Origin of the sequence: Cetobacterium sp. ZOR0034, assembly GCF_000799075.1 — a bacterium.
Classification (GTDB): Bacteria; Fusobacteriota; Fusobacteriia; order Fusobacteriales; family Fusobacteriaceae; genus Cetobacterium_A.
Genome location: NZ_JTLI01000049.1, coordinates 1 through 57,671 on the forward strand (window position 1 = coordinate 1; position 57,671 = coordinate 57,671).

Consider the following 57,671-nt stretch of genomic DNA (forward strand, 5'->3'; position numbering starts at 1 on the left):
GTCGGAATAGCAAGATTCGAACTTGCGGCCCCCTGCTCCCAAGGCAGGTGCGCTACCGGACTGCGCTATATTCCGACTATTTAATTTTCGCAACTCGCTTTCGCTCGCTACATAATTATAGTATCACAAATTATAATTTCTGTCAACAAACTTTTTTTATTTTTTTTATTTTTTTTTAACACTAAGAAAAAGAAGGATTAATTTTATTTAAAAAGAATAATATTTTATATACAATTGGAAAAATATTTTCTATAATATCTATAACTATTTTTAGTTTTAAGGAGGTTTATTATGAAAAATACAAAACTTATCTGTTCTGTTCTTTTAGCTGGTTCACTTTTTGGTGCTTGTACTTCTACTAATGGTGGTTATAACAACCTAAATAGTAAAACTACTGGAACTGCTGGTGGAGCTGCTATAGGTGCTCTTATCGGGCAAGCAATCGGACAAGATACTAAAGGAACTCTTATCGGAGCTGGTATTGGAGCTCTTGCTGGTCTAGGATGGGGAGCATACAAAGATCAACAAACAAAAGAGTTACAAGCTAGATTACAAAACACTTCAGTTAAGGTAACTGATGAAGGAAATTACATTAATCTTAATCTTCCTGGCGGAGTTACATTCCCAACTAACGGATCTGTTATTGGAAATGGATTCTACGCTCCTCTTAATGATATAGCTTCTGTTTTAAATCAATACCCTGAAACAAGAATAGTTATATCTGGACACACAGATAACACTGGTGCTTACTCTTACAATATGGATCTATCAGTTAAAAGAGCAAGAAGTGTTGCTGATTATGTAGTTAGAAGAGGAGTAAATCCTAATAGAATAACTATAAACGGATTTGGTCCAGATAGACCAATCGCAAGTAACGGAACTACTACAGGTAGAGCTCAAAATAGAAGGGTTGAAATCCAAATTTTCCCTGCTTACTAATATCTGCTAAAACAAAACATAATAAATAGAAAGAGGGTTCTTATCGAACCCTCTTCTCTTTTAAATTATTTACCAATTTTTTCAATTGCATTTTTTACAGCTTCTTGTACACCCTCAGATGTATATGTTGCTCCTGCAACAACATCTAAATCCGCATTCTGATTTCTTAAAACTTGATTTTTTAAAGTTTCTATAGCTGGATCTGCAATTGGTGGTGTATCTGTATGCGTTACATTCAAACCTATAATTTTAAATTCTTTTCCTTTTGGCTTAACTTGTAACTCTACAGACAGCTCTCCATTATAACCTGTTCCGCTTCCTTTTACTAACATTGGTCCCGGCTTATTAGCATCATATATTCCTAACAGCAATCCCAATCCTATAAAGGCCATTACAGATATTTTCCTTAAACCCTCTTTTGTCATTCCTAACCCCTTCTATTTCTTTGGTATTAATCTTGGAACTACTTTATCTCTTCCTTCTAATCCTACTTTTTGAATATATTCAATTAATACTTCATCAAGTCCTGGATAATGTCCAATCTCTTTTCCACCAGCTAAAGATGTATATCCATCTCCACCTGCTGCCATAAAGTCATTTGTTGCTACAACATATGTCTTGTTAGGATCTAATTTCTTATCTCCTACTTTTATTTCTAAAACTCTTCTATGTGCTGGATTTTTCACATTAAATTTAACAGTCATTCCAGAAACTTGAGCCATTGCTCCTAATGATTCTGGATATGATTTTAATCCGTTTTCAACAGCTTTTTGTAAATCAGATCCTTTTACTTCTTTTGTTATAACATAATTTCCAAATGGTAATACACTAATAATATCTCCAACTGTTACTTCTCCTGGATTTATAGAAGCTCTTATTCCTCCACCATTTGTTATTGCTACGTCAGCTCCTGTTTTCCAAACCATTGCATCCGTTATTAATTGAGCCAAGTTTGTTTCTCCAGTTCTTACAAAAGCTCTATCTCCTTGTAATAAAATTGGATTTTCTCCAACTTTTACACTTGTTATCATCTCTTGTTTCTTAGATATTTCATCTATTGTTGCTTTTACCTTCTCATCTTCAGGTACTGGATTATCTCCATTCATTATTATATCTTTAGTATATAAAGTATAGTCAATTGCTGCATTTCTATCTTTTAATTTATCGAAATCAACTTTTACAACACCAACATTTTTTGTATACTCACCTGTTTGTACTATTGTTACACCATTTACAACCTTCTTCTCTTTCAATTCTGTATGACTGTGACCATCAATAATTAAATCTATTTCTGGAACAGCTTCTGCCACTCCTATACTTTGTAAATGCTTAGCCGTACTTTCGTCGTCTCCTAAGTGTGAAATCACTACTATAAATTTCACTCCCTCTTTTTTCATTTGTGCCACTACTGTTTTAGCCGTTGCAATTGGATCAGCAATTGTAATATTTTTTACATTGTTTGGATTTGTTTTGAAATATGTTTCTGGAGTTGCTAATCCAAAGAATCCAACCTTTACTCCATCTATTCTTCTAATATCATAAGTTCCTGCAACTGGTTTTCCAGTATTTTTATCTATAACATTCGCCGCTAAAGTTTTATATTTTTGCATAGAAAGTAACTCTTCTAATCTCTCTTGTCCATAGTTGAAGTCATGATTTCCTAAAGTTGCATAATCTAAACCTACTGCATTTAATGTCTCAACCATCGACTCACCTTTAGTTAAAGTCGCAAATGTTGTTCCATGCATAGTGTCTCCTGCATCTATCAATAAAACTTTACCATTATTTCTATCCTGCTCTAATGCTTTAGCTATAGTCTTTACTCTCGCTAACCCCACACCATCATTTTTGCTTTCTACTGCTCTTCCGTGAACATCGTTTACATGAACTAGAGTTAGTTCGTATTCTCCATCTTTCGGTGGTAACACCTTACAAGCAGAAAGAGCTAAAACCAGTCCCATTAAACCAAAAACTTTTAAATTTTTATTCATTTTTTCCTCCCTGATAAACCCTAGTATTCAATTAAATTCGAACATATTTTATCATATTTAGACAAGATTGTAAAAGAAAAAACTGCATACAAATGCAGTTTTCACCTTTATTTTACAACCATTATTATATAAGTATATTCAAAAGTTTTTGACTAGTCTCTAAAGCATCTCCATTCAGCTTTAAAATTTCAATTGTTCTCTTTAAAGTTTCTATCTCTTTTGAACGCATAAACATCTCATCTCTCTCTCCAGTCAGATATTTTTTTATTGCAATCCCTTCATCTATTTGACATCGATAAAGTTCACTATACTTACTATCTTTGACTATTATGCTCTCTATTCTCTCCTCTAACTCTGTATCTGAAAGTTCTTTTTCTTTCAAAAGTTCACATATAGTTTTTTTTAAAAATAGGTACTCTTTTAAAAAAAACTCTCTCTTATAACGATAAATTCTTAAGTCTTGGATAAAATTAATCAATAAAAAAGGAAATATAACCACCATCATCGATATTTTTGGCTTTTCTATCAACTTTGTCGCAACTTTCAAAGCTAAAGCTGTTTCCCTCTCCAAAAAGTCCTCAGTCTTTATCTTTTTCATCTTCACTCCTATTCGAATACGCAAGAGTATGTCTTACGTTTTCTGAACTTGGCTCCACCTTTTTAACAAAAATATAATACCAAGCTCCCGACTCGATATCCTCTTCTGCTAATTTTTGATGCGCTTCCTTAAAACCCAAAACCTCATCTAAAAAAGGTAAAACTGAGAAACATAAAAAATATATACATAAAAAGCCACTAAATAACCCTATCCATTTTTTTATCATATTTCCTCCAAAATTACTTTAGCTGTACTTTATAAACTCATAAGCGATTTTGTTATCTCTGGGAACACAATGTGGAACATTAAATATGCTGCTCCAAATGTAACACTTAAATTTATTATTTTCCCAACTATATAAAGTGTTATTGGTTTTCCACCTTTAAACAACTTACTTAATTCACCAAAATTAGTAGATAATCCAATACTTGTAAATGCCAAACAGAATAACCAACCTTGTAATGGAGATATCAATCCACTAACCATTCCTTTATCTATTATTATTTTAGATCCATCTATCCCTAACATTGCATATATTCCAGAAAATAATAAAGAAGCTCCAATAAATCCTAAAATAAATTTAGGGAATCTATTCCATATTTCAAGCATTGACCCTTTAAACGAGAAATCCTTTTCTGCGGCCATAGATGTATCTACCTTCAATGACCAATATGCTGCAACTCCTAATGCCATTACACCAATTATTATATTTTGAATCATCTTAATTGTTGCGGCAACATCTCTTGCTACAGGTCCTAAGTATTCTCCTGCTGCAACTACAGCTCCTGTCGAATCTACAGTTCCACCAATCCAAGCTCCCCCTAAAACAGGATCCATATTTAAAGCTTTTATAAACATTGGCATAGCTATCATCATAAAAGCAGTAAACATTATAGAAATACTAACTGATAATGTAAGCTCTTCCTTCTTTGCTTTACAAGCTGCTGCCGCTGCTATCGCTGCTGATACTCCACTCACTGACATGTCAGCAGACATTACCATATTTAAACTCTTTGACTCCATTTTTAAAACTTTATCACCAAATAGGAATGTTAAAACTAAAACCACAGGAGTTACAAACCATGTTACAAATATCCCTGGTATTCCTATTAATAAAACTTTATTTACTAATACAGTCGATCCTAAAAGTATCAATCCAGTTTTTATAAAATACTCTGTTTGAGCAGCTGCTAAAAGTTTCTTAGGTGTTCCAACAGTATTACTTACAATTAGTCCTAAAACTAATCCCCAAAATACATATCCTAATCCCCAAGCCTTTAAAGTTTCTTGCTCTCCTAAAAGATAGGCACTCATTGCCAATAAAAATACAAATGGAAACCCTTGTAAGAATCCCTCTCTATCTCTTCCCATCTTTTTCATTCCTAAACTAAAATATATACCAATAGATGCCAACAAAATAAGTAAATTAGGAATTAAGTTATAAGGCTTAACTACAGCTTTGGCCTTTAACTTATTCTCTTTATCTCTACTTATCAGCCATTCATCTACAGACGCTGTAGCTGCTCTATTTAACTCTTCATCCGAAAACATGCTTCCCTCTGCTAAAGTTGTTGCTTCTAAAGCTTTCTCTCTCGCTAAAGCTGTTATTTGTCTAGACTCTTCATACTCCTTAATAAATGGAGCTCCCTTTTCTAAAGCTGTCGCCTCACTTAAATATAAAGATTCCATAGGATTTGTCGTCCATTTTTTAGGTTTTCCTAAAATATTTTTTACTGTTTCAGAAACCGATGTTTTTATTGCTAAAGCATTCTTATCAAACTGCGCTTCATGCCATTGAACCGTTTTAAAAGATGCTCTTTCTCCCTCACTTTTCATTATATCATTATATACTTCGGCTTTTCCCAACACGCCATTCGAGTTAGATCCCATATACATAAAAATACAAAATATTAATAAAATTGTCGCTAGTAATATCGCCCAGTAATCCTCAAATTTAAATAAATCTAGTATTGTTTCCTTAAAACTTTTTTTGTTCTCTTTTACAGCTTCCATTTTTACCCCCTAGGTTTTGTATCAAGCTTTTTGAACCTTAATTCAAAGTTCTAAACATAACTAATGGGAACCCTTTAGGGGTTCCCATTAACTTAGAATATATTTTTTGGATTAGAAACTAATTTCTAGTGTCCTCCACCATAATTAAACGGCTTTTCTAATGTGTAAGCTTCTCCAGGACTTGGATGTTGAGATATAGGTTTAACATTTATATTAGCTCTATACTCTGTCTCTGCCCAAAGAATTCTTTGTGCTACTTGTGCTTCTGGATTCAATTCAACTCCATCTAGCATCATCTCTTTAAACTTTTGATATCCAGCTCTATCAATCAAATGACCTCCATGGATATACATAGGTTTATGATGTAAAACGTTAGCTGAGAACTTTTGCCAGTTTCCAATAACCTTCATAATTACATCCTCAGTTACCCAGTTTAAGAACATCTTACCCATTCTTGGGTATTGCTTTCCTGTTCTTCCCCCAATGATAACTCTAAATAATTTTTGTTCTGGTCTTACCCAAGCTGATGATGGACATGCTTCAACACACTCTCCACAACCAACACAGCAGCAAGAATCTTTAACAATTCTATGATTTTCTAGTTTTAAAACTCTTGTAGCAGCGTGATCACAAACCTTCACACATCTTCCACAACCAATACATCTATCTTTTACATAGATTGGTTTTGTTACTCCGATTATTCCAAAATCATTAAAATGACCTTTAGCACAGTCATTTGGACATCCTGCTATCGCCATTTTAATATGATAGTGGCTTGGGAAGATTTGCTTTTCAAGCTTTCTTGCTAACTCCCAAGTATTTATGTTTGCTTTTACACAGTGTGAGTTACCTATACAAGCCATTATATTTCTAGCTCCTATAGTTGGATAACCAGCTTTATTAACCTCCATGTCAACTCCACACATCTCAACATCTACTTCTTTTATATACTCTTCTAAATAAGCATTTACAGCTTCTACATTTTCAAATTTAATACCAGGGGCATTTAGAGTTTGTCTCATACCCATGTGGAAAGTTCCATCTCCCCATCTCTCTGCTATATCTTGTATTACCTTTAAATATTTAGCTTCAATTAACCCTCCTGGAACACGAAGTTGGATCATGAACTCCCCAGGAACTTTTGATTGACGGAAGCAATTCAGTTTCATTTTAGTTATATTAATATCGTGATTCACTCTTTATACCCCCTTAGTCGATTAGATATTTAGCTTGAGAATAATTAAATACAGGTCCTTCTAGACAAACATAAACTTCATCTATTCTACAATGACCACATTTCCCGATTGCACACGACATCTTTCTTTCGAAAGATACCCAAATTTTATCAGTAGGAACTCCTAATTTTTCAAACTCTATAGCTGTATATTTCATCATATTAGGTGGTCCAACAATCACAACTTCTAAATCATGAAACTCATTTGATAACATTTTTAAATGAGGTACATATTCTGTAACAAGTCCTACGCACTCCCCATCTAATCCGCACCCTTTATCTACTGTTAGTACCATTGGATGCTTTTTTCTCCACTCTAAAATCTCATCTCTAAATAGTATTGAGTTGTCATCTTTAAATCCAAATAGTAGCTCCATTGATTGAACTTCAGCTGGATTTTTATGTATATGATTGATTAACGATCTAACCGGAGCTAGTCCTGATCCTCCTGTTACGATAATCACTTTTTTATTTTTTATATCAATTGCATCAAACCCTTTTCCATAAGGTCCTCTCATTGGAAGTAAGTCCCCTGCATGAAGATTAAATATCTCGTCTGTTACTACTCCTACTTTTCTGATTAAAAACTCTGCCCATCCCTCTTCAGCTGAGAAATCAGTAACTGATATTGGACACTCCCCTACTTTAGGAAGAGATAGTTGCATAAATTGTCCAAACTTTATATCTCCAGCTGCTGGATATTCAACTCTAAATAAAAATTCAATATCAGTAACTTGCTTAACATCTAATAATCTGTATGGCGTTGGCATTATTAAATTTTGCATTATTTAGCACCTCCATTTAGTTTATCAACTTCTGCTGCTAATTTATTTACAGTAGTTGCAAACGATATAAATACTGGACACTTATCATCACATCTTCCACATCCAACACACATATGGTGTTCTTTAAATCTCTTTTTATGGTCGTGAATCTTATGCATAACTTTAAATCTCATTCTCTCTCCACCAGCTTTTCTAAACGAGTGGTTTCCAGCCATATCAGTATATCCATCTACATGGCAAGAAGCATTTATTCTTCTTCTTTCCCCTGCATTTGAATCCGATGTGTAGTTCATATCATATGTTGTAAAACAAGTACAAGTTGAGCAAGATACAGTACAACTTCCACACATTAAACATCTTTTATCAAACTCTTTCCACATCTCTAAACTTTTAACTGCGATTTGAGTTTCTTTATCATTTATCTCTGGTATTCTAACTGTTCTCACATTTTCAGTAACAGGAGTCACTTTAAACTCTAACTCTTCATTTCCTGCAAAGTAAGTGTTAAATTCAGAGTCTTTAGTTTCTATTAAAACCTCTCCATCTAAGAATTTAACTCCAAAAGCATACTCGTCTGCCGATCCAGTTCCCATCGAAGCGCAGAAGCAAGTATCCCATCCATTTTTAGGGCATTCAATTAAAACAAACTTTGTTTTTTCTCTCATTCTTTTGTAGTACGAATCTTCAAACCCACCATTTTTTAAGAATATATCATCATATCTTTTAATCGAATGTATATCGCAAGCTCTTGCAAATACAAGCATTGGTCTCTCATCAACAACTTTTGATTCTCTGTAATCTGCATCAGTAAAATATAAAACTGTTTCTGTTATTGGGCTAAGAGCTTCTTTAGCTGCGTAATCAGATTTCTCTTCATGCACAATCTCATTTGCCGAATAAACTCTATCATATCTTACAATATCCGTATCCGAATATCTTCCTTGCTTAGGAAATCTCTTTGGAGCATATACTTTATACTCTTTGCTAAGATTTTTTAACAAGCTATCAAAATTTTCTGCTGTTATTTTGTATCCCATTCTTACTTTGCCTCCCCATTATTTGAATTTTTAGTCAACCATTCATGTGTTTATATTACAACCTTTATGTTTTTTTGTAAACCATTATTTACGAACTTTTTATATTTGGTTAAAATTGAATTTTTAGTCGAAAGTTAAATGGTCATAGTTTTATTTCCTTATTTTTTTGATAAAGTTTTTAATTTTGAAACACCTTTCTCTTTCTAATTTTATACAACACTAGTATACTTATACACTAGTGTTAAAACGATCACTTTTTTATCACTTTAAAATCAAAAGATTGTTTTTTTCTCAATTTCATTATAAAATATTAAAAAATAATATTATTTAAAAGGTGGACATATGAAAAAATTTACTGTCGAAGCTGAATTTCACAATATGAAAATATCTCAATACCTAAAAGAAAAAGGATATTCTGGAAGAGGTATCAGAAATGTAGAAGTTTACTTAAATGGAAAAAGAGTTAAAACAACCAAACAAGTTAAAAAAAATGCTAGACTTTTAGTTAAGGAGAAAGAAAAAGAAGTTGGAATCAAACCTATTCAAATGGATTTAAAAATTATGTTCGAAGATAAGAACCTAATTATTATCAATAAAGATCCTTATCTTGTTGTTCATCCAACAACAAAAAAAACAGACTTAACTTTAGCTAACGGAGTAATCCACTATCTTCAAGAACAAACAGGAAAAATTCAACCACCTAGATTTTTCAATCGTCTAGATATGAACACTTCTGGACTTATTGTTGTAGCTAAAAACGCTTATACTCAAGCTTTTTTACAAAGTGATAAAGAGAAGGTTTCTAAATTCTATCAAGCTATTGTTAAGGGTATTGTCAAAGAAGATGAAATGATGATCGAAATTCCTATAGGAAAAGAGGGAGACGAACTTAGAAGAAAAGAGATGTCTCCTGAAGAGGGTGGACAAACAGCTAAAACAAGTATGAAAGTTTTAGAGCGTTTCCCTGAGGATAATTTAACTCTTATTGAACTAGAGTTATTTACAGGTAGAACTCATCAAATACGTGCCCATATGTCTTTAGTTGGTCATCCTATTCTTGGTGATGAATTATATGGTGGCGAAGATATTCGAGCCAAAAGACAGCTTTTACACGCCTTCAAACTTATCTTTACAGATGTAGAAACTAATGAAAAAATCAAAGTTGAAGCACCGCTTCCTGATGACTTCAAAGAGATTTTACACAAAGTAAATAGCTAAACTCTACTATATATTTATATAGTAGAAAATAAATAAAAAATGCCTTCCTAAAATAGTGAAGGCATTTTTCATTTTAGCATTTAAGCTAATTTATTGCTTTTAATTGATGTGGCATCCTCTTCTCTAACCATTTCCCCCTCGGTTTTAGCCACAATCAACGTGCAAACTGCATCTCCTGTTATATTAACAACAGTTCTAAACATATCTACGAATCTATCTATTCCCATAACAAGCGCCATTCCTTCTAAAGGTAATCCAACTTGTTGCAATACCATTCCTAACATGATTACTCCAACTCCTGGAACACCCGCAGTTCCTATTGATGCTAATGTCGCTGTTATAATTACCGTTACAAAATCTCCCATCGTCAATGAAACACCGTATATCTGAGCTATAAATATTGTCGCAACTCCCTGCATTATAGCTGTTCCATCCATATTTATAGTACTTCCTAAAGGTAGTGTAAATGATGAAATACTTTTTGAAACTCCAAACTCCTCTTGTAAAGTTTCCATTGAAGCAGGTAGTGTTGCACTACTCGATGATGTTGAAAATGCTACTATCATCGGACCTGAAAATTTCTTTAAAAATGTCAAAGGATTATACTTTGCTATTAAAATAAGTAAACTCTGATAAGTTATTAAATAGTGTAAAAACAGAACCACTACAACACCTATAAAATACTTTAACAATGGTAGCATAGCTGCATATCCCAAAGTTGCAAAAGTTTTTCCGATCAATCCATAAACTCCAAATGGAGCTATGTGCATTACAATCTCTACCATTTTTAAAACTAAACTGTTTAACTCCTCCATACCTTTTCTAACTGTCGAAACTCTATCTCCTAATAAAGCCATTGCCACTCCGCAAACTATTGAGAAAACTATTATTTGAAGCATATCTCCTTTAGCCAAAGCTTCTACTGGATTTACAGGAATCATCCCTAACAAAATATCTACAAACGGCTTAGATTCAGAAACACTTACAGTTGTTGACGATATCTGAGATAACACAACACCTTTTCCAGGATTTATTAACGACCCAACCCCTAATGCTAAAGTGATTGCCACAGCTGTCGTTCCTAAATAAAATGTCAACGTTTTTATTCCAACTCTACCTAATTTTTTTATATCTTCAACTCCTGCAGCACCCATCGTTAAAGAACAAAATACTAAAGGTACTACTATCATTCTAATCGCCCTTGTGAATCCAGTTCCTAAAAAATTAAAGAAGAAATCTATAACATATTTTTTAACCAAAACATTCTCTTTAAAAGGATACAATATCAATCCACTGATAACACCTAAAATCAATGCCATAAAAATCTTATTTGTTAAACTTAATTTTTTCACCAAACTCACTCCTCATCTTTCTTTTTTTCACAAGATGAATTATATATTTAAAATTCAAAAAAATCAAGAAAAAAATAAATTATTTTTCCTTTAATTTTTAATTTGAAAATATATTTTCAAATATAAAGATATTTAAGATAATAAAAAAGAGTGATTTTCTCAAATCACTCAACTCTTTTATATCTAATTATTACTATTAAATAATCTTTCAAACTTTAATTCGTTTTCTAAAAATAGTCTTACAAGTTCTGGATCGAAACTTTCTCCACTTTCTTTTTTGATTATCTCAATCGATTTCTCATGGCTAAATCCCTCTTTATAAACTCGCTTTTGCCTCAAGGCATCATACACATCAACTATAGATACTATTCTAGCTTCTAAAGGAATATCTTCTCCTTTTAATCCTTTTGGATATCCTTTTCCATTCCATTTTTCATGGTGATATCTTGCTATATTTTCAGCCATCACGCTGACACCAGATTTTTTTATTATTTCATACCCTATCTCAGGATGTGCTTTTATTACCTCAAACTCCTCTTCTGTAAGTTTCCCTGGTTTTTTCAAAACACTTCTATCTATTCCAATCTTTCCAACATCATGTAATGATGCAACACTTCCAATCTCTTCACAAAACTTTTTACTACATCCTAATTTGTTAGCTAATAGTTCAGAGTACATATTTAATCTTTTTATATGATTCCCTGTTTCAAAGTCATTAAATTGATTTACAGCTTCTAATGATGAAACCAACGACATCATCAACTCTTGATATTTTTTCTTCTCCAACAATCCTTTTTTTGCTCTATACATAAGAATTAAACTTATTAAAAATAATCCCAAAGAAACTGCCACTAGTCTTTTATAATCAGTAACTTCATAATTATTTTTCAACCAGTATATATTTTTAGTCATATTTTCATTTAAGAAACTCGCCGAAATCTCTTTTAAAGCCTCAAATAGCTCCTCTTCATCTTTTCGAATAACCATAGCTAGATTGTATTTCTTGTCTAAAATACCCGCAATTTTTAACTCTTGATCATAACCACTATTATAAAGTTTATTTATCAAAGTTTTGTAATCAGCAATACTATAATCAGCTTCATTTTTTCTAATCTTCTCAATTGCTTCATCCATATCTTTCACATATACAAAATTTTCTTCTTTCAAATTTTTTCTTAAATAATCCATATAATAACTATTATCAACTACTGCAAATCTTTCTTTTCTAGCCTCTATTAAGTTTGTTATAAACCCATCCTCTTTTCTATTAAACACTACCGGTGTCAATGTATAATAAGGGTTTGTATAATTATCACCTTTTTCAACACTTGTCTCAATTGTTGCTGCAGCAGTTATATGATTATCTTCCCAATCTTTACTTTCTGCATAAACTATTCTATTTAATTTCAATCCTAATATATCTGCCACATCAGATAGATATTCTGCTGTTATCCCTTTTTCCTCTCCATCTTCTGAATAATACAACGGATAATTACTTTTTTCTCCTGGAAAAACAACATTAATTTCTCGATTTTTTAAAGATTCGTACTTATTCTTAAATTTATCTTTATAAAATTCTCTTCTAGATTCACTAATCATATCTTTCAAACTATTTGGTGAGATATTCTCAAAATACTTTTTCAAATCTTCATATAGCTTTTTTTCACTTTTAGGAACAGCCAAAGTTGTCACCATTGTAGGGATTCTATTCAACTCTATCTTACTCAAAGTATCAATAAACCCATATTGGTTATCAGCTACAAAGCCATCGATAGCTCCACTTTTCAACATTTGAATACCTTTTTCTCTTGTTTCAATATCAATAATTTCACTATTTAAAAACTCATATTTTTCAGAAAACTCCTTGTCTATGTACGTTCCTTTTATTACTCCTACTCTTTTTTTATAGAAATTTGTCACATCTATATATTCAGCGTTTAAAAAGTACATATTAGCTTTTAAATAGAAAAACGTTGGAATAAAATAATACTTTTTTCTTCTCTCAACAGTCTCGATTAGATCCATAATTAAAATATCTTTACCTTTTTCCATATCCAATATTAAATTAGTATCTAACTCTTTTACTATTAAATTTATATTTCTTCTATTACTTATATCTTGGAATATCTTGGGATATAATCCTTTGTACTCTCGCCCCTCCTTATAAAAGAAGAAACTATTTTCATTTTCTAACAATACAGTATGATCTTTCGCTATTAAGCTACAACATAATATGAAAGAAAATAGTAAGATTTTCAGCATGTTTCTTTTCTCCCTTACTTTTATTTTTTTTATTATACTATAATTTTAATGAAAAAGTAATCATAAAAAGATTAATTTTAGTTCCCACGAATAAATTGACAAATTCTAAAAGATAATATATCATTAAGACATAACGAAAGAAAGCATTACAAAAAGAAAAAGAAAAATACTTTATTACGAACTTAAATTAAACAAATATAAATTATTAGGAGGTTTCCAAATGGCAGTTAAAGTAGCGATTAATGGATTCGGAAGAATTGGAAGATTAGCATTAAGATTAATGATCAACAACCCAGAGTTTGAGGTAGTAGCAATAAACGATTTAACAGACGCAAAAACTCTTGCACACTTATTCAAATATGACTCAGCACAAGGTAGATTCAACGGAACTATCGAGGTTATCGAAGGAGGATTCTCAGTAAACGGAAGAGAAATCAAAGTTTTAGCTGATAGAGATCCTAAAAACTTACCATGGGGAGAATTAAACGTAGACGTTGTTCTTGAGTGTACTGGATTCTTCACTTCTCAAGAGAAAGCTGGACTTCACTTAGAAGCTGGAGCTAAAAAAGTAGTTATCTCTGCACCTGCAACAGGAGATATCAAAACTGTAGTTTACAACACTAACCACAACATCTTAGATGGTACAGAAACAGTAATTTCTGGAGCTTCTTGTACTACTAACTGTTTAGCACCAATGGCTAAAGTATTAAACGACAACTTCGGAATCGTAGAAGGTTTAATGACTACAATCCATGCTTACACTAATGACCAAAACACATTAGATGGACCACACGGAAAAGGAGATTTAAGAAGAGCTAGAGCTGCTGCTGCTAACATCGTTCCTAACACAACTGGAGCTGCAAAAGCAATCGGATTAGTAATTCCTGAATTAGCTGGAAAATTAGATGGAGCTGCTCAAAGAGTACCAGTAATCACTGGATCATTAACTGAGTTAGTAACTGTATTAGAGAAGCCAGTAACTGTAGCTGAAATCAACGCTGCAATGAAAGCTGCTGCTAACGAATCATTCGGATACACTGAAGAAGAATTAGTATCTTCTGATATCATCGGAATCGAGTTTGGATCTTTATTCGATGCAACTCAAACAAGAGTTATGACAGTTGGAGATAAGCAATTAGTTAAGACAGTTTCTTGGTACGATAACGAAATGTCTTACACTGCTCAATTAATCAGAACTTTAAAATTATTCGTAGAAATCTCTAAGTAATTAGAACATCTAGGAAAAACAGAATAAACAGAATAGCGGGACTATCTAGTTCCGCTTTTTTTTAAGAAAATATAAATAAATTTTAAAATTTTTGGGAGGTTCATACAAAATGGCAAAGAAAATTGTAACTGATTTACAAGTAGCTGGAAAGAAAGTTTTAATGAGAGTTGATTTCAACGTTCCTATGAAGGATGGAAAAATAACTGACGAAAACAGAATCGTAGCTGCTTTACCAACTATAAAATACGTTTTAGAAAATGGTGGAAAAGTAATCGCTTTCTCTCACTTAGGAAAAGTAAAAGAAGCTGCTGATTTAGAAAAGAGAAACATCGAGCCTGTTGCTAAGAGATTAGCTGAGCTTTTAGGACAACCAGTAACTTTCATCAACGCTACTAGAGGAGAAGAGTTAGAAACTGCAGTTGCTAACTTAAAAGATGGAGAAATCTTAATGTTCCAAAACACTAGATTCGAAGATTTAGAAGGTAAAAAAGAGTCTAAAAACGATCCTGAATTAGGAAAGTACTGGGCTTCTTTAGGAGATTTATTCGTTAACGATGCATTCGGAACTGCTCACAGAGCTCACGCATCTAACGTTGGAATCGCTGCTAACATCGGAGAAGGAAACACTGCTGCTGGATTCTTAATGGAAAAAGAGATCAAGTTCATCGGTGGAGCTGTTGATGCACCTGAGAGACCATTAGTTGCTATCTTAGGAGGAGCTAAAGTTTCTGACAAAATCGGAGTTATTGAAAACTTATTAGTTAAAGCTGATAAAATATTAATCGGTGGAGCTATGATGTTCACATTCTTCAAAGCTTTAGGAAAAGATACAGGAAAATCTCTTGTTGAAGAGGATAAAGTAGAATTAGCAAAATCATTATTAGAAAAAGCAGAAGGAAAAATCATTTTACCTATCGATACAGTAATCTGTAAAGAGTTCTCTAACGATGCTCCTCATTCAGTTGTATCTGTAGATGCTATTCCTGCTGATGAGATGGGATTAGACGTAGGACCTGCTACTGTTGCATTATTCACTGAGCAATTAGTTGGAGCTAAGACAGTTGTATGGAATGGACCAATGGGTGTATTCGAAATGTCTAACTACGCTAAAGGAACTATCGGAGTTTGTGAAGCTATCGCTAACTTAGAAAACTCTACAACTATCATCGGTGGAGGAGACTCTGCTGCTGCTGCTATCTCTTTAGGATTCGCTGACAAGTTCTCTCACATCTCTACTGGTGGAGGAGCTTCTCTTGAGTATTTAGAAGGTAAAAAATTACCAGGTGTAGAATCTATATCTGATAGATAATATTAAAATTAAAAGGACACTTTAACGGTGTCCTTTTTTACTTTTAATATTTAAATCTTTCATAATAAAATCAATCTTTAAGAGTTTCAGTTGAAATAAATTATCAAATACCTCATTTAAAGCAATTTCATTTTTACTTTCTAAAAGATTTAAATTGATTTTGATTCGAATTATATTACAACGGTCTAATATCTCTTCAATTTTTTCCCATATATTTTTAACCGACAATGTCTTTAAGTGCATATCAACAACTACACGCACATCCCTATTCCGCTTATAAACCTCTATTCCTTTTAAAACCAATTCTAAAATTTCTAACTCTATTTTTTCTAACATCTCTAACTCTTCAGCTACTAAAATAAAAGTTTTATATTCTACTTCACCTAATATCTGTGTTTCTAATATCACCTCAGGAATAATACTCACAATATCTTCATCTAGATATCTGTTTTTAATTCTTTTTAGTTTCAATGTGTAGCTATTTTTCTGCATAAGTTTTTTTAAAATCATCGATTCCTTATCTTTAAAAAAGTTAGATTCCTCCACTAAGAAAAATGTGTGTCCCTTTTCTTTTTTAGCTCTATACATTGCAACATCTGCATACATAAAGGCTTCTTTCATAGAATCCTTTTCTCTTTTCTGATAAATTCCAATACTAGACCCTACTTCGCACCTTTTCAAAAGATCACTTCTTTTCAAACATCTTATCAACTCATCTATTATGATTATATAGTTATTCTTCTCTATAAAACAGTAAAACTCATCTCCAGATATTCTAAACAGATTCTGCTCTCCAAACTCACTTCTAAAAACTTTCTTTATTATTTGAGAGTACTCTTTTAAAACCTCATCACCCACATGGTGTCCAAACTTATCGTTTGCAGCTTTAAAATTATCTAAATCAATAAGTATTGCAACCCCTTTTTCATATTTTTCATTTTTACAAAACTTATCAAATGTATTTCTTCCAAACAATCCTGTTAAAGCATCAAAAGTTACTTGTTTTTCTATTTTAATGCTTCGACTCCAATTAAAAAGTAAGGTTATAAACATGAAAAATAAAAGAGTGACACCACTTTTCAATAAAAACAGATGATTTTTAGTTTCTAAATTTTTTGTTATTAAAATCTCATTTCTATCTTTTTCAATCTTCTCATTTAACTCTTCAAAATCTATATAGTGTTCAAAAATTTTATCTAAAATTGATTTCTCTAAACTATATTTAGATTTTAAAACTAGATGAATCCCCATAACATTTACGATTCTTGCTCTAGTGTTTTTTTGACTTACCCTATTTATATCTAAAACTATCATACTTTTTAGTTTATTGTTAGCAAATGCTTTTAACATTTCATTCTGTGATGAAAAAAATATTAAATCTTGAGGTAAATAGATAGAGTTTACTCTCATCCCTTCAATTGATTTTTTTACAACCCCTATCTTATTTTCACTCACATTCAAAACATTCTCATTGTAGACTCTATATATTGGTATTTTAAAAAGTTCTCGAGTAAACGACAATTCACTTTTAGTTGAGCAATCTTTATCACTACAGATTCCCATCGAAATTATATCTGTATAATTTTTATCAAAAAGATTATATACCTCAGAGAACTCTCCTGTCCTTGTTTTTACCTCCTCTATTCTAAAGTCCAACTCTTTCTCTAATACATTTATTATTTCTGGTAAAATCCCCACATAACCTTTTTTGTATGTAGAATAATAAGCTAATGTATTCGCTTCTATATAGGCAATTTTAAATTCTTTTGTATTAATTTTTTTAAAATATTCCAACTCTTCTTCTGTTAAACTTTTTAAAAAAATATTTTTTCTTAACTCTCTATTTTTTTTTATCAAAAACTCATCAATTCTTTTTTGATATCCATACCGAAGAGCATTATTTATTACATCTAACGAACTACTATCCGAAACTCTTACTCCGAAACTTAAAGGAGCTGTTCCACTTCGATCTAGTTTTTTATATTTACTCTCCACTACTTCATCTGTATAAATTATCCCCTCTTCGTTTCCAAATCTTTTTGGTATCAATGCTGCTATAGATACACTCTTATTTTTTAAAAGATGCTTTATCTCTTCCTCACTTCCAATTTGATACTCTACATCTAAATCCAAGTAGTTTTCTAAAAAATCTTTAATATAAACTATCAAACTCTCATTCTGAAATTCCTCTTTTAAAAATTGATTTTCAACTAATCCGACCTTTACTTTTTCTCTTTTTAATTTTATATAATTCAATTTATCTTGAGATGTTTTTGGTATATACTCAAAAGAAAATATTTTTATATGAATCAATAACAAAAGTAATAAAACTTTCACTCTACTCCCCCCTTAAAACTTCAGCTGAAATTTCCTACCAAAGTTTATCACAAGTTATACAAATTTTCAAAAAATAAAAAAAGAACTCCGGGGGGGTGGAGTTCTTCTGGAATTTACTTTCTCAAATATATATTAGGGGGAATATATTAGAGAAAAGGATTTGTATAACTAGAATACCATTTTTAATGTTAACTGTATATATACTTTTTTTTTATTTTTTTACATCAAAAAAAACATATTATAAAAGTCCCGCTTTTTTAAACCTTTTATCTAAAACAAATTCTATAAAACATCTTTGAATTTCTCGTACACTAAGTGCATTCACTTTTCTTAAATTCTTTATCGAATAGCTTTCTGTATCTGAAATTATTAAATCAAACTCTTTAATTTCATCTTCAGTATTAAATCTAAACTCTAAAAAAGATTGATAATAAAATTCAATATCTGGATACAGTTCTTTCATACATGCTACTACTCTCTCGTTGTATTCTTCATCCAAATTTCTAGATACACTCAGAATCTTAAACCCTTCTATATACTCCTCTTCCATAAAAAATCTAGATATAGCACCAGCTAACCTCAATATGTCTGAATACATCATCTCAAGATTAAGTTCATTCAGTATATTCTCGATAATCTCTCCTAGCTTTCGACACTTTACCGAATAAGGGTTCTTTCTAACCCAAAGAACCCCATACTTTTTATCTAAATAGCCTATCGCAAAATAACTTAAAATATAATTCTCCAATCTTTTTGTTTCATCGTTATTCATTCCAAATACCTCTTGAAGTCTATTTGAAAATCTACTAAAATGCTTCTCAATAGGATAATCTGAGGACATATAGTATTTACCTTTCAACAGAACACTTCCTATTGCATTTTTCAAGTTTTCAGATATATCTACTGAATTATTTAAGTTATTAAGTCTTTCCATTATCTCTTCAGTTTTTTCTTTTGTGTCTATATTTGGGCTATCATAACACAAAACACCTTTATGTTTTTCTATAAGAGCCATTGAGTATATTGCATAAAATGTAAATATTGACTTTCTTATTTTAAAGACATCTGTAATCTCCTTATAGATTTTAACAAAGCTTTTTTCATCAAGTATATTGATCTCTTCTAAAAGTTCTCTTCTCTTTTTAGAAAGAAAATCTCGCTCTGCAAACAATCTCATCAATTTATCACATAATATTTCAGTTATCCTTGTATTATTAGATTCTTTTAAGAAAATCCCCTTAGAGTTTCTCGATTCTATAAAAATTTTATTCGTTTCTAAAAGTTCTCTAACTCTCTTAAAATTTTTTATCGCCGTTGTTCTTGAAACCCCCATTTGCTGTCTTTCTTTTTCTAAATTAATATAACCTTTCAATAAAAATCTTATACAATAAATATCTATTCTTTCATCAGAAGTCAAAACATCTAATTTTGAAAAAAAATCTGCAAACCCATCATTTTTATTTTCTAAACTATAAATATTATTAATTTTTTTTACTACATTCATATCGTTTGCTTTTAAATATTCATTTAACGTCTGCATATTTCTTTCTATAGTGTTCGTATCCAAATTTATATATTTCCCAATCTCATCTATATGCATATCCCCGTGCAATAAAATCTTCAGCAGTGTTATTGCCGTTGTTGACATAAAATCCCCCCTTTGCTTCTAAATGTAACTTTTCATTACCTCAAGTTTTCCTTCTATTACTACTTCTTTATTTGCTGGAATAAAGTAAGTATCCCCTTTTTTGACATTATATTTTTTATCCTCTGCTACTAAGAATCCCTCTCCATCTAACATTGAATATATTTTAAAGTTTTTATACTTCTCATCTGTAAACTTTCCATCTACTAACAATCTATCAATTGAGAAATACTCTCCTCTTATTAACTCTTCTATCGTTGCATCTTGCTCTTTTATCTTTTCTCTTGATAATTCAGAGCTAACTTCAACCTCTTCTCCAAATTTTATAACATCCATAGCCTTGTCTAAATGTAACTCTCTTTTTACTCCATTTACTTCTCTATCAAAATCATATATTCTATATGTTGTATCTGAATTTTGTTGAATTTCACATATTAAAATAGAACCTTCTAATGTACCATGAACTACTCCTGGTTTAACGTCTATAAAATCACCTTTTTTTACACTAACTTCATTAAATAGGTTTGTAAAATCTTTTTTATCTACTTTTTCTTTATATATTTCTGGGGTAATCTCTGGTTTCAACCCTAAGATTAATTTAGCATCTTCGCTAGCTTCCATAACATACCAAACTTCACTTTTTCCAAACTCTTTTTCTACTCTTAAAGCATACTCATCACTTGGATGAACCTGTACTGATAACTTATCATTTATATCTAGATATTTTATTAAAAGAGGAAACTTTTCTCCATACTTATCTATTATTTCATTTCCTACAAGCTCTTTTCCAAATTTTTGGAATAACGTTTCTAAAGATTGCCCCTCTAACTCTCCATTTTCAACATAAGACATTCCTGAAGGATGGCAACTAACTTCCCAAGACTCTCCATACAACTCTTCAGTCGGTAAATCAAAGCCTAAAGTTTTTTCAAACCCTCTTCCACCCCATACTTTTTCAACTAAGTTTTTCTTAAATTTTAATAGATACATTTTGCCTCCCATAGTTTATATAAATACCGTTTTATTTAATACATAATTCTTACAATCCCTTTTATTGTAACTCTATTTATCATAAAAGTAAATAAAAAAAAGAGGAAAAACATCTCCTCTTTTTTACTTTTGTTTCTATTATAGACTATTAATGTTTACTGATTGAACATTAAGAGTTCTTCCATCTTCAGACATAGGAATTTTTATCTCTCCTGTTCTGATTTTTTCAATTATCTCCGCTCTTCCTGGAACGTTTTCATCAAATCCAACTATTGACCAGTTGTTATCAACTTTTGGAGTTAACTCTCCATTTAAATTCTCTTGAACATATCTAACAATTAAGTCTCTAATTCTTCCACCATCTTGTAACTCTTCATAAGAGTCATAATACTTGTCCTCAGTTGTCACAAGTCCTAAGTTTAAAAGAGTTCCAAATCTATAGTTGTTTACAGCTACCTTGTATACTTTAGCAGGATCGATCGCCTCTCCTTTTATTGTAGCGTCAACTATTCTCTCTCCAGCTGGTTTTGAAATATCAACTTTATAGTTTACTCCATCAAACATATCGTAGTTATATCCTCTAACTTTTGGATTGAACGATATAGTTACATCTCCTGGCTCTGTTGTATTGTAGTAATCCATTGACCACTCCATATACTTTAATAAGTTAGCTCCAGTCATATTTACACCCATAAGTGTGTTTGTATATTTGTAGATGAACGCAACATCTTTCTTTTTGAAATCTCCTGCATTTAAGTTTGAATCAAAGTTAAACACTGCTGCTGCAGATACATCTGACTTAGCATAGTGGTTTTGAACTTCATTGATTAACTCAATGATTGCATTATCTTCTAATTGAGATGTTGGCATAGTTGTAACTTTATCTTCACCTGTTATGTAATCAGTTTTTTCAATAAACTTAGCGTTTACTTTTCCTACTACTTTGTTTGCATCTGCTCTTGATTCATCATGAACATTTTTAAATTGATCTAACATAGCTGCATCAGCATCTACATCTTTAGTTTCAATGTTTTTAGCAACTATATTTTGTACTTGCCACTTTCCATCTTTCTTAGCTACTTTAATCTCTCCGTTTGAAACTCCCCATCCGTAAGCTCCTGGCTCAAGAACTGTCGTTCCATTTACATCTGTAACATATCTAGCATGCTCATGTCCTGCAAAGATTAAATCAAATTGAGGATAAGCTTCTGCTAAATCAAATACTCCAGTTTTTCCGTACTCATCTTTTCTTCCTAAGTGGAACGCTCCTACAAGTACATCATACTTTCCTTCTAGTTCATCTAAAGTTTCCTTTACAGCTGTCATAGGGTCTTCAAAAGTAAGTCCTTTGAAGTGCTCTGGTGCTGATGCTTCCCACATAGGAACGTGAGGTGGTATTCCTCCCATTAAAGCAACTCTTACTCCCTCTATCTCATAGATTTGGTAAGGTAATACAAACTTAGAACCATCATCTTCATTCTCTATATTTACAGAGATTACAGATCCTTTAAAGTTTTTAACATTTCTTAATAAGAAATCTTTTTCAAAGTTGAACTCGTGGTTTCCTAAAATCCAAGCATCATAGTTCATTGTGTTCATAGCTTCTACCATTGGATGTGTTTCTAAGTTATTGAATAACTCAGCACTGTTATCCTGAACAGTATCTCCAATATCCATTAATATTAAATTTGGATTTTGCTCTCTTAAAGATTTTACAATTGTATAAGTTTTAGCAAATCCTGCACTTTTATCCTCAGAGTCGATACCATACTCATATGGATAGATTCTTCCGTGAACGTCAGATGTCGCTGCAAACGATAGTATTACCTCTTCTGCTCCCGCCTCTCCTTTTGTTATAACTTTTTTCTCTAAGTTAAGCTTATTCTCAGAATACTCCTTAACCTCTGTGTTTGTTGCTGTTTTAGGTGCTTCTTCTTTTTTCCCGCAACCAACTAAAGCTAACGATAAAAGTGCTCCTAAAACAAAGAACTTAGTACTTCTCACTAATATTCCTCCCCTTTTCTTTTTATTAATAATATTGATACAACTGCTGTTACAGGTACAGTTGCTATTATTCCTATACTTCCTGCTAATGCGTTGACAATCTCTATAGCTATTGCTGGTATATTAATAAACTGTTGATATACCATTCCATAACCCCATATCATCATCATCAGTGGCAACGATCCACCCGCAAAAGCTAAAATTAAAGTGTTAATCATAGTCCCAACAATATCTTTTCCTATTTCCATTGCAGAGTGGAATAACTCCTTTGACGTTAGACTCTTTTTATGTTGATAGATTTCATTAACCGAAGATGAAATAGACATAGCCACGTCCATAACAGCCCCTAATGATGCTATCAGTATTGAAACAAACAGTAATCCCTCTATTTGCAATCTGAAATCTCTTGTTATATATAACAGCTGCTGCCCCTCTGATAAATTCAAGCCACTCAATCTCATAATTTTACCAAAACCAAAAGATATTAATCCTGCTATTGTAATTCCAGATATCGTCCCTATTATAGCAGAATATGTTTTCCTATCATAGCCCCCTATCAATAAAAAACTCACAACAATTATTATTGATGAAAGTAGTATTGACGTCGAAATAGGGTCAACTCCTTTAAATAAAAGCGGTAACAAAATATATATTATTACAGACCCTGTAAAAGCTAGTGCTAATAATGATTTCACACCTTTCATTCTACCTAATAGAATTACGGCTCCTATAAAAATAGCTCCTAAAACATATATCGATCTATCTCTTTTAAGATTATACAACCAAACCGTTGGTTTAGTTCCTTCCTCTTTCACAGTGAATATTGCCTTCAAGCCCTGATCAGCATACACATTATGTAGTGCACTTAAAGAGTTATAAACTACGAATTCCTGATTTTTGTACTTTCCTTCGAGTATTTTAACCTCTAGAGTTTGGCTTCCTCTAAATTTACCTTTTACAACTGGATCCTTCATCAAATCCTCTTTTATAACCTTTACAACCTCTCCCTGTACAAACTCTTGTGGGAATCTAGCTTTCCCTTTCAAGCCTTGACTCAATTTTGGTGAATAAACCGCCATCATAAAAATAGAGATTATAACTAACACTGGTAATAATATCTTCTTCATCTCAACCCTCTTGTTCTATTAAAAGTTATTTTGCTTAAAAATTATAACATTTTTTTAAAAAAAAATCTCTTTTTTGTTTGACTATTCGGTAAAATTTTTGTATTATTATAGTGTAATTAAAAACTTTTTTAGTGAGGTGTAAAATATAATGCCAGAGGAAAATATAAAAGAACTGCTAAAGGGTAAAACAATTGACGAATTACTAGATTTAATAATTTTAGGATTAGAAGCTACTGATATAAATAATAGTGTTATCCAGACTTTCAAAGATGGAAACACGCTGGTTGAAACAGCATAACTCTCTTTAATTTAGAGAGTTTTTTTATTTTTCTAAATTTACTCTTGATTATTCGGAGTTTATGAGCTATATAAAAGTAGTAAGATAACTTCAAGATATGGAGGAGAATACTATGGATTATAAAATTATTAGAAAAGAAAATCAAAAAGAATCTTCATGGGCTGGAGGAGTTTCAAAAGAACTTTATATTTTTCCTGATGGTTCAACTTTAAATAGCCCATTTAACTTTAGAGTTTCTACAGCTACAATTAATAAGGGAGCATACACTTTCACACATTTTAATAATTATAAAAGACTTCTTATTCTTTTAAAAGGACACATAAAATTAGAGATAGATAGCAATGAATATCTTTTAAATCCTATGTCTCATATATTCTTTTCAGGAGATAGTAACACTAAAAGTGTTGCAGAAGAAGATAGTGAAGATTTCAACCTTATCTTTAAGGAGGATGTAGAGCTTCTAACTTTTCATATTACTGATAAAAATCTTTCTGGTGAAATATTATCTAATAAAGCTATCAATATCTTTTATAATTTAGAAAATACTAAACATATATATATAAATAACAACGAGTATCTTTTAGAATCTGGTGATACTGCTATTGTTTGTGGAAATAATTTTAAGGTTGAAGGTGAAGGAAAAGGAATTGTTTTATCACTGAATATAAAATAAAAAAAACCCCACTTAAATGTGGGATTTTTTTTATATTTCTACTTTTACTTCAATTATTTTACTATTTTTATCTTTTAATTTATAATAACGCGATCCATCTTTTCCTTCTGTCATGTTATTTGAATTTTTTACTACGGCATTTTTCAAGTTGTTTCCTTTTATTTGTATAGTATCTCCACTCACCTTAGCAACTTCGACTACTTTAATCGGTTCAACAATCTCCGCTCTCACCTTTACAGGAATAGAAGCCTTATTATTTCCTTCTTTCGAATAGGCTTTCATACAAATTAAAGTGGCCAAAATAAACATAGTAATTGTGATTCTTTCTTCCAACTTACAAACTCCTCCTAATTTTTTTATCATAACATTATATCACCCTCTTCAAATATTTTCAAATTTTTGATAATTTTTTACTATTTTTTTACTAGAACTTTCCAATTATATTTATGAACCATCCCTGTGTTTCATAATCTAAGTCTTTTCCACCATTTTTATAACGTAAATCTTTCAAATCATCACTAAATTTACTAAAGTTATAACCTACTCCAACTTGCATATTTTCATTTATATCTCTATAAATACCTAAGATAGCGCCTTGCTTTATTTCATCTGTTTTTCTGCTTTCTAACCAATGATATTCTGCAAAGATATCCCATCTATATATAATCTCATAAGTTAATCTCACTGAATATAAATTAAGTGTATTACTATACCAATCTCCACCTGAAAGTAATCTAACTTGATCCTCTCTTATGGCGTACTTAGCCGCTATATTCATTCTTTGATTTAAATCGTAAATCCCTTCAAATGAAAACAGATGAGCTTTAAAATTATAATCTGTAGATGATCCAATCATACCTGTTCCACTCGTATCATAAATATAATTCCATCTTGAAATCAAATTTAATCTATCATTGAATACCGGTCTATATCCAAAACCTATCCCCAACTCATAGAATTTATCGTTTCCATCAAAAGTTCGAGTTATATATTCCTTCGGATCTCTTTTAAACGTATATGTATCACCATCTACTGAAACATAGTTAGCCTCACCAAATAGTGTATACTCAGGTGTTGGCTTCCATTTTGCATTATTTATGAATCCCCAACTAGATGAATTTCTTGCTCCAGAATCTCTTCCATATTCAAGTCGGTGTTTTGAGTAAAATTTTTCGTCTTCATATCTTAAACTTGTGCTTACATTATTTCTTGTTACTTTTCCATCTAAGATATCAACATCTCCACGTTCATACATAACTCCCACAAAGAGATTTTTACGATATTCGTAATCTACTCCATAGCCTTGTAACAACCCTTTTTCAGAGTAGTTTTTCATTATGCTATTCTCTTGGAAAAGAGTCACTCGATCACTGTATTGAAACTTTTGTCCAATCGTTAAATCTCTCGTCAAATCATCTTCATTTTCAAAAGTATAACCTGCATATATCTCATAATCTGGACTATATTTATATCCTATTGTAAGCTCTGCAGCCTCTCCTCTGTTACCTGTACTTACAGCTCCTCCTAACTCTACTTTCTCTGTAGGTGTGTATTTCCCACCTACAGTTGCCATATTATTCGCTCCATAGCCCTTATCTCTCCAGACAGAAGATTGTAACTTTAGATATCCTTCTAACTCTTCACTAAATTTATATCCAACTCTTGTAGCTAATAAAACAGCCTCTCCATTGTCTAAGTCTTCATTATTAAATGTTATCAACTCAGACTCATCCTCTAAATTTTTAATATACTGTGTTTCTACTCCTATATCTAATCTCTCTGTAAATTCTCTAGTTACTCCTAACGAAACAGTATTTTGTTCTTGGAATCCCTCTCCTTTTCCTAAATCATCAAAATCGCTTTCCTTATATCTTGATAATTCACTAAAAGCTAATGTCTTATCGTCTATATTGTATTCAGCTCTAACTCCTATCTCCTCTTTCTCTATCCCGCTAGCTTCAGATGCTGTTGAAAAATTTCGATCCTTTCTAGAGTACCAAAATAAAAGATTATCATCAGGGTTAAATGTTTCACTATAATCATTTGGTGAGAAACTTCCTTCGATATAATAGGCCTCTCCTTTTCCATTAACCTTTATAATCGGTTGTTGTATAAAATCATAACCTCCGTTATAAGAAAACCAATTTGAATTTTTTGTTAACTGATTCCCTTCTGATTCTGAATATTCAGCTTTTATGTATGTCCCATTACTTTTCTTTAAAGTTACATCGGCACTTTTCAATTCATAATCAGTTTCACTTCCTTTTCTATTTTCCTTAACATAAGTTCCACCGATTCCAAGGTTATCTGTTATCCAACTTTTTCCTCTTCCTCCTGCAGTCATATTTGAGATATCATCTGCGGTTGAATAAAACTCATAATCAGCTATTAAAAAAACATTTTTTTCTCCACTTGGAGAGTTTTTTACTATATCTGTAAATTTCTCTGTAAAATATGTTTGATTTAGTGGATTTGATAAAATTACTCTTCCTGAAAGTTCATTAATTGTATAATCAGACCCCTCTGTCATAGTTCCCCTACCAAGTATTCTTCCTGTCTTCTTATCTCTTATTTCTAATGTTAACTTCGCACTTCCTACAACTATATCTCTCTCACTAAGTGTATATATACTTCCACCTGTTCCTAGAAATGTATCTCTTTTGTAACTCGTATCTGGATTTGCCGCAAATACCTCTATATGATTTTTTGAATCTCCAAAACTATTCACATCTAAACTATTATACTCAGCTCTAGCTCCATACAAACTTCTGTTGTAATCATTAAAATATCCTGTATCTAAACCAGTTTCATAATTCCCCCATAAGACTTGAGAATTATCCCAATCAACCCTTAAATACGCCTTCCCTTCACTCTCTACATCATAATAACGCTCTGATTCGTCACCGTAGTCAAATGGTAAATATTGTCTATCCAATTTTCTAAAAATTGCACTGTTATCCCTTTTATGAAAATCTGAAAACATATTTTTTATCTCATTTTCCCAAGTATCAGCTTGAGCAGTTATCTTATATTTATCTTTTACTCCTTTATAGTAAAAAGCTAGCCTTCCAGTATCATAATAACTTGGTTTAAAACTAGGATCATTTTTTAAAATAGCATCACTTCCCGTGATTTTATTTTTTCCATATGTAAAATCTGCCAACGCTACTAAGTATTCATAATTTTTAACAGTTTCAACCTCTATTGGGTAAAGTTCTTGCTTGCCATCCTTTTCAACCTCCACAGAGTACACTTTCAACTCCTCATCTGAGATTGTTTCATAAATAAAGTCACCACTTGGATCTAACTCTATCAATTGCCCATCTACTTTAATAATAGCATCTGGATCTATATCTCTTCCATAAAATCTTATCTTCGATCCTACAATTGGGATATTTTTAATTGCTAGATCATTAGTTCCATAAACCTTTTCTTTTATTTTTTGATTATCTTCATTAAATCTCCTCATATCTATGTCATCTAAGCTTATAGCTTTGACATCTGTTTCATCATAGACACCTTTCGAGTCATAAACTCTAAACACATAGTAAACCTTTTTGACATCCTCTAAGCTATCCTCTTTTTCAAGAGTTCCATCCCATACAATAGGGGTGTTGCTATCAAATTTATCCCCTTTTAGAATAGCTACTGGATCTCTTCTTAAAAAATCGCTCTCCTTATATATTCGAACCTCATAGTTTTTTATACTTTTCTCATAATTTGAATAAACATAAAAATGAACTGATTCTTTAAGTTTTCCTACTCCATCAACTAAAGCATATGAATCTGTTAGTATATTTAATTTTGCATCCACAGCTATTGGATCTACAATACTGTAAACCATTCCACCTCTATCCTGAAGAGAAACTCTTCCTTTATAGATTGTTTTTTCTGCTTCGGATACCCCTTGCTCCTCTAAGAGAGGTGAGTCAAGTCCCAAATTTTGGAACTCAACCCCCCTTACATTCTCTATAGAGTCACTCCAACTTTTCTCTTCTAAATTTTGAGTAGTGAAACTTTCGATTACCTCATATTCATCATAACTATTTGGAGGTTCAATCGTTTGAGCATCTGCTTTGATTACTATAAGATTCAATAAAATCAAGCATAAACTCCATCTATTTTGTAAGTTCTTTCTCATTTATCTCCCCTCCTTTTTAGTTTGAACTAATTCTACATTCACCTTTTCCTTTTTTAGATATTCCTCTAAAGATTTTACCAATGCTGCTTTTCTCTTTTCATCTAACTTTTCATCTCCACTTCTATTAAGTTCAACTAATAAGTGATCTTTAGATTTTATTTTACCTAGGATTGCTTCAAAAAGATTTTTATAAACAACTGGTTTTATCTCATCTGAATTATCATAGAAAATAACTCCTGGATAAACTCTTACTTTTAAAAGTCTAGTTCCATCTTTTTTCGTTTCGAATGTTGTTCTTGGTAAAACTACTCCGAAATTATATTTAATCATCGTCGTTCCTAGTCTTTGAACTTTTGGATTTTCTGTTGTAAAAATAGTTCCTGTAGGAAGAGTTGCTTCATCAACTTTCAAGATATAATTTTTACCTTTTTTAGATGAAACTTCTGGTATATGGAATCTTCCATATTGATCAGTAATTATTACCAATCCTTCTACATTTGCTATTCTAACACCTGGAATTCCTTCTTCAATTACTCCTGTATTTATAATAGTTATCTTCTGATAATAGTTGATTTTATTATCTGGATTTTTGTTTGTACTTCTCTTTAAAATCTCTCTTCTAATAACTATATTCTGAGAAACCATTCCTTTTGCTTTCAAGCCTTTATGATTAGTTATAACTCTATTATCTTTTGTTAAAGTTACATCTGTCCCTTCATTCGTTACAACTTTTATATCTCCTAAGCTGCTTAAATCTTTTAGTCCGACGAATATCTCAACTTTACTCTTTTCTAGCTCGTCTTTTTCACTATCTCTTCCATATAATGTCTCTTTGAATTTAACACCTTTAACCAGAGGTACACTTCTATCCGGAATAGCTTTTCTAATTCCATTGATTACATAGTAAGTACTATTTGGAATATATGAGCTATCATTTATATTTTGAGTCACTACTAAGCCTGTTGCTCTACTATCATCTTGAGTTCCATCTCCGTCTCTATCATGGAAAACTTTCCCTATAACAGTTGTCGTTTCAAATAAAGGATCTTCTACTACATCTACTTCTGCACTATCTTCATTTGAAACTGGTTTTCCTGAACCATTTGTTACAACTGCAACGTTTTTATAAACTCCTTTGACTACACCAACAGAAACTCTCGTTATATAAACAACCTCTATCTGTTCTCGAGCTTCTAAGTTAAATGGTCCAATAACTATTGTATCACCTGAGTATGTTGTTGGTATTGTTCCTATTTTCTCTCCATTTTTAACTATCTGCAACGAATCTTCTACATATTCAAATCCAGCTGGCGGAGTATCTCTAATGTAAAGATTTTTTATTATTTGGCTTTCATTATTTGTTACTAATAGACTATACGGTACAAATTTTCCAACCGATGTCTCTCGTACTCCAGCTTCTTTGTCTATTGAAACTAAAGGTTTTTTAACTTTAATCTCATCTTCTGCTTTTTTATCTGGTAGTCCTGGTATAGTTATCTTGACAGTATTTTTAACCTCTTTTGCATTTAAATCAAGAGATGTTTTAGCTTTAATTATATAGGTCAAAGTATCTCCAGGAGCTATCTCTGCATCTTTTATATTTATATCTGTATTTGGTGCTGGAAGTGTTCCTAACTTCGAATTCGGTCCTGTTGTTCCAGTTACTGTCCATTCTGTATAAGCCGGTATTTTTACACCTGAGTTTGACAACTCTGTCATCTCAGATATATTGTCAACGATTACAAAGTTTGTAGCTTTTGCTACTCCTGTATTCTTTACCTTGATAGTATACTCTACCTCTTCACCTAATAAGATTTCATCTTGTGTTGCTACTTTTGTTAACTCTAATTCTGGTGCTCTCGCTACTACATCTGCACTATCTTTTATTGGAGCTTCTAAATCGAAAACATTGTCATTTTCTTGGTCGTAGTTCGCTCTTGCCACATTATCAATCGCTTCTCCACTTCTTAAAGTTATATCGTCTTTAACTATCGCCTTTATAACTATAAGTGCCTCACTATTTATTCTAGAAATTCTTATTTCAGAACTACTTCCATTTATATCTCCAGTATAAGGTACATTCACACCATTTTCTTGAACTGAAATTAAATTGATTGAATCTGGTTTAAATATATTTTCTCCAGCTTCATTTTTCAGTTCTACAACTTCATCAATAAGTTGAACATTGAATACAGATCTATTCGTTGTCAGCTTTATAGTATATGTTACTTCCTCTCCATTTATTATTCCATTATCCGCTTCAATCGCCGTAATAACTGTCTTTTCTATTCCTAACGTTGGTCTCAATGGATTTGAAGCAACTGTACTTACTAACTCAGTCGGCTCTTCTGATCCTTGCTTAGGTACTTTTGCTTTAACTGTATTTTCAATATTTCCAACAATCGAATCTTTTACTTTTAATTCAATTGTATAAGTTATTTTAGATTTAGCTTTCATATCTAAGTTATCAGTTAAATTTCCTTCTGCACTAACCTGTGGTGTTACCTTCACTGAATCAGCAGGTTCAATCACTCTTGTTATAGTTCCTCCAGCTTCAAACGGATATACTAACTCTCCAAGATTATTCATAGCTCTAATATCTTGAATGATATCTCTTCCTTCTATTCCAACTACATTTGTATCACCTATATTTTCTAAAACAATTGTATAGATAATATTTTGTGAAAGTTCAAACGTCTGAACATCAACTGTTTTCTTTAAAGTTATCTGTGGCAGTTTAGGAAACACCTTAGCTTTAGCTTCAATCAATTCCTCTCCCTCTCCAACTTTCACACTTAACTTTGCTATATTTTCTATCATTTGAACTGCCTCAGGTAATACTTTAATTTTCGCAATAAATGTTATCGAACTTCCATTCTTTATATCAATATCCGCTATCAAATTTGGATTAGACTCAATCAAAGTAACCGAATTTTCATTTTCTGTTGTTGTATAAGTCACAGATAAGCTACTACTATCAAAAGCCAATCCTTCAATTCCAGGATAAACTATTGTTTTAATCTCACTGAACATATCCCTTAAAGTTGCATTTCTAACCCATCCCTCTCCTGAATTCGAAACTACAATAGTATACTGTACCTCCTGACCTGGTGTATAAAGAATAGGTTCTACTGTTTTTGTCAACTGTAGCACTCCAACTTTTCCATTTGATATCGCCTCTGAAGTCAATGTTTCTTCTTTTGGCTGACCATTTTCTACTGTTGGATATTTTCCAATAGCTATATTTTTCAGCTCACCAAAAACATTAGTTTTTGTTATTGCTGATAACTTTACCACAACTTCATCTTCTGGTCCTAAATCAATTTTTAAACTGTATGTATCTCCATCTAATGAACTTTTAATCGCCTCTTCTAATACAGACGTTGAATCTGGTACAGATAAACTAACTCTTTCCCAAGACACAAAAGCTAATCCTGTAGACGTACTCGCTCCTGATAATTCACCAATAACTTTCCCGATTTCATCTGTCAATACAAAGTTTGGTATTGCTGATTTACCTGTATTTTTTATAGTTATTGTATATTCTAACTGCTCTCCTGAATTATATTGAACTTTATCTACTTGTTTTGATAACTCCGCTTTTGATGGAGTATTTTTTATAACAGCATCATCTTTCCCCGTTTGTTGCCCCTCTGGATAATCAAATGAAACTGTATTTAAAATATCTCCATAAATATCATCTGCTGCATATCCTTTTATATCTATTGTCACTTTAGTTTTCTTTCCTAAATCTATAACGAGATTATCAATATCTTCACCCACATCTAAACTTGTTAAGCTATTTATATCTGAATTCGATATATCTCCACTTAAAGTAGCTGTAATAACCCAATCTGGTTTAAAGGCACCTGTTGTCCCTCCACCTATTTTGTTGGCCACAATACTGCTTACAATATCTTTTATTACTATATTGTTTGCGACACTAATTTCAGATGTGTTCTCCAAGATTATTCTAAATCCAATTTCACCACCTGGAACATATTCTGTAACTATAGGTTCTTTTTCTACTTTAACCTCTGCAGGTGTATTAAAAGATATAACTTTCTCTTCTAGTCTTACCACTCCATCTGGACCTATATAATCAACATACCCTATATTTTCTATCTCTCCAACGACGTTTTCATTTACAATTGCTGTAACTGTATAAACAACAGTATCATTTGGAGATAAATCAATCTGAGTATCTATATCAGTCGTAACCAAACTTTCTCCTTGAGTATATTGTGTTCCTGTATTATTATCAGTTCTTGTTACCGTCCAAGACAGGAAAGCTGGTACTAAACTTTCGTTTAATCCCTTCGCTTCTATCAGAGAAATTTCATCTCTAAAGTTAACATCATTTATATACGTTGCACTTTTATTTATAATTCTTAGTTCATATTTTATAGTTCCACCTTGAGTATAATTTTGTCCTTCTAGTATCTTTTTCTTAAATGATAACTCACCTTTTTCAGGATCAATCTCTGGTGTATCTTTTTTTACATTCTGAACTGTTACAATATTTTTAGGTATAACGCCTACAGCCTTTGAATTTATCTTTGCTGTAATTGTTATAACAATTTTACCATTAACATCAATATCTGCATTTAAAGCGATATCTGATTTTGGATCAAGTGTTGCCGGAGTTATAAGAGTTGTGGCTTTATCTTTAAATATATCAATTGTCCACGTCTCAAAAGCTGGTCCAACTATTCCACCTGCTAATTCTGTTGTCATAGAAGAGATTATATCATCTATAGCAACATCACTTGCCATTCCAGCCCCAGTATTTTCAATTGTTATTTCATATACAACCTCATCCCCAGATTTATATTTTTGTCCTGTAAAATCTGCTCCTGCTAATGACACAATTTTTTTATCTATAATTATTTTTGGATCTCCTGGTAAAATCTGAACAGTATCAAATATTTCTGATTCAAGATAAGTTACTGTAACCTTGTTTTCTAGAGGTCCTACCGGCACTCCCTTCTCTTCTGTTCCTGCGGAAACATCTGCTTCTATTGTTAACGTTATTGTTTCCCCTGGCTTTATATTTGTTTTCACCTCTAAATCTTGAATTCCCGGAGCTGCTCCTGGTTCTGGTATTGCTGAAGTATAAAGTGTTCCTGCACTTCCTGAAATACTCAACAATCTCCATGTAGTAAATGGATCTATCGCTTGCCCTAAGTTTGTAGTTACATCTAACCCATTTAAAGAATCTTTTATAAGAACATCTCTAGCTAAAATATTCGCACTATTTTTTACTTCGATGACATAAGTTAGCTTTTCTCCTGGAGTATACTTAGCTTCTAAAACACTTTTTATGACTGAAATATTTCCAGTTAATGGATTTGCAACTACCTCTTCGCTTGGCTTTTCAGGTCCATCTGGTTTTTCTTTCATTATAGCTGTATTTTTTATTGTTGAACTCACATTTGGTGCTAGCTTAGCTGTAATTGTAAACTTAACCTGACTCAATGGAGCTATATCTACTAAAACATCTAAATTTGTAGTCGGTGCTATCGGATTTGGTGAAACTGATGATAGTGGAGACGACGATTGAATCTCTATCGTCCAAGATTCAAATGCTTGCCCTACTAAATCATCTTTTATTTCTGTTATCTTATCCTGAACTATAACATCATTCCCCCATCCTAATCCTCCATTTTGAAGTAAAACAGTAAATATCAATGTATCTCCATCTTCATATATGTTTTTATCTATCTGTTTTCTTATAAATAGTTGAGGAGCCTTTCCTTTTGTAATTGCATTAGCTGTCAATGCTATCTCTTCATTTTTACCATTTCTATAGCTTCCCGAAGCTATATTCTTAATCTCTCCATAAGCTTTAGGATTTAAAGTTCCTTTTAAGGTTATTATAACTTTATCTCCTGGAGCTATATTTAAGGTTGCAGAATATGCATCAGCTGTTATTGTTTCTGAAGTTATTACCGATGTATTTGGAACTGATGTCAGTTCTCTTTCCCAAGAGCTAAAGGCTTTTCCAGTTGTTGGCGTTCCTGTTAAATCGGTTGTGATTAAACCTATTTCATCTAAAAGCTTTACTCCTATAGCTGGTCCTGTTCCTATATTTTCTAGTTCAACTGTATAAAGAATCAAATCTGTAGGTCCATACGTTGGAACATTTACAGTTTTTCTCAATACAACCTCTGGATCTCTTGGTTTTATTGTAGCTGTTGCTGAATTATTAGGATTATTATCTGGATAAGTATATGTTGCTGTATTTAATATATTTCCATAAATTCCATCTTCAGCCACACCTCTTATTCTAATTATTATCTTAGTTGATTTCCCTATATCTAGATTAATATTATTTATATCTCCAGTTGAAGGAATTTCAGTCGTATTTGTATTTACTGTGTCACCTATCACTTGATAACTAATTGTCCAATTAGGCTTAAATGCCGCTACTGGATTAGCTTCTCCTATCTTTGAGGCTGTAATTCCACTAATTAAATCTGTAAGTTTCAAATCGTTTATCAAGTTTGTTGATGATGTATTCTCTATTGTAATATCATATCCTATTGATCCTCCTGGGATATAAAACTCTTCAAATGGAACTTTCGTTATCTTAGCAACCCCTGGATTTGTTGTTGAAGTAACCGTTGTTTCTGGAAGTGGTTTAACCTCTTTTTTAAATATATAACTTCCAGAAGCTTTATTGACTATATCTCCAACTATGTTGTCATTTACTATTCCTGTGATTGTAAATGTAACAACATCTGTTGGTGCTAAGTCCATCGTTTCGTTTAAATCAACATTTGATTTTGGATAAGTATTAGTAAATAAAGTTCCTTTTCCTAAATCAACTTTTCCTATTGTCCAGTTTGATTTAAATGCCGGAACTAAATTTCCATTTAAATCATAAGCCTTTATGCTACTTATAGAATCTAGTACATTGACATCATTTAACCATAACTTTTCATTTGGATTAGTTACCTTTACCTCATAAATAATTGTTCCACCTGGAGTAAAAACACTTCCTTGTTTAATTGTTTTTATTAACGTTGGAGTTGTTGGTGTTTTCGGCGGAATTGGTGGCGTTGGATCATCCTCACCGTTTACAATCCCTATATTTGGAGATATCGTTCCTATTGCATTAGAGGCAACAGTTGCACTTATAATAAAGTTTACATATTTATCTGGTCCTAAATCTGCTAGTGCATCTATATTAGTGTTCGAAGCAAATGATTCTGGAGTTATCTTTGCAGCTGGTGATTTGTCAACTGTTATTGTCCAACTCGAAAATGCTGGTCCTACTACTCCTCCTACAAGCTCTGTCACTACAGATGAAATGTTATCCTTTATTATTACATCATCTGCTACTCCTCCTGATATATTTTTTATACTCAACGTATAAACAACTATATCCCCCGGTTCATATGTCATACCTGCTGTATATGGAACTCCATTTATACTCGTTATTACCTTATCTCTTTCTAAAACTGGTGGATAAGGTGTAAATACAACCTCATTTGAATTTTGAACTACATTACTTCCACTCACTAATGTTTCTAATGATGCCGTATTTTTTATAACAGCTTGTGGGAAGTTTGCATTCGCTACATCTCCTGCTGTTATTTTAGCCTTTATTATTATTGTCATTGTTTGATTCGAACCTAAGTTTGTTGTTACCGAAATATTTGAAGCTGTTGTTGTAGATCCTACAGCTGGTATTGATGATATCGGTGATGTTATCCCCGCTCCAGAATAGTTTATACTCTGAATACTCCATTCTGAAAATGCAGGTATATTACTTCCACCGCTTCCGAATACAAGAACATCTTTTAAATTATCTCTTATTGTAACATTATCTACCGCTGAAGCTCCTGATGTAACTTGAATTCTATAATATACTATATCACTCAACCAATACTTTATTGGCCCAATCTCATAGTTAGAAGCTGATGGTATTGCTGTCGCATCTCCTAACTGCTCTCTTGGATTACTTTGAGACTTCGTTATTTGTAATGGTATAACTTGAGGCTTTGTCACAACTTCATTACTACTTACAGGTATTGTTCCTGGGTTAGTAGGATTTGTTGGGTCATATTGATATTTTGCTATATTTTTTATATCTCCCGTTGTATTGTCAACTAATTTAGCTACTATTGTAAATTCAACTCCAGATTGTGGAGCTAAAGAAACTCTCGCATTTAAGTTTTGTGTTGTCAGAGGGAATGTCTGTTCTGATACAATTACCTGCCCACTTCCTGCTGATGGAGCATAAGATATTGTCCACGATTCAAAAGCAGGAACGTCACTTCCACCTACTTTAGATATAATTGAACTTATCTCATCAGTAACTTTGATTCCGTTTGCCCATCCTGTTCCTATATTTCCTACAATAATTTTATAAGTCAAAGTATCTCCTGATACATATGTAGTTTTATCAACAGTTTTTAATATCTTTAAATTTGCTGGTAAAGGTGACACCGTTTTTGTATCTGTATCCAATATTGCTCCTGTTGAATCTTTAACATTTGCAACATTTATAATAGTTCCAGCAGCTAATGGATTTACAGTTGCTTCTAGTACAATTGTCACAGTATCTCCTGGATAAATATCTCCTGTCGCCTTATATCCATCTGTATAACTTAAATCTCTTGCTATCGTAGTTGCTGCATTTAATTTCGAGAACGTAACCTGCGTTATAGCTGTTATAGCCGGACCTTTAGTTCCATTGGCTAAATCTGTCTCTATTTTTAATAGATCATCAACTATAGAAACATCATTTAAATACCCAGCACCAGTATTTTTTACAACTATTGTATATAATATTTTTCCACCTGGAGTATATTCAACTTTATTAACTGATTTTGTTAAATCTGCAATCCCAGCTTTCGGTGTTAAAGTTACTGTCTTAGGACCTAAATTTGTTCCATTATAGCTTGCATCAGCTGTGTTCACTATATTTCCAACCGCCAAGTTATTGGCTTTTCCTTTTATTCTTACAACTAAAATCTCTTTTGGTGCTAACGTTATCTTTCCAGCTGTTATATCTCCTCCAGATCCTATTCCAGTTGTAGAATACTTTGTTGTATCTCCACTTACACTGACTATTTCAAAAATCCATCCCGGTTGGAATGCAGCAACTGTTCCTCCTGTTGCTGATTGAACTTGAATCCCACTTACAATATCACTGATGTTGATATCTTTTGCTATTGCATTTTCACTTGTATTGGTTATAAACAATCTAAATCCAATATCTCCATTTGGAACATACGTTGTTTCCCCACTTACCAATGGTAGTTTGTTAAAATCAACTGTTGCTATTCTTGGATTTATAGGATCGCTAGATTTATCTTCATTATTTAGTTTTGCTGTATTTATTATCTCTCCAGCTGCTAAGCTTGAAGTCGTAGCCTTTATAGTAATCTCTAATTTTCCTGTTGGGGCTATATCTACTTCTGTATCTATATTGTTATTATCTACAAACGCATTCTGAACTATCGTCTTTCCATTATAAGCTGAATCTGTATGAGATATCACACTTGTTATAGTCCAGTTAACAAAAGCTTGACCTTGAGTCCCATTTAATAATGTTGTTTTTATATCACTTATTTTATCAACTATTTTTATATCATTTCCATATCCTTCACCAGTATTTTCAATAGTCAACTTATACTCTACAACCTCATTTGGTCCATAGATTTTGTCTGCTGGCGCAATTAACTCCTTCTTTGTTGTTATAATTGGAGATTTAGGATTTATCTGTGCTGAAGGATAATTCGTTCCAGCTACAGTTAATATATTCGCAGGAATAACACCTATAGCAGATTTCACTATATTTCCTGTTATCTTATAAACAATCTTATCTTTAGGTGCAAAATCTACCTCAGCTTGTAGATTTGTCGATGTATTTCCTGCCGCTGCTTTGATATCTGTCAGCACAGGTTTAGAAACTGTATTTGTAACAACAGGTGCTGAAATAACAACATTTTCTAAAGCTTTTCCTGTTGCATCTCCAGTTAAACTAGTTACTATTGCATCTACATTATCCCCTATCGATAAATTGTTATAAAAACTTCTACCAGTATTTTCAATCTCTATTGTATATTCTACAAAATCTCCTGGAGTATAAGTCATTCCTGCTACGAAATCCGCTGTTCCTAATTTTGTTAGTGTTTTATTAACTGTAATTGTCGTTGGAAGAGGTGTTAACTCTTTTGTCTTCGTATTCGTATCATACGTTGATGTATTTGTAAACTTTCCAATTATTGTATCTTTTAGTTTTCCTGTAATCACAAACTCTATCCAACCACCCGGAGCTATTGTCACACTACCTTGTAAATCAATTGTTGTGTTGAATGTTCCGACCGTTGTTACATTCCCACCAGAAGTTGTGTATGTTGCCGTATAACTTGCAAAAACATTTGATGTTGGAATAGCTACCGATCCAGTAGTTTCTGCTATCTCTCCCACTATATTTCCAACTATATCTCTATAAGTTTTTGAGGCACTTGTTCCTAAACCAGTGTTTTCAACTCTAATTTTATAGACTACATCATCTCCTGGATAGAATGTATTTTTTACCGTTGTTCCATCCAATTCATATGCTTGTTTTGTATGATTTATTGTTGCTGTTTGCATAGTTGAAGTAATCGAAGACTTCAGTCCATTCAAACTTCCAACATTAGTTATATTACCTATCGCATTCTCATTTATTTTTGCCTTAATTACATAGACAATCTCTCCACCCGGATGAATGTCCATCAATCCTTCTATTTTGGGTTTCGCAGCGGTATTTGGAATCAAAGTAGCTAAAGGAATCGTATTATTTATATCAGCAACTGTCGAAACTCCTGTTTGACTAAGTTTTGTAACTGTCCAACTATCAAATGCTGGTCCTGTAACACCTGTTGTTGCATAACTTGTTGTTATTGCTCCAATCTCATCAGTAAATACTGCATTGTTCAAAATTCCTGTTCCTGTATTTTTCAGTGTTACCTTATACTCTATATAACCACCTGGCATATATCTATTTGTAATAGCTGTTGTTCCATCTGGTTTATAGAATTTTAAAACCTCTTTCTTTATCTCTGGTTTATCTGTTGATGGTCCAACTTGATTTGAAACCGCATCTCCATCTACAACAGCTGTATTTGTAATAAAACCTACAGCTTTGTCATCTACTTTCGCTTTAATTTTATATGTTATTACTCCTCCTATTGGAATATCAGGAGTAGCGTTTAAAACTCCGTTAGTTATAGTTGGATTTCCTAAGTTGGCTTTATAACCTACAGCACTACTATTAACTAAATCTACTGTTATATCTGTCAACGCTGGTGTTATTACCGTTCCTGTAGAATCTAAAACAGTTATAGTACTGAAATTGTCTACAACAGGTATATCTTTTGCATTTCCATTACTATTATTTCTCAAAATAATTGTGTATGTTATATATTGACCCGGTTGATATTTGCTTGGAGTTACACTTTTAGTATTTTGTAAGTTATGTCTGAAAGGTTCTGTTATAAGTCCACTATTATTTATAGTTCCTATAGCATCCTTTCTTACTAATCCCTCTATCACATATTGAAGCTTCTCTCCAGGTTTTATATCTACAGTTCCCACTAAATTTTGATTATCTGCAATTCCTACTGTAAATACCTGCTCAGTTCCATCTGTTTCATCTGTTACTATTTTTTTTACAGTAAAATTATATGCACCTGTCACGGGATCTTTAAACGGATTATCTGAAGTTCCATCTATTAAAGGTACTGTTAAATCCCTAATAAGTTCACTTATACTAAGATTATTTTGATACCCTGGTCCTGTTGATGCTGCTGTTATTGTATATTTTATTTTATCCACACCTGGAATATATGTCGCCTTATCTACCTCTCTAGTTATACCTCCTCCTGGTGGAACAATATTATGCTGAATTGAACTTGTTCCTATTTGATTAGCACCTTCTAAAAGAGTTGCAACATTTGTTAGCTGTTGTGTCACAACTCTATCATTTACAACAGCAACAATCTTATATGTCATAGTTGAATTAGCAGAAATTGTTACTGTATCATTTAAATCTGTCGATGGACTTCCAAAAGTAGTACTTGGATTACTATTATTTTCCCCTTTATATATAATCCAACTTGTAAACGCATTTTGATTTAATAAATCTGTCACATTTTCTTGACTTAAATCATTTGCATAAGTTGCTTTTATATTAGAAATCAAATCTTTTACCGTAACCTCTCTTGGGACTCCTAATTTATTTTTGATATCTATAAAATATGTTATTGTTCCTCCTGGTTCAAAAGTAGTTGAATCACTTCTTTTTATAAAATCAATTAAACTTCCAGCACCATTAACTTTTGTTATTGTTGCCGATGTTGTTGTTGTTAAATTATTTTGTGTATCCGTTACTTCCACTGTATTTGATACAGTATTTCCAGTATGAGAAGGTTTCACTGTTGCCACAACGGTATATTCAACCTTTCCGCCTGGAGCTATATCCACAGTTGCATTTAAATTTGTATTTATCGAACCTGAAATCCCTGTAGTTGTTCCTAATCCTACTGCAGTTCCTGTTATTATAATATTTTCAAAATACGTTGAATTTATAATATCCTTAATTATTGCATCATTTGCATATCCATCTCCATTATTTGTCACTGTAATTTTAAACGACACCGGTGAACCAGGAACAAATGTATTCACAAGGGCTGTTTTCGTTGTAGATAAACTCGGAAGCTTTGGTGTTGTTGTTGCTGAAGCCGTCAAAGTATCTGCCTTTGCTGTATTCGTTATTGTACCATATAAAATCTCTGTGGCAGTTGGAGATTTTAAAGTTGCTGTAATAACATATTTAACCGATCCTCCTGGAGATATATCTACTGTATCATTCAAATCTACATTATTTAAACTCGATGTTATTGTTGATTTTGTCTCTGAACCATTTAAAACAGGAGTTGCTATTGTCCAACTTGAAAAAGCATTTGATAAAGCTCCACTTCCTAAAAGCACTCCTTGAATTGCTGAAATTTTGTCCTCTACTTTTACTCCTAATGCTACTCCTGCTGTTCCAGAGTTACTAACAACTACTTCATATTGAATAGTTGCCGTTCCTCCTGCTGCATACGTCACTGTTGGTGTGCTCTTTGCTATATTAACTTTTGATTCTCTCGTTAATGATCCTTTATCGGAATATACAGCGCCATTTACAGTTGCTAAGTTTTTTATACTTCCTTTCGCCTTTGGATTCAATACTGCTGTAACTGTATATGTTATTCTTCTATTTGGCCCTAAGATTGCATTAGTTATATTCAAATCCGATGTAGGAGAATATGTTCCCGCATTTGAAGGCTCACTTGAACTTGTAACCAAAACTGGTGAACCACTGCTGATATCATAAATTGCAGATGTTATATTCCATGATTGGTATGCTGGTCCTGTCGTTCCATCAATAAGTAAAGCAGTTATTGTGCTCAATTTATCCTCTACTTTTACTCCTGTTGCATATCCATCTCCAGGATTATCTACATCTATTGTATAAACTAATGTTCCTCCTGGAACATACTCAGTACTATTTACATTTTTAGCAACTTCTAATATTGGTGATGACATCTTTACTCCTGGTCCTGTTTCTGGAACATTATCTCCACCAGTTGTAACTGTATCTTGAATCAAACCTATTGTAGACAACTTAGTTTTTGCTTTTATCTCGTAAACAATACTTCCATTAGCTCCAATATCAGCCGTTATAAGTAAATCTCCTGTATTGTTTGTCGTATTAGGTGTTCCCGGAACTGTCCCTACTCCAGTTGTGCTTATAACAGAAAGATCCCAGCTATCAAAAGCAGGAGCTGAAGTCCCATTTACTTGCTCAGCTAATATAGAAGTAATTGCATCTTTTATAGATAGATTATTCATAAAGTTGTTATTTGGATTAGTCACTGTAATTGTATAAGTTATTATATCTCCTGGTTTATACTCTATCTGATTTGGAACTTTTGTTATAACCGCTGTCGAATTCGTTGCTAAAGCTACTGGTGTTGCAGTTACCGTCGCTGTTTTTTCTGTGACTGCATTTTTTTTCAAGTTTGCGGTATTCACTATATTACTAATTGCTGAATCTTTTGCTACTGCAGTTATTGTATATACTATTTTCTCTCCTGGAAAAACAGTTACAACATCTAATAGATTTGTATTAGTTGTCGTTCCTCCACTTGAAACTATTGTTGATATTGATTTAGTTGACCCTGCTCCTAAAGCCGCATTCACAGTCCAACTTTTTAATAATCCTGAAGTTAAATCTGTTGCAGATGTTATCCCTGTATTTCCTATATTTCCAGAAATTCCTGCCAATAAATCTTCTACAACATAGTTTGAAGCTATTCCTGTTCCAGTATTCTCAACTGTAACTGTGTATATTATTGTTTCTCCCGGTCTATATGTTGTTTTATTTTGAGTTTTAGTTAAATTCATTGTTGGAAGAACAGATGTCGTATTTAAAGCTGTTGTTTTTTCAACTCCATTTCTATCTGTAGCTTTCACTGTGTTAGAAATTTGTCCTACTATATCTGAATTAACCTTTCCTATTATTGTGTATTCTACATACGAACTCGGAGATATGCTGACATTTGTAGCTGTTAAATCTCCTGTTGGATTGAATGTTCCAGCGTTACTTCCTCCTGTTCCAGTGGCTGTAACCGTTATTGTCCCCGGAGCAAATACGGCTTTTGTTGAACCATCTGCTGCTGTAGCCGTCAATGTCGATAAGATGTCTTCAACTTTCATTTTTGTTATTCCTACTGTTGAAGAGTTATTTTGAACTCTTACTTTATATGTTAAATTTTCATTTGGTGTGTAGTTTGTTGGTGTCGATGTTTTTTGAATACTGAAATCATATGTTGCTAAGTTTAAAGTGACTGTATTTGAGCTTTCTGTTTGAGCTCTTACAGTTGATGTTGCTGTATTTTGAATTGGTCCTATTACTCCTGGTTTTACATTTGCTGTTATCGTATACTCAACCTTACTTCCCGGTGTTATCGTTATTCCAGTTGCAATTAAATCTCCAGAAGGAGAAAAGCTTCCGGCACTACTTCCTCCAGTACTTGTAGCAGTTATGGTAGCTCCTGTAAGATCTGTAGATAAAATATCATCCACTCTAAAATCTTTTATTGTTGTGCTCGTACTTGTATTTGTTACAGTTATCTTATAGCTAACTGTTCCATCTTTTTCATAGTAAGTATTCGTCGATGTTTTTCCAATTGTATAAGTATATGGAACTCTTGTCAAAGTAACGCTTCCTGTCCCTAAAATACTGTTTGAAGATGTATTTGTGACCGTAACAACTGGTGTCAAAGGATCTTTTACATAGGAATTTACTGTTCCCCTTACAAAATACTCTACATATCCCCCTGCTGGAATATCAACCCCATTTACAGAGAAATCTCCATTGATTGGAATCGATCCTGGATTAGCTCCCGGACTAGAACTACTGATTTGATTTACAAAAGTAGAAAAAGCCGCTCCAGTTCCTCCAGTATCCAAAGCTGAAGTTATTCCACTAAGCGGCGCTTCTATTTTTATATTTTTCAACTCATCTGTTGTTGAAGAGTTAGTTATTCGTACTTTGAATCTTATTGTTTCTCCTGTATCATAATTGGGTAGTTGTTGAACTCCTGATAAATTTACTTTTGTTATCTCTATTACTGGTGCTGATAATAAGAAAATTGAATTTAATAAAAATATTAAAAATAGTAAATACCGATGCTTTTGTGTCCCCGTCGTCCCCATAGCTCCTCCTTATATATTCGTGCTTTTCAATTTTTATTCTCTTTGTTTTCTTTCGTTCCTTTTTTATATTTCATTATTTTTGAAAAATTTAACAAAATAAAAAAAACAGCAATCCTTTGATTGCTGTTAAAAATTATCATTTTTTATTTCAAGTGTATCAATATCTCTATAGTTTTTTGATATTTTCCCAACTCTACATTACTTACCTCTGGTATCCTTCCTTCTAAATAAAGTGTTCTTTTTCTATTTTCATTCGTATCTATTATTTCTGGTCCCAACTTTAAGTCTTTCACGACTAAGGTTTTTTCATCATTTAAGTAAAGTGTATTTGGTTCAGAAGCTGCTCCTCCTACATCTATACTATACTCTGCTTTTATAGTTCCTGAGTTATACCAAAGCTCAATATTCGTTCCTTTTTTTATATCTCTATGATTTTTAGGTATTTTTCCAAAATCCAACTCACCTATAGCTGCAACAAAAAATTCTGGAGATTTTATATTTATCACATATTCACCTAATTTTTTCCCACTCTTATCTCTATAGATTATTGTCAACCTATCTACCTTATTATTTGTCCAGAAAAGAGGTTTTAACTCCATATCCCCATTTTCAAGCCTCAATATTTTTACTATTGTTCCATTTGCTAAGGTAATTCTATTCCCCACTAATCCTTCGATTGCATTTTCATTTATAAATACATTTTCACTCAACTTTTCTGGATAATCTCCTGATAAAAGTTTGATGTCTAAAGTTTCTTTTGGATACCTAATCTCTAAATTTCCAATTACTACAGAGGAGGATTGGGCAGGATTGTATCTAGAGCTAATAATCAAATCCATCTCTCCTTTTTTTATGCTTTCTATATTTTTCTTCGTTTCTAATTTTACATTATAAGTTCTTCTTGCATCTCCTGAAGGATCTAAATGCTCTATTGAAATATTATAACTTTCATTTCCATTTATATTTGTTAACCACATCTCAGTTTTTTCAGAACTATAATTTAGATTTACTTCTGTTGAGTTTTGATTTTTCTCAATTTTTAAATTTTCAATTTTTAGTGCTCCTATATTGTCAGTTTCCCTAACTACACTCTCACCATTTGGTAATGTTATTCTAATTTTATGTTTATATTTCAATCCAAGTAGTGCCCTATCTTCAAATATATTTTTCTCTACACCTGTAGGTATAATTGTATTTGAATTTGTAGCAACTATCTTCTCATTTTTATATTCACCATTAAATAACAAATCTACATTTTTTATCAAAGCATCTTTTGTTATAACTATTTTTGGAAGATCCATATATTTCACTCTTGTTGCTGTTGCTGGAATACTCGAATCCAATGGCAGATACACTCTAAAATCTCGACTACTTTCATTTCTTCCAATTATAAAAGCAACCTTATTATTATTTCCAGGTTTTGGTTTAAACTCAACTCTTGCTCCTGAAATCTCTCTCGCTTCTTTTTGTAAATTTTCTAATATCTCTGTCGAAATATCTATATTCAATCCAGTTGTAACTCTCTCCCAAGCTGATTGATTTGGAGCTAACGTATATGAAGCCACTGTTACCAATTTGTTATCTGTCGTTCTTTGAGAATATAGATACGCTTTTGCACTTGTTCCGCTTTCAACTTTTGGATCAACTAACTCTGGTTTTACTTGGAAGGTTTCCCTTCTTCTCGGTGATTCATATTCCGCTACATAGGATGATCTCCACGTTTCTGTTTGATGTGTACCTCTATTAACCGACCATCTACTTTCGTCACCTAAACCTATAGCAGGGATAATATTTGCGACTCTGTCAAACGTTCCATATTGCATCAAACTAAATATTCCTGAAAGATTTGGAACTTTCCCTACATAATTATCCGTTATTTCCAAATCTTTAATTGTTGATGTATAAGCCATTACATTTAAATCTCCACCTGCTAAATCTGTCCATTTTAATTTTAATCTATTGACAATAATCTCCTCTTTTACTCCTGTTGTAGGAGTAGCTTTTATTGATATTTTTACATTTTCAAAAGTATAAACTGTACCCTCTTTAATCTCGCCACTGTTTGTCGAAAGAACAAATCTAAGACTTTCAATCTCTTTTGGATTTATTAGAGTACTTTTGTCTCCTGAGAATAAAAGTTTTCCCCTGATATTCCCGGTAGTTGAAATCAACTCTGAAGAAGTCACCTCTATTCTGACTCCTACATTATCTCCATATGTTTTAGTAATCTCTTTATCATAATTTTCAAGCCCTAAAGTTCCCAAATAAACTGTAGTTTCATTAATTTTTCCAGCTACATTTAAAGTTTTTGTTCCACTCTCTATTTGAGGAATCAATGTCGATTCATCTTCATTTAGATATGTTCTAGGAGTAAATTCAGCAACTTCAACATTGTATCTATCTACACTCAGAATCTTTCCATATGAGTTTAAATGCTCTAGTTCGATTCTATCACTAGCTTTTCGAAGTCCCCACTTTCTCAATCCTACTGCCAATGCAGAGCTTTTTCCTTTCATTAAAACATATGTATTTTCACCTGAATTTATTTCAATCTCCTCTTTTAAATGACCATTTAAATCTGTTCTAATCTCTTTATAAAAAACTCCATTTAAATAGGTTTTTATTGTATGAACACTCTTTACGTCGCTATATCCGTTCCATCCATCAATTATCCCTGTAACATTTAAAGAGTTAGGGTGCGCTAAGTTAATAGCCATATTATTTGGAGCCACATCTCCATTTTTGAATATATCAAAAGTTCCTGTTAAATTTCCCGAAGCTTTTGGAACAGGATTATTAAATTTTATATTTAAAGATTTTTTATCTGCATATGTGTCCTTTACCACGTATACATTTGGAAACTCTAATCTTTCTAACTCATTTTTTGCAGAAATCACAAATCTATTTCCTGAGCTTTTTTGTTCCCCCTTTAGCAAATAGATTTTATTATCAAGTGATTCCTCCCAAGGAATTTTAACTTTACTCTCAGTTTTAGTTGAAGCATATTTCAATATTGTTGAAATTATATCACTTGTAAAATTTACTACAAAGTCTCCTCTGACTCGATTAGAACTAGCATCCTCACCTAAAGAGGTGAATCCACCTATACCTAAATTTTCTGTTGTTGATGCACCTCTATTATATATAAAAAACTTCTGCTTACTTTGATATGGTGTCTCTCTAATTGTAATTGGTACTTTTAAAGATGTTCCATTCAAATTAAAACTTCCCATTGGTTTTACATCTATAGGTATTAAAGGCTGATTACTCTCTAAACTCCATTTATCAGCTTTATTTATTGTTATAACTGGAAAAAATTCTGGTGCTATTGATTTCTGATTGATTTCAATCCAAGAGTTATAAACTTCTACGCTACCATCTTCTCTAATTATTATATCCCCTAAATCTAAACTCTTTGAGTATTCAAACTCTGGAATACTCTCCGATTCCCCATTACTATTTATAATTAATGTATGTTTTTTTCTATTACCTGTTTCTGTCTCGATATGTTCTATATCTATCACATAACTCTTTCTTCCTGTTGATTTAATCTTACTAAAGAAAAAAACGAAATTTCCATCATTTAAATACTTAATTCCTAACTCATCATTATCGTGAGTCGTTGAGTATTGAAATCTTGCTTCATCACTGACCTGATCCCCTTTCCATACCTCTCTACTCATTCCCGAAGATTTTAAAGAGATATTTACATTTTTTTTAAAAGAGTTTATAAATCCATCGCTATTTGAAACAAACCCAGATTTTTTTATAATTTGAACCTTACTTATATCTACATTTTCAGTTCTATCTCCTGATGATCCCGTCCACATCTCCGTTAGCTCTCCATTTAAAGTAAACACAAATTTTGAATCTTGCCAGTTTTCTATTCCACCCTCTAAATTAACTATAACACTCTTTTCCTCTATTAGACTTCCTGTAACTGTCGTTGTTTTAGCTAGTTTTATATCCAAACTATAAATCTTTAATATCTCAGTGTTTGCTTCATTCATAACTGTAATATATAAATTTTCCGGTTCATTTTCATATGGGATTTTCAACACTTCTTTTCCACCATATTGAGCTATCTCATAATTTATTGAATTAGAATTATTGCTTCTGGCTTTTCTTGCAGCTCCTTTCACTACCTCCCCATAACTTTGAATTTTTGGACTCACATATATATTATATTTTTTTTCTACCTCATCAACTGCTCTTGCTTTCAATCTTGAGTTTTCTATTTTTTTTGAAAAATCAACATATATATTTTTATTTTTTTTATCTATGTATACCTCATTCAAAGATTCACTTTTTATCTTTGTTATCTCTATGTTCAACTCTGCTTTAGGCTTTCTTCCTAATGATTCAATTTTTTCTAGTTCAGGTGCAATCTTCTCTCCAACTTCCCCCTCATCAAGAGCACCTGCAAAAGATGTTACAGATAATACCGAATAAAAAATTACTATTATAATAAAAAAGAGCCTTTGAAAGCTCTTAATCTTTTGTAGTAGCATCATGGCCCTCCCCTTTCTCTAACTCTACTCTATTCAAAGATTTAGTATACACTCCCATAACAATCGGAAGTTGTCCGACATATTCTCCCTCTATAATCTCTATTTCCTCACCTTTATCTAGCTCACGTCTATCTAATATAGCGTAAAATTTGACAAGCTCACGTTCTCTTTCTAGAACAATAAAATTTTCTTTTCTATCCATTCCAACCTTTTCAACCTTTATCCATTTTCTTCTATTTGTCATATTTATATATGGTGGAAACTTAAAAGATATTCTTTTTCCTAAATCTTCCTCTTTATTAGTCGTATATATCTCAACATGCGAGATAGCTACAACTTGATTTTTCCCTAGTTCAGTGTGATTTATATTTCTAAATCTCAAAGGTTCAACTATTTTCATTTTAATCTCAGCATATCCTGAAGAAAAAGTTAAGGTAAAAAGTAAAATCCATATTATTTTTATCACTTCTTACCCCTCCCTCAATTCAACTGTTATATATATTTTCTTCTTATGCACACCCTCATTACTAATATTTTTTCCATCAATATAAAGGTAGTTATCTGTGATAACCTTTTTATTTATATATTTAGGTGAGTATATAAATGTATCTATCTGCCCATCTCCATCAATATCAATCTCTTTCTCACTATAGTTTAAAGTATAAAAATTTTGTCTATCAGGTTCTTTATTCATCTCTAGTTGAAATGGTATCGTTAACTCTTGGTTATCTATGACAAGAGCTTTTATTTCAACATCTGTCAATATCTCTAATGGAACTACAACTTTTACTTTTGTATCTAGATTTATTGTATATGAATTTTCCAAAATCCATTTTACCTCTTCGCCACTATTTTCAACCACTAACTCTTCTGATGGTAATCCAGGGATTACTGGAATCCCCGGAAGTAAATTTGGATCTTTTTGATAATCCTCAGGTAATAAAGGCAAAGTAGCTATGCCATAATCATTTGTAAATACATTACAACTTAGAATCAGTAGTATTAGAACTAATAATTTTTTCATACTCTCCTCCCTCACTAAAGAATATCTGTTTTAATGTTAATTTTTCTCTATCTAGATGAATTATGAATCTATTTTCTTGGTCATCATAATAACCTAGTTGAACGCTTTCTGCTAACTTTTTAACTTTATTATCAATTCCAATATATTCTATTTGTAGAAGATATTTTCTTGTATATAATCCACTAACTTCAAACGTTCCATCACTTTCTGGGTTTAAATACTCTACAATTTTTCCTGTTTCATCGATAACCTTAATCAAGGTATTCTCGTAAAATAAAGCTATCTCTTTTTCTGATAGATTCAAACTACTGTCTATTTTGAACTCTCCAGTGATTGTTACCATAGGTTTTACAGGAATCGGTGCTATCACTGTTCCAACTTGCTGACCTATAACTTTTATTTTTGTATTTCCAATTGTATAAGATGGTTTTCTAATTGTAGGTTTCAAATCATACATTATTTTATTAGGTACACCATAAAACATAGCCTCTCCATTTTCATCTGTATCCTCTTCTTGATCACCTATTTTTACAGATACATACTCCACTCTCTCCTCATCTTCATCCATAACTCCATTGTCATTACTATCTAAGAAAGTTATTACTTTAACCCTTGAGCTATCTATACTTTCTAGTGGTTTTTTTATATTCTTCAAATCTACAACTCTATTGATTCCAGCTGAATATCTTTGTGCTCCACTTTCATCTACATTTATCTCTCCTGTTAGCCAATTATCGTAGTTCAGAGTAAATCTAAATGTAAACTTTTCTCTATATATCTCTGAATATCCAAATTCTAAAGAGTAATCAAAAATACTAAATATATTTTTGTTTGTAAATTTTAAAACTGATTCTAAATCCTTTCCACCATCTAACCAGTAGTTGCTCAGTTGAACATTATATTTTTTAAAACCGTTATAATACATATTCAGCTCATAACTATCTTTTTCGTTTAACGATTTATTGTAATCTAGAGTCATTAAAACATCTTTATATCCTTTGCTTAAACTTATGCCAATACTCTCGTCTCTCTCTTTTGTTCCATCGTAATACTTTGTTTTAGATGTATCGTAGCTCAGTTGGAAAACTCCTTTTGGATTATATATAAATGAATATTCTTCATCTGATTTCTCATTAAAATATCTTCCATAGTTTGCTCTTTTAAAAATAAATCTCAAATCTTTAATATCAATTTGATAAGTTCCGTCATAAGAGTAACGGTCACTATTGCTTCTACCTTCATTATTCTCAATTGATGTATTTAAAGCTCTTTCTGTTCCCAATACTAAAGTGTAAGGGAATCGATAGATATAGTTACTGTAAACTCCCTCTCCTCTTAAATGCTCTAAATACTCTATTCTTCTATCCCCGATATCTTCTGGTTCACGCTTATATCCTAATCCAAAGGTTAAATTTTCTGTCAATCCATGATATATATTAGCATTTATAGAGTATCTGTCATATGCATCCTCCTCATAAATAGAGAAATCATACTCTGTTTCACCTCTATTTTGTTGATAATAGTTTGTCGCTGTATCTATATCGATTGTGTATATACGACCATCTGGAGTATATACTCTCAGAGTATAACGTCTGTTCTCTTGGATTTCAGAGTTATTAAATTCTACTGTTCCATCTACGGCATCTTTAACATCTATAGAATATCCTAAATACAAAAGTTCAACCTTACTTCCTATAGGAACATTTTCTCTGATTACATAGTTCTTTCCAATTTTATAATAACCTTTTTCCTTTCTAAAAGTCATTCCCCACTCTCTCGCTCCACCACTACCATTATTTTCAATCTCTAAAGAGTGTTCTTTATAAATTTCAGGATAATATAGACTCAAATTTCCAAGCTCTTCATTTTTCACATCATAAGCTGCTGTAAACTCTCCATACAATAAAGGTCCTTGGTATTCTAAATTTCCTGTCCAATCTGTTTCAAGTTTTCTATTTTCTGAATCAGTTCCACTCTTATTTGCTATCGCCTGAAAATCAAATCTCATATATCCAACATCAAAAGCTCTTTTCTCACTTGTAAAAATTAACTCTCTTGAACCTTGGGTATCTATTAACCCATCTCTTACATTTTGCAAGTATGTCTCTATATCAGAGGATGTCTCAAAGTTTAATCTCACAGAGATTGTGTCATTCTCTCTATCTATATACATATCTCTAAGAAATATATCTTTAAATTTTTCACTTTCAATAAAAAAATCACTTTGTTCAATTAAAACTCCAACATCCTTAGGTTTAATTATTACCTTTCTGACATCAGTTCCTAGTGTTGCTGTCAAAATCTCGCTTTGAATTGAATAGTCTTTATATCCAATCGAATTAAATAAGTTAACAACTGGTAGGTATATCTTATCTCCATCTATAACTACAGGGTAAACATCACTGACCTTAGCTCCATTCACTTTTAAACTATAAAAATTCTCCCTCTCTTGTACTCCAGAAAGTTCATTTAAAAGAATTTGATATTCCTCTTCTGTTAACATATTCAGATTTTTTAATTCATTTAACTCTTGAAGAGTAAAATCAGCAGAATATGTTAATAATGCTATGCATATATATGTCAGTAGATAGAATATCGCTTTTAACTTCAATGATTACACCCCCTTTAATCTTCATTTTATTTTTTCTTTATATAAAATTTTTCCGTTTAAAGAATCTTTTACAATTAGCTCTTCAATACTTTTAAAATTTTCTAAAAACTTTTGATTTAATTTTTCTGCTGCAACTTTTTCTCCTCTAAGTAATCTTAAATTTCCTAAATATATTTGATTTCTACTATTCTTATCTCCTAAAAAAAACTCTAAAGTTCCTCTTCTTTCTCCAACATTGGCTATATCACCCTTAAATTTTAGCTCTTGATTTTCTACTTTTACATTTAGATCTTTGAAATATACCTTTGGATTTAGTTCTCCCACATACCCTGCTATATCCATCTTTAAGTGTGTTAAAATCTGAACAGATGCTGTGCTATCTTTTGGATTATTAGGTAATCCCATCTCTTTTATCCCAACTGTGACTAGATACTCTCCTGCTGGAACACCTTTTGGTGCTCTTGCTAAAACTTTAAACTTTCCACTTCCGCCAGGTTTTAACGTTATTGTAGTCGGATAAAGCTCTATCCAATCCTTCATCGATTTCTCCAATCTGCTATCATCTAAATATATTTGATATCTCAAACTATTTTTTGTAGGGTTATAGAGTGTGTACTCTTGAACTTCCCCTCTTCCATCTATTCTTTTATCAAATGTAACTGGATGAACATTTACATATGAAAATAACGATGTTGCTAAAAGAAAAAATATTAAAACAACTTTCATAGGCCCTCCTTCAATAACTTCTTAAAAAAAAGAGAGAAGAGATCTTCTCTCTAATTTTAAGAAGTTATTTAATTTCCTACTCCTCCTGTTCCTGTTGGTGTTGGTGTATAAACAACTGTTAAAGTTGGTCTATCTGCTCCGTTGTTGTATATTCCCTCTTCTAATTTTGTCGCATTTAATTGATCTCTTGGTATAACTGAGTTAACTCTTCCTGTATGCTCTGTTCCGTTTATTTCAGCTTCGTACCCTCCTGTAGCATTTGTCTTTCCACCCGCCAAAGAAAGTACCGAATCTAATTTCCCACTATTAGGACCAATTAATTTTGTTGTGTATTTATTTAAATTAACAGTTAGTTTTCCATTCATTTCTACATATTCATTGCTTGAATCACCCATCTTTACTTTAAATAATTTAAAAGCTTTAGAGTCGTCTGTCGCTGCTCCTTTTACAATTCTTCCATGGTCAATTAATAGTTCATCTAAAACTGTCCCCGCTTCATCAGTTATAGTAAGTCCTGCCTGTGGCGCTGTTATTTCTGCTAAAACTTTTACTGGAACTGATGCCGTCCCTTCAGTTGTAGCTGTTCCCGTCCCTGGATTAGCTGCAAACGTAGCTACTGATAATGCCATGATTCCGAATAATACTCTTTTCATTTTTTCCTCCTCTAATCTAATATGTTACTTTATTATCTATATATCAAGTTGTTGATACCTACATTTTCTTCTTAGTTATCTCCTCATAAGTTGAAGATTCTCTAAGCCTTACCCCGACTATATCTTTTCTTTTCATATCTTTTAAAACCATTTTAAACTCATCACTTTTTCCAACTCCAATACGTCCTCTTTCCATAGATTCATAGTTTTCATTTCCTCTCAAAACATCGACATTGTACCAAACACCTCTTTTATCAGTATTATTTTTTACTTTAAAAGCAAGCTCTGTTTTTCCATCTGAGTTCTCACTTGTTTTTATATCAACTATCTCTAGTTTAGGTTTTAAATCCCCAACATAACCTATAATCTCTATACTCACATCCAACCCCATCCGAGCTGCAGCAGCCACAGTCTGACCATCAGATTTTTCTAACTCAGGAACTGGTACTGATACAAAATTTAAAAATGAGGAATACTCTCCCTCTTCAGTATTCTTGGGTGCTTTTATAAAAACTTTAAGTACAGATTTACTTTGAGGTTTTATTGTTATTATTTTAGGGCTATACTCAATCCATTTATCTGAGTCTCCATTATATCTTCCTGTGCCTGGTAAAGCAGTCACTTTGAATCGTTGAGTTTTTGTACTGTTATTTGTTAAAACAAACTCTTGATACCCACCACTTTTATCTATCCTTTGCTCAAAAAAAGTCGGTGTTATGTGAAAGGAAAATGTAGTTGTATAAAATAATAACAATAACAAATAAAATCTTAGTAAAAACATAAAAACCTCCATATTTTTTTTCTAAACTATTTTTAAAAAAAAATGCACCTTGAGTACAAATTTGTACTCAACGTGCAACTGGCTACCATTTGATTAGGCCCTATAGCTTTGCGTCCTGCAGTTTCCTGCAGTTTGCGGAAATTATCTTTTCAAAATTAGTGATTCAATAGTTTATTCTGAAATAGATTTTATTTTCCTGTTTTTTCTCAAAAATAAAATTACAGATACTTATTAAATTTTTATTCATATTTTTATTTTCACTAATTTCGAAAAGAAATTATCATTGTTTTTTTATCTCTGCTCATATTAGCATTTTTTTATTTTTTATTCAAGTCGTGATGTTTTTCTTATTTTCAAAAAAAAGGAAAAATTATTTTGGAACAGTATAATTATAAAAACACTATAATTTTTTATAAATTACAAGGAGGAAAGAGTATATGTACATAAACAATCGCCATCTTCAGATTTTAAAATTAATTAAAAATAACAATAATTTAACTTCTAAAGAGATAGGAGATCTTTTTTCAATGTCTGCACAACATACAAAACTTTATCTAGAAGATATCTATTCCAAACTCTATAACTCTGAAGCTTCAGATATTAAAAGTACAACTCTTATAGAAAAAATTTCATCCTCAAAAAATTCAAGAAATAAATTAAAAAAAACTCAAGAGTTTTCTAAAAATGAAAAAATCTTTTATCTTTTATTTCGATTGATAAAAGATAAATATATAAACTTATCAAAAATCTCTGATGAACTTGGCATAACTAAAAGAAATTTAAATTACTATTTAACCGAAATCTCTATCATTATGAAAAACTATAATTTAAAATTTAAAGCAACAAACAAAGGATTACAACTTATAGGAACTAACTTTTCTTTTAAGCACTTAACCTATTTACTGACCTTTAAATTTTGTATAGAAAAAGAATTTTTACCAACAAAAATAAGAAATGAAGTTATCTCTTTTCTTAAGATTGATAATTTCTGCCTTTTAAAAAAAGATATATATTCTTTTATGTCTTTAATTTCTTCTGAATACACTACTCATAAAACTAGTTCTATCTTCTCATTTTATTTTGCATTTAGAGTTCGAGATAATGAAGTGAAAATCGGAGATATGAGTGAAGAATTTATTTATCGACATAAACCTGCTCATTTCGAAGATGAGTTTTTTAAAAAAATTGTTTATTTTTTTAAAAATTCATCTTTTAAATATCTCAATACTAATTCTATTAGTGAACTAATAACAATAATAGATACTATTTATTACTCACATAGGAAGTTTCAAAAACAAGAATTAAATAAATCTGTCCAACTAAGACCTATTTTTGCTAAATATCTTGGAGATCAAATATATAAAAATAATAGCTTTTTCACTATTATAAATCCTTGGGTTTATTATACCGCTTTAAGAGCTCGTTTCTCTATCGAAGACTCTGCTTTTCTAAAGTTGAACTTAGAACATATCTACAACTCCAATGTTTTAAGCCTAACAAAGGAGATTAACTCTATTATCCCGAACTTTACTATATTTGAAACTCTTTCCGTTTGGTATCAACTTTCCGAATTTGAAGATAATAGTATAAAAAATATTTTTATTTTCAGAGATTTAAATATAAATATTGTTCCTATAATAGTTAATGAAATCTATAAAAAACATAATATAAAAATCTCTGAGTATATTAATGTTCGTTCTTTAAGAAAATACCTTAAAGAGAATTCTGTTGATAATATCATAACCGTTGAAAATATTAAGCTTTATGATAGTAGTTTAAATGTAAAAAATATTTTTTTTCCAATTCCTAACTACAAAAAAATTAATCCTTAATAAAATATGTATGAATTTTCTTTTCTTCTGAAATATTCATACATATTTTTTATTTCAAAAAAAAGGAAACATAACGTATGTTACGTAAAAAAAACGACATTAAAAATACCTTGCTATTGAGTTAGGAGAAAATATGAATAAAAATTTAAAAACAACTGAACAGTTTATTAAAGTTTCAGATGATAGAATTATTGAGATGTATCGAGCATTAAAACCTTATCAATCAACTAAAGACGAACTTTTAGCTCTAGCTTATGAATTTGAAACTTTATATGGTGCTATAGAAAATGCGAATTTTATTCGTTCTTTAATTGAACTCTATGAAAGAAAAGGATTTTTTAAAAAGAAGTCTGAATAAAATAAAAGATTCCTAAACTCATATCTTAGAGAATAGGAATCTTTAAATATTTATAAACATTTTATATTCTTTAAATTTTTTAAAAGAAAAAATTTTAAATCTATAAAATTACTTTCTAATGGAAAACTACTAATTTTATAAACTGGTGTTTCTAAAGTCTCGTTTATATTTCCACTAGTTATAATTAAATCATACTCATCATCAGCACCAAATATCTCAAATATAT

34 protein-coding genes, 1 tRNA gene and 1 riboswitch (1 of these 36 running past the window's edge) are annotated in these 57,671 nt (G+C 31.7%); of the genes, 8 read left to right on the top strand and 27 right to left on the bottom strand.

Annotation, left to right across the window (positions count from 1 at the left end):
• Position 1: 1 nt before the first annotated feature.
• Positions 2 to 75 (bottom strand) — tRNA-Pro (locus L992_RS09440).
• A 216-nt stretch (positions 76 to 291) separates the two neighbouring features.
• Between L992_RS09440 and L992_RS09445 the strand changes: the two genes are divergently transcribed.
• A complete protein-coding gene (locus L992_RS09445; protein WP_052193959.1) occupies positions 292 to 939 on the top strand; it encodes an OmpA family protein in 648 nt (215 codons plus the stop codon).
• A 65-nt stretch (positions 940 to 1,004) separates the two neighbouring features.
• On the opposite strand, the gene L992_RS09450 is transcribed toward L992_RS09445, so the two are convergent.
• From L992_RS09450 to asrA, 8 genes are all read right to left on the bottom strand, one after another.
• The gene (locus L992_RS09450; protein ID WP_047383355.1) at positions 1,005 to 1,364 is read right to left on the bottom strand and encodes an FMN-binding protein; all 360 of its coding nucleotides are present in this window, start codon (positions 1,362 to 1,364) and stop codon (positions 1,005 to 1,007) included.
• A gap of 12 nt (positions 1,365 to 1,376) precedes the next feature.
• Positions 1,377 to 2,930, bottom strand: coding sequence for a bifunctional UDP-sugar hydrolase/5'-nucleotidase (locus tag L992_RS09455; RefSeq protein WP_052191767.1), 1,554 nt, complete (start codon positions 2,928 to 2,930; stop codon positions 1,377 to 1,379).
• A gap of 124 nt (positions 2,931 to 3,054) precedes the next feature.
• The gene (locus L992_RS09460) at positions 3,055 to 3,528 is read right to left on the bottom strand and encodes a hypothetical protein (protein WP_047395831.1); all 474 of its coding nucleotides are present in this window, start codon (positions 3,526 to 3,528) and stop codon (positions 3,055 to 3,057) included.
• Positions 3,509 to 3,754 carry a hypothetical protein gene (locus L992_RS09465; RefSeq protein ID WP_047395834.1) on the bottom strand — a complete coding sequence of 82 codons (246 nt, stop codon included), beginning with the start codon at positions 3,752 to 3,754 and terminating at the stop codon, positions 3,509 to 3,511. The genes L992_RS09460 and L992_RS09465 overlap by 20 nt, the downstream gene beginning before the upstream one ends.
• A gap of 29 nt (positions 3,755 to 3,783) precedes the next feature.
• Positions 3,784 to 5,541 (bottom strand): YeiH family protein, encoded by a 1,758-nt coding sequence (locus L992_RS09470; protein ID WP_047395835.1) that lies wholly within the window; start codon positions 5,539 to 5,541, stop codon positions 3,784 to 3,786.
• 125 nt (positions 5,542 to 5,666) lie between these two features.
• Entirely contained in the window at positions 5,667 to 6,737 is a 1,071-nt protein-coding gene (gene asrC / locus L992_RS09475) for a sulfite reductase subunit C (RefSeq protein ID WP_052193960.1), read from the bottom strand.
• Between the two features lie 13 nt (positions 6,738 to 6,750).
• On the bottom strand, positions 6,751 to 7,560 hold the full coding sequence (asrB, locus tag L992_RS09480) for an anaerobic sulfite reductase subunit AsrB (RefSeq protein WP_047395836.1): 810 nt from the start codon (positions 7,558 to 7,560) through the stop codon (positions 6,751 to 6,753).
• On the bottom strand, positions 7,560 to 8,597 hold the full coding sequence (gene asrA / locus L992_RS09485; protein WP_047395837.1) for an anaerobic sulfite reductase subunit AsrA: 1,038 nt from the start codon (positions 8,595 to 8,597) through the stop codon (positions 7,560 to 7,562). Before asrA ends, asrB begins: the two co-directional genes overlap by 1 nt.
• 342 nt (positions 8,598 to 8,939) lie before the next feature.
• Here asrA and L992_RS09490 point away from each other — a divergent pair, with 342 nt between their 5' ends.
• Positions 8,940 to 9,815 carry an RluA family pseudouridine synthase gene (locus L992_RS09490; RefSeq protein ID WP_047395838.1) on the top strand — a complete coding sequence of 292 codons (876 nt, stop codon included), beginning with the start codon at positions 8,940 to 8,942 and terminating at the stop codon, positions 9,813 to 9,815.
• Positions 9,816 to 9,895: 80 nt separating this feature from the next.
• Here L992_RS09490 and L992_RS09495 read toward each other — a convergent pair whose 3' ends face one another.
• Positions 9,896 to 11,167 carry a dicarboxylate/amino acid:cation symporter gene (locus L992_RS09495; RefSeq protein ID WP_231549778.1) on the bottom strand — a complete coding sequence of 424 codons (1,272 nt, stop codon included), beginning with the start codon at positions 11,165 to 11,167 and terminating at the stop codon, positions 9,896 to 9,898.
• Positions 11,168 to 11,350: 183 nt separating this feature from the next.
• Positions 11,351 to 13,429 carry an HD domain-containing phosphohydrolase gene (locus tag L992_RS09500; protein ID WP_047395843.1) on the bottom strand — a complete coding sequence of 693 codons (2,079 nt, stop codon included), beginning with the start codon at positions 13,427 to 13,429 and terminating at the stop codon, positions 11,351 to 11,353.
• 220 nt (positions 13,430 to 13,649) lie between these two features.
• Here L992_RS09500 and gap point away from each other — a divergent pair, with 220 nt between their 5' ends.
• Together gap and pgk are read left to right on the top strand one after the other, a co-directional pair.
• Positions 13,650 to 14,657, top strand: coding sequence for a type I glyceraldehyde-3-phosphate dehydrogenase (gap, locus tag L992_RS09505; protein WP_047395848.1), 1,008 nt, complete (start codon positions 13,650 to 13,652; stop codon positions 14,655 to 14,657).
• A gap of 109 nt (positions 14,658 to 14,766) precedes the next feature.
• Entirely contained in the window at positions 14,767 to 15,966 is a 1,200-nt protein-coding gene (pgk, locus tag L992_RS09510; RefSeq protein ID WP_047395850.1) for a phosphoglycerate kinase, read from the top strand.
• A gap of 21 nt (positions 15,967 to 15,987) precedes the next feature.
• On the opposite strand, the gene L992_RS09515 is transcribed toward pgk, so the two are convergent.
• From L992_RS09515 to L992_RS09535, 5 genes are all read right to left on the bottom strand, one after another.
• Entirely contained in the window at positions 15,988 to 18,303 is a 2,316-nt protein-coding gene (locus L992_RS09515; RefSeq protein ID WP_047395854.1) for a diguanylate cyclase, read from the bottom strand.
• Between the two features lie 238 nt (positions 18,304 to 18,541).
• Positions 18,542 to 19,951 carry a hypothetical protein gene (locus L992_RS09520; protein WP_047395857.1) on the bottom strand — a complete coding sequence of 470 codons (1,410 nt, stop codon included), beginning with the start codon at positions 19,949 to 19,951 and terminating at the stop codon, positions 18,542 to 18,544.
• 18 nt (positions 19,952 to 19,969) lie between these two features.
• Positions 19,970 to 20,938 carry a type I phosphomannose isomerase catalytic subunit gene (locus tag L992_RS09525; RefSeq protein ID WP_047395860.1) on the bottom strand — a complete coding sequence of 323 codons (969 nt, stop codon included), beginning with the start codon at positions 20,936 to 20,938 and terminating at the stop codon, positions 19,970 to 19,972.
• A 138-nt stretch (positions 20,939 to 21,076) separates the two neighbouring features.
• The gene (locus L992_RS09530; RefSeq protein WP_231549779.1) at positions 21,077 to 22,942 is read right to left on the bottom strand and encodes a bifunctional UDP-sugar hydrolase/5'-nucleotidase; all 1,866 of its coding nucleotides are present in this window, start codon (positions 22,940 to 22,942) and stop codon (positions 21,077 to 21,079) included.
• Positions 22,942 to 24,069, bottom strand: coding sequence for a YibE/F family protein (locus tag L992_RS09535; protein WP_047395863.1), 1,128 nt, complete (start codon positions 24,067 to 24,069; stop codon positions 22,942 to 22,944). The genes L992_RS09530 and L992_RS09535 overlap by 1 nt, the downstream gene beginning before the upstream one ends.
• Before the next feature lie 148 nt (positions 24,070 to 24,217).
• Here L992_RS09535 and L992_RS13545 point away from each other — a divergent pair, with 148 nt between their 5' ends.
• Positions 24,218 to 24,367, top strand: a complete 150-nt coding sequence (locus tag L992_RS13545; protein ID WP_156110674.1) for a hypothetical protein — start codon at positions 24,218 to 24,220, stop codon at positions 24,365 to 24,367.
• 112 nt (positions 24,368 to 24,479) lie between these two features.
• Complete coding sequence (locus L992_RS09540; protein ID WP_047395864.1) at positions 24,480 to 25,040, top strand: HutD family protein; 561 nt, start codon at positions 24,480 to 24,482, stop codon at positions 25,038 to 25,040.
• Positions 25,041 to 25,070: 30 nt separating this feature from the next.
• Here L992_RS09540 and L992_RS09545 read toward each other — a convergent pair whose 3' ends face one another.
• The 10 genes from L992_RS09545 to L992_RS09590 all read right to left on the bottom strand — a co-directional run bounded on the left by L992_RS09545 (position 25,071) and on the right by L992_RS09590 (position 55,255).
• Positions 25,071 to 25,403 (bottom strand): hypothetical protein, encoded by a 333-nt coding sequence (locus L992_RS09545; RefSeq protein WP_047395866.1) that lies wholly within the window; start codon positions 25,401 to 25,403, stop codon positions 25,071 to 25,073.
• A 61-nt stretch (positions 25,404 to 25,464) separates the two neighbouring features.
• The gene (locus L992_RS09550) at positions 25,465 to 29,181 is read right to left on the bottom strand and encodes a hypothetical protein (RefSeq protein WP_047395868.1); all 3,717 of its coding nucleotides are present in this window, start codon (positions 29,179 to 29,181) and stop codon (positions 25,465 to 25,467) included.
• Positions 29,182 to 44,949 (bottom strand): DUF11 domain-containing protein, encoded by a 15,768-nt coding sequence (locus L992_RS09555; RefSeq protein WP_047395869.1) that lies wholly within the window; start codon positions 44,947 to 44,949, stop codon positions 29,182 to 29,184.
• Positions 44,950 to 45,092: 143 nt separating this feature from the next.
• Positions 45,093 to 49,463, bottom strand: coding sequence for a hypothetical protein (locus L992_RS09560; RefSeq protein WP_156110675.1), 4,371 nt, complete (start codon positions 49,461 to 49,463; stop codon positions 45,093 to 45,095).
• Positions 49,441 to 49,926, bottom strand: a complete 486-nt coding sequence (locus tag L992_RS09565) for a hypothetical protein (protein ID WP_047395874.1) — start codon at positions 49,924 to 49,926, stop codon at positions 49,441 to 49,443. The genes L992_RS09560 and L992_RS09565 overlap by 23 nt, the downstream gene beginning before the upstream one ends.
• A 3-nt stretch (positions 49,927 to 49,929) precedes the next feature.
• Positions 49,930 to 50,484, bottom strand: a complete 555-nt coding sequence (locus L992_RS09570; RefSeq protein WP_047395876.1) for a hypothetical protein — start codon at positions 50,482 to 50,484, stop codon at positions 49,930 to 49,932.
• The gene (locus L992_RS09575; protein WP_047395879.1) at positions 50,441 to 53,095 is read right to left on the bottom strand and encodes a hypothetical protein; all 2,655 of its coding nucleotides are present in this window, start codon (positions 53,093 to 53,095) and stop codon (positions 50,441 to 50,443) included. Before L992_RS09575 ends, L992_RS09570 begins: the two co-directional genes overlap by 44 nt.
• A 21-nt stretch (positions 53,096 to 53,116) precedes the next feature.
• Positions 53,117 to 53,821, bottom strand: a complete 705-nt coding sequence (locus tag L992_RS09580; RefSeq protein WP_047395882.1) for a hypothetical protein — start codon at positions 53,819 to 53,821, stop codon at positions 53,117 to 53,119.
• Positions 53,822 to 53,889: 68 nt separating this feature from the next.
• Positions 53,890 to 54,474 (bottom strand): hypothetical protein, encoded by a 585-nt coding sequence (locus tag L992_RS09585; protein ID WP_047395884.1) that lies wholly within the window; start codon positions 54,472 to 54,474, stop codon positions 53,890 to 53,892.
• A 58-nt stretch (positions 54,475 to 54,532) separates the two neighbouring features.
• Complete coding sequence (locus L992_RS09590) at positions 54,533 to 55,255, bottom strand: hypothetical protein (RefSeq protein WP_047395885.1); 723 nt, start codon at positions 55,253 to 55,255, stop codon at positions 54,533 to 54,535.
• A gap of 70 nt (positions 55,256 to 55,325) precedes the next feature.
• Positions 55,326 to 55,402: riboswitch (cyclic di-GMP riboswitch) on the bottom strand.
• A 290-nt stretch (positions 55,403 to 55,692) separates the two neighbouring features.
• Here L992_RS09590 and L992_RS09595 point away from each other — a divergent pair.
• Positions 55,693 to 57,087: a hypothetical protein gene (locus L992_RS09595; RefSeq protein ID WP_047395888.1), complete on the top strand. Its 1,395-nt coding sequence runs from the start codon at positions 55,693 to 55,695 to the stop codon at positions 57,085 to 57,087.
• Positions 57,088 to 57,220: 133 nt separating this feature from the next.
• Positions 57,221 to 57,445: a diol dehydratase small subunit gene (locus tag L992_RS09600; RefSeq protein ID WP_052193961.1), complete on the top strand. Its 225-nt coding sequence runs from the start codon at positions 57,221 to 57,223 to the stop codon at positions 57,443 to 57,445.
• A gap of 50 nt (positions 57,446 to 57,495) precedes the next feature.
• Here L992_RS09600 and L992_RS09605 read toward each other — a convergent pair whose 3' ends face one another.
• A protein-coding gene (locus L992_RS09605) for an HTH domain-containing protein (RefSeq protein ID WP_047395891.1) crosses the window boundary here: on the bottom strand, positions 57,496 to 57,671 show its 3' portion. The gene runs 1,162 nt beyond the window's last position; 176 of the gene's 1,338 nt are visible here — the last part of the coding sequence; its start codon lies off the right edge, out of view — the gene reads right to left on this strand; it ends in the stop codon at positions 57,496 to 57,498.

Bases quoted from the DNA above. Each gene is read 5' to 3' on its own strand.
- L992_RS09445 (WP_052193959.1), top strand. From the start codon at position 292: ATGAAAAATACAAAACTTATCTGTTCTGTTCTTTTAGCTGGTTCACTT.
- L992_RS09450 (WP_047383355.1), bottom strand. From the start codon at position 1,364: ATGACAAAAGAGGGTTTAAGGAAAATATCTGTAATGGCCTTTATAGGA.
- L992_RS09455 (WP_052191767.1), bottom strand. From the start codon at position 2,930: ATGAATAAAAATTTAAAAGTTTTTGGTTTAATGGGACTGGTTTTAGCT.
- L992_RS09460 (WP_047395831.1), bottom strand. From the start codon at position 3,528: ATGAAAAAGATAAAGACTGAGGACTTTTTGGAGAGGGAAACAGCTTTA.
- L992_RS09465 (WP_047395834.1), bottom strand. From the start codon at position 3,754: ATGATAAAAAAATGGATAGGGTTATTTAGTGGCTTTTTATGTATATAT.
- L992_RS09470 (WP_047395835.1), bottom strand. From the start codon at position 5,541: ATGGAAGCTGTAAAAGAGAACAAAAAAAGTTTTAAGGAAACAATACTA.
- asrB (WP_047395836.1), bottom strand. From the start codon at position 7,560: ATGCAAAATTTAATAATGCCAACGCCATACAGATTATTAGATGTTAAG.
- asrA (WP_047395837.1), bottom strand. From the start codon at position 8,597: ATGGGATACAAAATAACAGCAGAAAATTTTGATAGCTTGTTAAAAAAT.
- L992_RS09490 (WP_047395838.1), top strand. From the start codon at position 8,940: ATGAAAAAATTTACTGTCGAAGCTGAATTTCACAATATGAAAATATCT.
- L992_RS09500 (WP_047395843.1), bottom strand. From the start codon at position 13,429: ATGCTGAAAATCTTACTATTTTCTTTCATATTATGTTGTAGCTTAATA.
- gap (WP_047395848.1), top strand. From the start codon at position 13,650: ATGGCAGTTAAAGTAGCGATTAATGGATTCGGAAGAATTGGAAGATTA.
- pgk (WP_047395850.1), top strand. From the start codon at position 14,767: ATGGCAAAGAAAATTGTAACTGATTTACAAGTAGCTGGAAAGAAAGTT.
- L992_RS09520 (WP_047395857.1), bottom strand. From the start codon at position 19,951: ATGTCAACAACGGCAATAACACTGCTGAAGATTTTATTGCACGGGGAT.
- L992_RS09525 (WP_047395860.1), bottom strand. From the start codon at position 20,938: ATGTATCTATTAAAATTTAAGAAAAACTTAGTTGAAAAAGTATGGGGT.
- L992_RS09535 (WP_047395863.1), bottom strand. From the start codon at position 24,069: ATGAAGAAGATATTATTACCAGTGTTAGTTATAATCTCTATTTTTATG.
- L992_RS13545 (WP_156110674.1), top strand. From the start codon at position 24,218: ATGCCAGAGGAAAATATAAAAGAACTGCTAAAGGGTAAAACAATTGAC.
- L992_RS09540 (WP_047395864.1), top strand. From the start codon at position 24,480: ATGGATTATAAAATTATTAGAAAAGAAAATCAAAAAGAATCTTCATGG.
- L992_RS09545 (WP_047395866.1), bottom strand. From the start codon at position 25,403: ATGATAAAAAAATTAGGAGGAGTTTGTAAGTTGGAAGAAAGAATCACA.
- L992_RS09550 (WP_047395868.1), bottom strand. From the start codon at position 29,181: ATGAGAAAGAACTTACAAAATAGATGGAGTTTATGCTTGATTTTATTG.
- L992_RS09555 (WP_047395869.1), bottom strand. From the start codon at position 44,949: ATGGGGACGACGGGGACACAAAAGCATCGGTATTTACTATTTTTAATA.
- L992_RS09560 (WP_156110675.1), bottom strand. From the start codon at position 49,463: ATGATGCTACTACAAAAGATTAAGAGCTTTCAAAGGCTCTTTTTTATT.
- L992_RS09570 (WP_047395876.1), bottom strand. From the start codon at position 50,484: ATGAAAAAATTATTAGTTCTAATACTACTGATTCTAAGTTGTAATGTA.
- L992_RS09580 (WP_047395882.1), bottom strand. From the start codon at position 53,821: ATGAAAGTTGTTTTAATATTTTTTCTTTTAGCAACATCGTTATTTTCA.
- L992_RS09585 (WP_047395884.1), bottom strand. From the start codon at position 54,474: ATGAAAAGAGTATTATTCGGAATCATGGCATTATCAGTAGCTACGTTT.
- L992_RS09590 (WP_047395885.1), bottom strand. From the start codon at position 55,255: ATGTTTTTACTAAGATTTTATTTGTTATTGTTATTATTTTATACAACT.
- L992_RS09595 (WP_047395888.1), top strand. From the start codon at position 55,693: ATGTACATAAACAATCGCCATCTTCAGATTTTAAAATTAATTAAAAAT.
- L992_RS09600 (WP_052193961.1), top strand. From the start codon at position 57,221: ATGAATAAAAATTTAAAAACAACTGAACAGTTTATTAAAGTTTCAGAT.